This is a genomic window from Xanthomonas sp. NCPPB 1128, from assembly GCF_001043115.1.
GTDB lineage: Bacteria > Pseudomonadota > Gammaproteobacteria > Xanthomonadales > Xanthomonadaceae > Xanthomonas_A.
Window position 1 is genome coordinate 1 of sequence record NZ_LFME01000027.1, and the last position, 56,980, is coordinate 56,980.

Annotated in this window: 51 protein-coding genes (1 of these 51 cut by a window edge); 25 read left to right on the plus strand and 26 right to left on the minus strand. The window is 67.2% G+C overall.

What is annotated here, in order from left to right; genetic code table 11:
• Positions 1 to 155: 155 nt before the first annotated feature.
• Entirely contained in the window at positions 156 to 632 is a 477-nt protein-coding gene (locus ACP93_RS15540; RefSeq protein WP_048491580.1) for an RDD family protein, read from the plus strand.
• Positions 633 to 791: 159 nt separating this feature from the next.
• Here the strand turns inward: ACP93_RS15540 and ACP93_RS15545 are convergent, their stop codons facing one another.
• The 3 genes from ACP93_RS15545 to lptF form a co-directional block, all read right to left on the minus strand.
• Positions 792 to 1,466: a methyltransferase domain-containing protein gene (locus ACP93_RS15545; RefSeq protein ID WP_204243704.1), complete on the minus strand. Its 675-nt coding sequence runs from the start codon at positions 1,464 to 1,466 to the stop codon at positions 792 to 794.
• 120 nt (positions 1,467 to 1,586) lie between these two features.
• The gene (gene lptG / locus ACP93_RS15550; RefSeq protein WP_048491582.1) at positions 1,587 to 2,693 is read right to left on the minus strand and encodes an LPS export ABC transporter permease LptG; all 1,107 of its coding nucleotides are present in this window, start codon (positions 2,691 to 2,693) and stop codon (positions 1,587 to 1,589) included.
• Positions 2,690 to 3,775, minus strand: a complete 1,086-nt coding sequence (gene lptF, locus ACP93_RS15555) for an LPS export ABC transporter permease LptF (RefSeq protein ID WP_048491583.1) — start codon at positions 3,773 to 3,775, stop codon at positions 2,690 to 2,692. The genes lptG and lptF overlap by 4 nt, the downstream gene beginning before the upstream one ends.
• Positions 3,776 to 3,882: 107 nt before the next feature.
• Here lptF and ACP93_RS15560 point away from each other — a divergent pair, with 107 nt between their 5' ends.
• The 3 genes from ACP93_RS15560 to ACP93_RS15570 all read left to right on the plus strand — a co-directional run bounded on the left by ACP93_RS15560 (position 3,883) and on the right by ACP93_RS15570 (position 9,053).
• Positions 3,883 to 5,364 carry a leucyl aminopeptidase gene (locus ACP93_RS15560; RefSeq protein WP_048491584.1) on the plus strand — a complete coding sequence of 494 codons (1,482 nt, stop codon included), beginning with the start codon at positions 3,883 to 3,885 and terminating at the stop codon, positions 5,362 to 5,364.
• Positions 5,365 to 5,475: 111 nt separating this feature from the next.
• A complete protein-coding gene (locus ACP93_RS15565; RefSeq protein WP_026144777.1) occupies positions 5,476 to 5,901 on the plus strand; it encodes a DNA polymerase III subunit chi in 426 nt (141 codons plus the stop codon).
• Positions 5,902 to 6,011: 110 nt separating this feature from the next.
• On the plus strand, positions 6,012 to 9,053 hold the full coding sequence (locus ACP93_RS15570; RefSeq protein WP_048491585.1) for a valine--tRNA ligase: 3,042 nt from the start codon (positions 6,012 to 6,014) through the stop codon (positions 9,051 to 9,053).
• Positions 9,054 to 9,315: 262 nt separating this feature from the next.
• On the opposite strand, the gene ACP93_RS15575 is transcribed toward ACP93_RS15570, so the two are convergent.
• From ACP93_RS15575 to pssA, 4 genes are all read right to left on the minus strand, one after another.
• A complete protein-coding gene (locus ACP93_RS15575) occupies positions 9,316 to 10,470 on the minus strand; it encodes a pectate lyase family protein (RefSeq protein WP_048491586.1) in 1,155 nt (384 codons plus the stop codon).
• A 613-nt stretch (positions 10,471 to 11,083) separates the two neighbouring features.
• Positions 11,084 to 11,572 (minus strand): ribosomal protein S18-alanine N-acetyltransferase, encoded by a 489-nt coding sequence (gene rimI / locus ACP93_RS15580; protein WP_048491587.1) that lies wholly within the window; start codon positions 11,570 to 11,572, stop codon positions 11,084 to 11,086.
• Positions 11,569 to 12,039 (minus strand): alanine acetyltransferase, encoded by a 471-nt coding sequence (locus tag ACP93_RS15585; protein WP_204243707.1) that lies wholly within the window; start codon positions 12,037 to 12,039, stop codon positions 11,569 to 11,571. Before ACP93_RS15585 ends, rimI begins: the two co-directional genes overlap by 4 nt.
• 14 nt (positions 12,040 to 12,053) lie before the next feature.
• Positions 12,054 to 12,830, minus strand: coding sequence for a CDP-diacylglycerol--serine O-phosphatidyltransferase (pssA, locus tag ACP93_RS15590; protein WP_048491588.1), 777 nt, complete (start codon positions 12,828 to 12,830; stop codon positions 12,054 to 12,056).
• A gap of 77 nt (positions 12,831 to 12,907) precedes the next feature.
• Here pssA and ACP93_RS15595 point away from each other — a divergent pair, with 77 nt between their 5' ends.
• From ACP93_RS15595 to ACP93_RS15605, 3 genes are all read left to right on the plus strand, one after another.
• Positions 12,908 to 13,300 carry a DUF4124 domain-containing protein gene (locus ACP93_RS15595; protein ID WP_048491589.1) on the plus strand — a complete coding sequence of 131 codons (393 nt, stop codon included), beginning with the start codon at positions 12,908 to 12,910 and terminating at the stop codon, positions 13,298 to 13,300.
• 89 nt (positions 13,301 to 13,389) lie between these two features.
• On the plus strand, positions 13,390 to 15,084 hold the full coding sequence (locus ACP93_RS15600; protein WP_048491590.1) for a proline--tRNA ligase: 1,695 nt from the start codon (positions 13,390 to 13,392) through the stop codon (positions 15,082 to 15,084).
• Positions 15,085 to 15,334: 250 nt separating this feature from the next.
• A complete protein-coding gene (locus ACP93_RS15605) occupies positions 15,335 to 15,808 on the plus strand; it encodes an H-NS histone family protein (RefSeq protein WP_048491591.1) in 474 nt (157 codons plus the stop codon).
• A 61-nt stretch (positions 15,809 to 15,869) separates the two neighbouring features.
• On the opposite strand, the gene ACP93_RS15610 is transcribed toward ACP93_RS15605, so the two are convergent.
• Complete coding sequence (locus ACP93_RS15610; RefSeq protein WP_048491592.1) at positions 15,870 to 17,129, minus strand: threonine/serine exporter family protein; 1,260 nt, start codon at positions 17,127 to 17,129, stop codon at positions 15,870 to 15,872.
• Between the two features lie 100 nt (positions 17,130 to 17,229).
• Between ACP93_RS15610 and ACP93_RS15615 the strand changes: the two genes are divergently transcribed.
• From ACP93_RS15615 to ACP93_RS15630, 4 genes are all read left to right on the plus strand, one after another.
• A complete protein-coding gene (locus tag ACP93_RS15615) occupies positions 17,230 to 18,342 on the plus strand; it encodes an ABC transporter permease (protein WP_048491593.1) in 1,113 nt (370 codons plus the stop codon).
• Positions 18,343 to 18,418: 76 nt separating this feature from the next.
• On the plus strand, positions 18,419 to 19,240 hold the full coding sequence (locus ACP93_RS15620) for an ABC transporter ATP-binding protein (RefSeq protein ID WP_048491594.1): 822 nt from the start codon (positions 18,419 to 18,421) through the stop codon (positions 19,238 to 19,240).
• A gap of 4 nt (positions 19,241 to 19,244) precedes the next feature.
• Entirely contained in the window at positions 19,245 to 20,171 is a 927-nt protein-coding gene (locus ACP93_RS15625) for an MlaD family protein (protein ID WP_019797240.1), read from the plus strand.
• Entirely contained in the window at positions 20,168 to 20,842 is a 675-nt protein-coding gene (locus tag ACP93_RS15630) for an ABC-type transport auxiliary lipoprotein family protein (RefSeq protein ID WP_048491595.1), read from the plus strand. Before ACP93_RS15625 ends, ACP93_RS15630 begins: the two co-directional genes overlap by 4 nt.
• Positions 20,843 to 21,076: 234 nt before the next feature.
• On the opposite strand, the gene ACP93_RS15635 is transcribed toward ACP93_RS15630, so the two are convergent.
• Complete coding sequence (locus ACP93_RS15635) at positions 21,077 to 21,694, minus strand: alpha-ketoglutarate-dependent dioxygenase AlkB family protein (protein WP_048491596.1); 618 nt, start codon at positions 21,692 to 21,694, stop codon at positions 21,077 to 21,079.
• Positions 21,695 to 21,808: 114 nt separating this feature from the next.
• Here ACP93_RS15635 and ACP93_RS15640 point away from each other — a divergent pair, with 114 nt between their 5' ends.
• On the plus strand, positions 21,809 to 23,452 hold the full coding sequence (locus ACP93_RS15640) for an electron transfer flavoprotein-ubiquinone oxidoreductase (RefSeq protein WP_048491597.1): 1,644 nt from the start codon (positions 21,809 to 21,811) through the stop codon (positions 23,450 to 23,452).
• Positions 23,449 to 25,515, plus strand: coding sequence for a glycoside hydrolase family 99-like domain-containing protein (locus tag ACP93_RS15645; RefSeq protein ID WP_048491598.1), 2,067 nt, complete (start codon positions 23,449 to 23,451; stop codon positions 25,513 to 25,515). Before ACP93_RS15640 ends, ACP93_RS15645 begins: the two co-directional genes overlap by 4 nt.
• A 16-nt stretch (positions 25,516 to 25,531) precedes the next feature.
• Here ACP93_RS15645 and ACP93_RS15650 read toward each other — a convergent pair whose 3' ends face one another.
• Positions 25,532 to 26,164, minus strand: a complete 633-nt coding sequence (locus ACP93_RS15650) for a CoA transferase subunit B (protein ID WP_048491599.1) — start codon at positions 26,162 to 26,164, stop codon at positions 25,532 to 25,534.
• Position 26,165: 1 nt separating this feature from the next.
• A complete protein-coding gene (locus ACP93_RS15655; protein WP_048491600.1) occupies positions 26,166 to 26,903 on the minus strand; it encodes a CoA transferase subunit A in 738 nt (245 codons plus the stop codon).
• Positions 26,904 to 27,036: 133 nt separating this feature from the next.
• Here ACP93_RS15655 and ACP93_RS15660 point away from each other — a divergent pair, with 133 nt between their 5' ends.
• Positions 27,037 to 28,383 (plus strand): phosphohexomutase domain-containing protein, encoded by a 1,347-nt coding sequence (locus tag ACP93_RS15660; protein WP_048491601.1) that lies wholly within the window; start codon positions 27,037 to 27,039, stop codon positions 28,381 to 28,383.
• A 44-nt stretch (positions 28,384 to 28,427) separates the two neighbouring features.
• Complete coding sequence (locus ACP93_RS15665; protein ID WP_048491602.1) at positions 28,428 to 29,831, plus strand: mannose-1-phosphate guanylyltransferase/mannose-6-phosphate isomerase; 1,404 nt, start codon at positions 28,428 to 28,430, stop codon at positions 29,829 to 29,831.
• A gap of 86 nt (positions 29,832 to 29,917) precedes the next feature.
• On the opposite strand, the gene rfbD is transcribed toward ACP93_RS15665, so the two are convergent.
• Genes rfbD through rfbB form a run of 4 tightly spaced genes read right to left on the minus strand, consistent with a single transcriptional unit; the run spans position 29,918 to position 33,384 of the window.
• The gene (gene rfbD, locus ACP93_RS15670; protein WP_048491603.1) at positions 29,918 to 30,832 is read right to left on the minus strand and encodes a dTDP-4-dehydrorhamnose reductase; all 915 of its coding nucleotides are present in this window, start codon (positions 30,830 to 30,832) and stop codon (positions 29,918 to 29,920) included.
• Positions 30,829 to 31,386, minus strand: a complete 558-nt coding sequence (gene rfbC, locus ACP93_RS15675) for a dTDP-4-dehydrorhamnose 3,5-epimerase (protein ID WP_048491604.1) — start codon at positions 31,384 to 31,386, stop codon at positions 30,829 to 30,831. The genes rfbD and rfbC overlap by 4 nt, the downstream gene beginning before the upstream one ends.
• The gene (gene rfbA, locus ACP93_RS15680; protein ID WP_048491605.1) at positions 31,383 to 32,270 is read right to left on the minus strand and encodes a glucose-1-phosphate thymidylyltransferase RfbA; all 888 of its coding nucleotides are present in this window, start codon (positions 32,268 to 32,270) and stop codon (positions 31,383 to 31,385) included. Before rfbA ends, rfbC begins: the two co-directional genes overlap by 4 nt.
• A 58-nt stretch (positions 32,271 to 32,328) precedes the next feature.
• Entirely contained in the window at positions 32,329 to 33,384 is a 1,056-nt protein-coding gene (rfbB, locus tag ACP93_RS15685) for a dTDP-glucose 4,6-dehydratase (RefSeq protein WP_048491606.1), read from the minus strand.
• 226 nt (positions 33,385 to 33,610) lie between these two features.
• Here rfbB and ACP93_RS15690 point away from each other — a divergent pair, with 226 nt between their 5' ends.
• The 10 genes from ACP93_RS15690 (at position 33,611) to ACP93_RS15735 (ending at position 44,047) form a co-directional block, all read left to right on the plus strand.
• Complete coding sequence (locus ACP93_RS15690) at positions 33,611 to 34,357, plus strand: electron transfer flavoprotein subunit beta/FixA family protein (protein ID WP_048491607.1); 747 nt, start codon at positions 33,611 to 33,613, stop codon at positions 34,355 to 34,357.
• The gene (locus ACP93_RS15695) at positions 34,357 to 35,298 is read left to right on the plus strand and encodes an electron transfer flavoprotein subunit alpha/FixB family protein (RefSeq protein WP_048491608.1); all 942 of its coding nucleotides are present in this window, start codon (positions 34,357 to 34,359) and stop codon (positions 35,296 to 35,298) included. The genes ACP93_RS15690 and ACP93_RS15695 overlap by 1 nt, the downstream gene beginning before the upstream one ends.
• Before the next feature lie 20 nt (positions 35,299 to 35,318).
• A complete protein-coding gene (locus ACP93_RS15700) occupies positions 35,319 to 36,296 on the plus strand; it encodes a lysylphosphatidylglycerol synthase transmembrane domain-containing protein (protein ID WP_048491609.1) in 978 nt (325 codons plus the stop codon).
• 121 nt (positions 36,297 to 36,417) lie between these two features.
• The gene (locus ACP93_RS15705; protein ID WP_048491610.1) at positions 36,418 to 37,806 is read left to right on the plus strand and encodes a UbiA family prenyltransferase; all 1,389 of its coding nucleotides are present in this window, start codon (positions 36,418 to 36,420) and stop codon (positions 37,804 to 37,806) included.
• Positions 37,806 to 39,113 carry an FAD-binding oxidoreductase gene (locus tag ACP93_RS15710; RefSeq protein ID WP_048491611.1) on the plus strand — a complete coding sequence of 436 codons (1,308 nt, stop codon included), beginning with the start codon at positions 37,806 to 37,808 and terminating at the stop codon, positions 39,111 to 39,113. The genes ACP93_RS15705 and ACP93_RS15710 overlap by 1 nt, the downstream gene beginning before the upstream one ends.
• A 2-nt stretch (positions 39,114 to 39,115) precedes the next feature.
• On the plus strand, positions 39,116 to 39,844 hold the full coding sequence (locus ACP93_RS15715) for an SDR family oxidoreductase (RefSeq protein ID WP_048491612.1): 729 nt from the start codon (positions 39,116 to 39,118) through the stop codon (positions 39,842 to 39,844).
• A 1-nt stretch (position 39,845) separates the two neighbouring features.
• Positions 39,846 to 40,790: an NAD-dependent epimerase/dehydratase family protein gene (locus ACP93_RS15720; protein WP_048491613.1), complete on the plus strand. Its 945-nt coding sequence runs from the start codon at positions 39,846 to 39,848 to the stop codon at positions 40,788 to 40,790.
• A 22-nt stretch (positions 40,791 to 40,812) separates the two neighbouring features.
• A complete protein-coding gene (locus ACP93_RS15725; RefSeq protein ID WP_048491614.1) occupies positions 40,813 to 42,108 on the plus strand; it encodes an NAD(P)/FAD-dependent oxidoreductase in 1,296 nt (431 codons plus the stop codon).
• The gene (locus ACP93_RS15730) at positions 42,105 to 42,497 is read left to right on the plus strand and encodes a GtrA family protein (RefSeq protein WP_048491615.1); all 393 of its coding nucleotides are present in this window, start codon (positions 42,105 to 42,107) and stop codon (positions 42,495 to 42,497) included. The genes ACP93_RS15725 and ACP93_RS15730 overlap by 4 nt, the downstream gene beginning before the upstream one ends.
• A gap of 74 nt (positions 42,498 to 42,571) precedes the next feature.
• Complete coding sequence (locus ACP93_RS15735; RefSeq protein WP_131721661.1) at positions 42,572 to 44,047, plus strand: hypothetical protein; 1,476 nt, start codon at positions 42,572 to 42,574, stop codon at positions 44,045 to 44,047.
• Between the two features lie 284 nt (positions 44,048 to 44,331).
• Here the strand turns inward: ACP93_RS15735 and ACP93_RS15740 are convergent, their stop codons facing one another.
• From ACP93_RS15740 to ACP93_RS15790, 11 genes are all read right to left on the minus strand, one after another.
• Entirely contained in the window at positions 44,332 to 44,859 is a 528-nt protein-coding gene (locus ACP93_RS15740; protein ID WP_048491617.1) for a hypothetical protein, read from the minus strand.
• A gap of 23 nt (positions 44,860 to 44,882) precedes the next feature.
• Positions 44,883 to 46,484: a hypothetical protein gene (locus ACP93_RS15745; RefSeq protein WP_131721662.1), complete on the minus strand. Its 1,602-nt coding sequence runs from the start codon at positions 46,482 to 46,484 to the stop codon at positions 44,883 to 44,885.
• Between the two features lie 77 nt (positions 46,485 to 46,561).
• Positions 46,562 to 47,476 carry a CgeB family protein gene (locus tag ACP93_RS15750; protein ID WP_228136068.1) on the minus strand — a complete coding sequence of 305 codons (915 nt, stop codon included), beginning with the start codon at positions 47,474 to 47,476 and terminating at the stop codon, positions 46,562 to 46,564.
• Positions 47,477 to 47,532: 56 nt separating this feature from the next.
• Complete coding sequence (locus tag ACP93_RS15755) at positions 47,533 to 50,049, minus strand: glycosyltransferase family protein (protein WP_048491620.1); 2,517 nt, start codon at positions 50,047 to 50,049, stop codon at positions 47,533 to 47,535.
• A gap of 56 nt (positions 50,050 to 50,105) precedes the next feature.
• Positions 50,106 to 51,206: a class I SAM-dependent methyltransferase gene (locus tag ACP93_RS15760; protein ID WP_048491621.1), complete on the minus strand. Its 1,101-nt coding sequence runs from the start codon at positions 51,204 to 51,206 to the stop codon at positions 50,106 to 50,108.
• 62 nt (positions 51,207 to 51,268) lie between these two features.
• On the minus strand, positions 51,269 to 51,829 hold the full coding sequence (locus ACP93_RS15765) for a CatB-related O-acetyltransferase (RefSeq protein ID WP_048491622.1): 561 nt from the start codon (positions 51,827 to 51,829) through the stop codon (positions 51,269 to 51,271).
• On the minus strand, positions 51,826 to 53,163 hold the full coding sequence (locus ACP93_RS15770; RefSeq protein WP_048491623.1) for an ABC transporter ATP-binding protein: 1,338 nt from the start codon (positions 53,161 to 53,163) through the stop codon (positions 51,826 to 51,828). Before ACP93_RS15770 ends, ACP93_RS15765 begins: the two co-directional genes overlap by 4 nt.
• A gap of 40 nt (positions 53,164 to 53,203) precedes the next feature.
• Entirely contained in the window at positions 53,204 to 54,022 is an 819-nt protein-coding gene (locus ACP93_RS15775; protein WP_048491624.1) for an ABC transporter permease, read from the minus strand.
• 24 nt (positions 54,023 to 54,046) lie between these two features.
• The gene (locus tag ACP93_RS15780) at positions 54,047 to 55,246 is read right to left on the minus strand and encodes a cystathionine gamma-synthase (protein WP_048491625.1); all 1,200 of its coding nucleotides are present in this window, start codon (positions 55,244 to 55,246) and stop codon (positions 54,047 to 54,049) included.
• Positions 55,247 to 55,330: 84 nt separating this feature from the next.
• Positions 55,331 to 56,701 carry a pyridoxal-phosphate dependent enzyme gene (locus ACP93_RS15785; RefSeq protein ID WP_048491626.1) on the minus strand — a complete coding sequence of 457 codons (1,371 nt, stop codon included), beginning with the start codon at positions 56,699 to 56,701 and terminating at the stop codon, positions 55,331 to 55,333.
• 189 nt (positions 56,702 to 56,890) lie between these two features.
• Positions 56,891 to 56,980, minus strand: partial view of an HP1242/YdcH family protein gene (locus ACP93_RS15790; protein WP_010340228.1) — the end only. The gene runs 129 nt beyond the window's last position; 90 of the gene's 219 nt are visible here — the last part of the coding sequence; its start codon lies off the right edge, out of view; it ends in the stop codon at positions 56,891 to 56,893.

Sequence of the window (56,980 nt, forward strand, 5' to 3'; positions counted from 1 at the left end):
GAGCCGGGATTGGGGATTGGGAAAAGCCTAGCCGCTTTGCCTGGGTGTGCAAGGTCGACGTGGCCGGGCAGCGCACCGGGATGGCGTGCGCCAGCAGCACCACTGCGATGTGCACGGTCCACCGCAAAGCGCGCGACTGGCTCTAAGCTGTGCCGATGAGCGCACCGCCTTCCGCTTCCGCCCCCCGTCCACGCGCGCTGCTGTTGTGGCGGCTGCTGGCACTGTTCTACGACGCCTGGCCGGTGCTGGCGCTGTGGTTCGTGGTCTCGGCGCTGTTCACCCTTGGCTACACGCTGGAGGGCCATGCGCCGCGCGAGAACATCGCGCCGTTCAGCGCGCTGCAGTGGCTGCTGTGGGTGTGCTGCTGGGTGGTCGCCGGCCTGTATGCGACGCTGAGCTGGCGTCGCGGCGGCCAGACCCTGGGCATGCGTCCGTGGCGGCTACGCCTGCACGGTGCCGACGGCAACGCGCCAGGTTGGGGCGCGCTGTGGCGGCGCTATCTGGTCGGCACGGTGTCGTTGCTGCTGGGCGGACTGGGATTCTGGTGGGCGCTGGTCGATCGGGAGCGATTGACGTGGCACGACCGCGCCAGCGGCACTCGCCTGACGCGGCCACCAAAAGCAAAGCCCTGACGTCAGCACAGGGCATAGCTGCACCTCGACGTGTGCGCCCTATCCAATGCCGCAGCGGCACGGCGACGACGCACCGCTGTTGCATCGCCCTCACGCACGATCCAACGCGAGAACACGGCACGCCGCGCTGCGCCAATGCATTAGCGCAGCGGAGCGGAATTAGACCTTGGTTTGCCCGGTCACGACCCGTTCGATGACTGCCAGCCGCACCCTGTCCTCGGGCGAATCGCTGAGGTTCAGGAATCCTTCGACGCCATGCTTGGTGCCATTGCGGAAGTCCTGGAACGTGTCCAGGATCCGCGTCGGATAGCGATCGAGGTGCTGCGCATCCTTCAGGAAGACCGTCACGCAGTCGTTCCATTGGTCCAGGTGCTGGTTGCTGACATAGGACTCGAGCAGCACCGCATCGATCTTGTTCCACTTCGCCCAGGTGACCAGCGCCTGGCCGGCGTCCGGATAGAAGCGCCAGCAATCGACCGGATACCGATGGAAATCGCCGTTCGACGGCGTATTCAGGTAGCACAGCCCGCCTGGCTTGAGGACCCGCAGGATCTCCAGGAACACGACCCAGAACATTTCCGAATGTTCGAGGCAGCTGCTCGACAGCACCATGTCGATGGAGGCGTCGTCGAACGGCAGCGAGTACGGCGAATCCAGCACGACATCGACGCCGTCGCCGCTCGCGAAATCCACACCGATGTACTCGAACGGCTCCGGCGTGACCTGGCGCAGGGTGCCGTTGAAATTCCTGGATCCGATCTCGACGACCTTGACGCTCGATTGGCTTTTGAATGACTCGGAGTAAGCGTCAAAGAAACGCTGGCCATTGCTCATTGCAGTGGGATGCATCGAAAACCCTTCCAGTTGGCAAATACAACGATTTCAGACTTCATCGAGCCGACGGGCGACGCCACTCGAAAGAGCGCCAGTGCCCGACGCCGCATGTACCCCGCGCTAACTGCTGCGTTTTCGGAACAGCAACCAGGACACGGTGAGCATCACCAACGGCGGCAAGGCATAGGCGATGCGATAGTCGAACTTCAGGGCGCCGGCCATGCGTCCGAAGAACAGCTGCAGCAGCCAGAACACCAGGGCGAACAGAATGCCCAGGAACAGGCGCTTGCCCATGCCGCCGCTGCGCAGCGCGCCGAACGCGAACGGGATCGCGGCGAAGCACAGCGCCAGCACGTTCAGCGGATAGAACCAGCGGCTCCAGTACTGGTCCTCGTAGTCGCGCGCGTCCAGGCCGTTGCGGCGGCGGTATTCGATGCTGGTGTGCAGGTCGCGCGCCGACAGGTTGCGCGGCTTGGCCAGGCCCGAGGCCAGTGCCGCCGCATCCAGCCGCGATTGCCACGGCAGGCTGTCGAACTTCTCGCGTTGCACCGAGCGCTCAGCGAAGGTGTCGCGGTAGGCCTGCTTGAGCGTCCAGCCGCTGTGCCGGTGCTCGGCAATGGCCGCGTGGGTCAGCGAGGCCAGCCGGCCGCTTTCGTCCAGCGTGTACAGGCGCACGTCACGCAGTTCCAGCCAGGTGCCGCCGCCGTCCTCCAGGTGCTCTTCGCCAGCCTGCGCGTTGAGGAAGGTGTTGCCCTCGCGTGCCCACAGCCCCGAATAGCGGGCCATGCTCATGTCGCCGTTGTACTTGGCGTTGGCCTTGATCGCATCGGCCTGGTTCTGCGCCCACGGCGCCAGGGTCTCGCCGTTGACCACCATCGCCACGGTCAGCACCGCCATGGTCGAGGCCGCGGCCAGGCTCAGCCGGCGCCGCGACAGGCCCAGCGCGCGCAGCGCGGTCAGTTCGGAAGTGGCCGCAAGCTGGCCCAGGCCCATCAGCACGCCGATCACCGCGCCGGTCGGGAACAGGGTGTAGGCGCGGCGCGGCACCGTGTAGGCGACGAAGGCGGCGGCATGCCCCAGGCTGTAGCTGCCAGTGCCGATGACCTTGAACTCGTTGGACAGGGCCATGATCACGTCCAGGCCCAGCAGCACCGCCCAAGTCAGCAGCACCGTGCCGAGCACGGCGCGGCCCACGTACACATCGTGCAGGTTCGGACGCAGCCTCATGCCGGCTGCCTCCGCGGCCGCGACAACCGGCCATCGCGCAGGTACATCCACACCGACAAGGCCAGCAACGGCAGGGTCAGCCACCACAGGCCGAGCGCGCGCGGCAGCTTCTCCGTGCTCAGCCATTGCGTGCCGAGGAACATCAGGTTGGTGCCGACCAGATAGGCCAGGAACGCCAGCATGATCCGGCCGTAGCGCTGCTGCCGCGGCGAACTGCGCGACAGCGGCAGGGTCAGCAGGGCGAAGGCCAGCGCCAGCAGCGGCGGCGCCAGGCGCGCATGCAACTGCGCATTGGCCTGCGGGCGCGGATCGCCGATCAACTTGCCGGTGGGCAGCAGTTCGGGATCGTCGTCCTTGCGCGCGGCGTTGCGGTCGGGCAGCGCCACGTCGTTGCTGACGAAACGCATCATCCGGTAGTCCAGCCCATCGCCGGCCAGCGGCCCCTCGACCCGGTAGCCATCCTCCAGGCGCAGGTAGCGGTCGGCCTTGCCCTCGAAGAACATGGCGCCGCGCTGCGCGGTGACCACGTCCAGGCGGCCGTCCTTCTGCCGCTGCATGAACACCTTGCTGAGCTTGGTGCCGTCCCCGGACAGGGTGCTGATGTAGACGATGCCGCCATCGGACAACGGGGTGAAGCGCCCCGCCTCCAGCCCGGCCATCAGCAGGCTGTGGTTGGCCTCGTCGATCAGCCGGTCGGAGGTACGGTCGGCCCAGGGGCCCAGCCACAGCGAGCACAGGCCGACCAGGGTCACCACCGGGATCACCAGCATCAGGATCGGCCGCAGCAGGCGCCGCGGGCCCACGCCGATGGCGGTGATCACCGCCATTTCCGAGTCGCGGTACAACCGCGCCAGCGCCAGCAGCAGGCCCAGCATCAGCGCCAGCGGCAGGATCAGCGGCAGGTACACCACGAACTGCAGGCCCAGCTGTGAAAACAACAACTTGGCCGGGATGCGGCCATCGGCGATGTTACCCAGGATGTCCACCAGCACACCACCGACGCTGACCACCAGCAGCACGATCAGGGTGGCCGAGAAGCTCTGGACGAAATCGCGCAGCAGGTATCGATCGAGCTTCGGCATGGGGGTGGGTTGATTTAAACTCTAGGATTCGTTCGCGGCTGCCCCAGCCTATCCGACTGGGGGTAAAGAGTCCGCGATTGTACGGATTTGCCAACGGAATCTGATCAATGGCCCTGGAATTCACCCTGAACCACGACGCCCCGGCCACCGCGGCGTTCGACTGCATCGTCGTCGGCGTGTTCGCCGACAAGCGCCTGTCCCCGGCCGCCCAGGCCCTGGACGCGGCCAGCGGCGGACGCCTGACCGCGCTGGCCGAGCGCGGCGACGTCAGCGGCAAGACCGGCGCCACCGCCCTGCTCCACGACCTGCCTGGCGTGAGCGCGCCGCGCGTGCTGGCCGTGGGCCTGGGCGACGCCGCCAAGTTCGGCGTGCCGCAATACCTGAAGGCGGTCGGCGACGCCGCGCGCGCGCTCAAGAGCGGGCCGGCGGCCAGCGCGCTGCTGACCCTGAGCGAGCTGGAGGTGAAGGGCCGCGACCAGGCCTGGGCGATCCGCCAGGCGGTGATCGCCAGCGACCACGCCTGCTACCGCTACACCGCCACCCTCGGCAAGAAGAAGCCCGACGACAGCGGCCTCGCCCGCCTGGCCGTGCACGGCGACGACGCCACCGCACTGGCCCAGGGCGAGGCGATCGCCGCTGGTGTGAAATTCGCCCGCGAACTGGGCAACCTGCCGCCGAACCTGTGCACCCCGGCCTACCTGGCCGAGACCGCGGCCGCCTTCGCCCAGGGCGTGGACGGCGCCGAGGCCGAGATCCTCGACGAGACGCAGATGCAGGAACTGGGCATGGGCTCGCTGCTGGCGGTGGCGCGCGGCTCGGCCAACCGGCCGCGGCTGCTGGTGCTGAAGTGGAATGGCAGCGGCGACGCCCAGCCCTACGTACTGGTCGGCAAGGGCATCACCTTCGATACCGGCGGCGTCAACCTGAAGACCCAGGGCGGCATCGAGGAGATGAAGTACGACATGTGCGGTGGCGCCAACGTCATCGGCACCTTCGTCGCCGCCGCGACCGCGCGCCTGCCGCTGAACCTGGTGGTGGTGGTGCCGGCGGTGGAGAACGCGATCGACGGCAATGCCTACCGCCCGTCCGACGTGATCACCAGCATGTCCGGCAAGACCATCGAGGTCGGCAATACCGACGCCGAGGGCCGCCTGATCCTGTGCGACGCGCTGACCTACGCCGAGCGCTTCAAGCCGGCGGCGCTGATCGACGTGGCCACCCTCACCGGCGCCTGCATGGTCGCCCTCGGCCACCAGACCGCCGGCCTGATGAGCAAGCACGACGACCTGGCCGCCGAACTGCTGGCCGCCGGCGAGCACGTGTTCGACCGCGCCTGGCGCCTGCCGCTGTGGGACGAGTACCAGGGCCTGCTGGATTCCAGCTTCGCCGACGTCTACAACATCGGCGGCCGCTGGGCCGGCGCGATCACCGCCGGCTGCTTCCTGTCGCGCTTCACCGAAGGCCAGCGCTGGGCGCACCTGGACATCGCCGGCGTGGCCAGCGACGAAGGCAAGCGCGGCATGGCCACCGGCCGCCCGGTGGGCCTGTTGTCGCAGTGGTTGCTGGACCGCGTTGCGGCCGGGAATTGAGAAACGGGAATCGGGAATCGTGAAAAGCGACTTGTCTGACCCAATCTGGGGCGGCGCACGCGCCGCCACCCGCTGTTCCCATTCCCTATTCCCCATTCCCCATTCCCTGTTCTGATGCGCGCCGACTTCTATCTGATCGCCAAGCCGCGGTTCCTCAACGAACCGCTGCGGCTGGTGTGCGAGTTGGCGCGCAAGGCCAACGACGCCAACCTGTGGACGCTGGTGCTGGCGCGCGACATGGCCCAGGCCGAGGAGCTGGACGAGCTGCTGTGGGCGTTCGATGCCGACGCCTACATCCCGCACCAGATCGCCGACGCCGATGCCGACGAAGAAGAGGCACAGGTGCTGATCGTCCCGCCCGGCGTCGACGCGCCGCAGCGCCCGCTGGTGATCAACCTGCGCGATGCGCCCTACCTGGGCGCCTGCGACCGCGTCCTGGAAGTGGTACCGGCCGACCCGTCCGCGCGCGACCCGCTGCGCGAGCGCTGGAAGCAGTACAAGGCGCAGGGCTACGCGGTCAGCAAGCACGATATGTGATGGAGCCGGGATTGGGGATTGGGGATTCGGGATGAATTCCTGCCTCGCCCCTCCATCCACGCCGCACAGCAACGAATCCCGAATTACGAATCCCCAATCCCGGCTCCCCCATGACCACCCTCGCCTCCAGCTACGATCCCACTTCCTTCGAATCGCGCCTGTACGCGCAATGGGAAGCGTCCGGTTACTTCGTGCCGTCCGGACAGGGCGCGCCGTACACCGTGCTGCTGCCGCCGCCGAACGTGACCGGCACGCTGCACATGGGCCACGCCTTCCAGCAGACGCTGATGGACGCGCTGGTGCGGTATCACCGCATGCGCGGCTTCGACACGCTGTGGCAGGTCGGCAGCGACCACGCCGGCATCGCCACGGAGATGGTGGTGTCGCGCAACCTGGCGCTGGAAGGCAAGGGCGAGACCCGCGATTCGCTGGGCCGCGACGGCTTCATCGCCAAGGTGTGGGAGTGGAAGCAGCACTCCGGCGACACCATCGAGCGGCAGATGCGCCGCCTCGGCACCTCGGCCGACTGGTCGCGCAGCACCTTCACCATGGATCCGCAGCCGTCGGCGGCGGTGATCGAGGCCTTCGTGCGCTGGCACGAGCAGGGCCTGATCTACCGCGGCCAGCGCCTGGTCAACTGGGACCCGGTGCTGAAGACCGCGATCTCCGACCTGGAAGTGGAGAACGTGGAGGAAGACGGCTTCCTGTGGTCGATCGCCTACCAGCTCGAGGACGGCGCCAGCTACGAGCACGTCGAGCACGACGCCGACGGCAACGAGACCCTGCGCGAGACCCGCGACTACCTGGTGGTCGCCACCACCCGCCCGGAGACCCTGCTCGGCGATACCGCGGTCATGGTGCACCCGGAGGATGCGCGCTACGCGCACCTGATCGGCAAGACGGTAACCCTGCCGCTGACCGGCCGCCGCGTGCCGGTGATCGGCGACGACTATGTGGACCGCGCGTTCGGCACCGGCGTGGTCAAGGTGACGCCGGCGCACGATTTCAACGATTACCAGGTCGGCGTGCGGCATGGGTTGCCGATGATCAATATCTTCACGCCCGACGCAAAGATCAGTGCGCACCCCATCGCATCACGCATGGCCGATTTCTACTCGATGGGTCAGGGCCCTGTCGATTCGAGCGGGAGCTATACCCAACTCTTCGGCAAGGACGCCAACTATCGGCATTTCCCCAATCCCAACGAGATCTCGCTCCCCGCAAAATTCCACGGCCTGGACCGCTTCGACGCGCGCAAGGCGGTACTGGCAGATCTGGAAGACCTCGGCATTCTGGTCGAGACCAAGCCGCACAAGCTGCAGGTGCCGCGCGGCGACCGCACCGGCCAGGTGATCGAGCCCTACCTCACCGACCAGTGGTTCGTGAAGATGGACGCGCTGGCCAAGCGCGGGCTGGAATTGGTCGAGTCCGGGCAGATCCAGTTCGTGCCGCCGAACTGGATCAACACCTATCGCCACTGGATGGAGAACATCCAGGATTGGTGCATCAGCCGCCAGTTGTGGTGGGGCCATCGCATCCCGGCCTGGTTCGACGACGCCGGCAACTGCTACGTCGGCCGCGATGAGGCCGACGCGCGCGCCAAGGCCGGCCTCGGCGCCGACGTCGCCCTGCACCAGGACAGCGACGTGCTGGAAACCTGGTTCTCCTCGCAGCTGTGGCCGTTCGCGACCATGGGCTGGCCGGACTCGCAGGCGATGGCCGAGCGCGGCTTCGATCGCTACCTGCCGTCGAGCGTGCTGGTCACCGGCTTCGACATCATCTTCTTCTGGGTGGCGCGCATGATCATGGCCACCGACAGCTTCACCGGCAAGGTGCCGTTCCGCGACGTCTACATCACCGGCCTGATCCGCGACGCGCAAGGCCAGAAGATGTCCAAGTCCAAGGGCAACGTGCTCGATCCGCTGGACATCATCGACGGGATCAGCATCGAGGACCTGGTCGCCAAGCGCACCACCGGGCTGATGAAGCCGCAGGACGCCCCCAAGATCGAGAAGGCCACGCGCAAGGAATTCCCGAACGGCATTGCCGCCCACGGCGCCGACGCGCTGCGCTTCACCATCGCCGCGCTGGCCGGCCACGGCCGCGACATCAAGTTCGACCTGGGCCGCGCCGAGGGTTACAAGAATTTCTGCAACAAACTGTGGAATGCCAGCCGCTTCGTGCTCATGAACACGCCGGGCGGGGATTCGGGAGTCGGGAGTCGGGAGTCGCAACAGCTTGCGCCGGTCACCGATGCCGAGAAGTGGATCCTGCTGCGCCTGCAGGCGGTCACGGCCGAGGCGCAGGCGCAGTTCGCCGCGTACCGCTTCGACCTGCTGGCGCAGTGCCTGTACGAATTCGCCTGGAACGAGTTCTGCGACTGGTTCCTGGAACTGGCCAAGCCGGCGCTGAGCGGCGACGACGCGGCCGCCGCCGACAGCACCCGCCACACCCTGCTGCACGTGCTGGAAACCCTGCTGCGCCTGCTGCACCCGCTCACCCCGTTCCTCACCGAGGAACTGTGGCAGCAGGTGGCGCCGCGCCTGGGCATCGCCGCGCCGACCATCTCGCTGCAGCCTTACCCGGACGCGGCGTCGATGGACGTATCCGCCTACGACGGCGCCGCGGCCGACGTCGAATGGCTGAAGGCGATGGTGTCGGCGCTGCGCCGCGTGCGCAGCGAACTGCAGGTGGCACCGTCGCGGCAGGTGCCGCTGCTGCTGCAGGGCGGCCAGGCGCAGGATCGTGCGCAGATGGATAACCCCACAGTGGTTTCCGAAAGGTCCGCTCCCTCTTACTGGACGCAAGACCGCGCCCGCGTTGAACGTTTCACGCCACAGCTGCGCTTCCTACTCAAGCTCGACGATATCGAGTGGCTGCAGGATGGTGCCGCGGCGCCGGCCGCGGCCACCGCCATCGTCGGCGAGCTGACGCTGCTGGTGCCGCTGGAAGGCCTGGTCGACCTGGATGCCGAGCGCCTGCGCCTGGACAAGGAGATCGCCCGCGTCGCGTCCGAGAAGGACAAGAGCGAGGCCAAGCTGGGCAAGTTCACCGACAAGGTGCCGCCGGCGGTGATCGAGCAGGAACGCCAGCGCCTGGCCGACTGGAGCGCGCAACTCGACGGCCTGCGCGCGCAGCGCGCCAAGCTGTAGTGTCACCCCAGTTGTAGGAGCGGCTTCAGCCGCGACCTCCGTCCCTGACGGGTCGCGGCTGAAGCCGCTCCTACAACATGAATTCGAGCTCGCTGCGGGAGTGCCGGCATCCTGCACATTGGATCCAGCCGCGACGCCGCATCGTCAGACACCACGAACAACGCGCCAATTCTCTTACGCCGTCGACCGGCGAAGCGACGACACTGAGCATGACCACACCACGCCGCCGCCCGGCCTTCCAGGCGGCGGCACAGCGACTCCCTCAGAGCTTGCCGGCGCCGGCCTTGGCCTTGACGTCCGCCGCCACCTTGTTCGCCGGCAGCAGCGAATAGGTATACGGCGGGGTCCAGCCGATGTTGTTGTTCCAGGAACAGGTCAGCGCCTTGCCGTTGAGCAGCGAGCCGAAATCGCGGTAGACGCTGCCGCCGTAGTCGGCCGCGATCTTGTCGCAGCTGCTCACGCCGCTGATGTCGAAGACGTTGTTCTCGGAGAAGATCTTCGACTCCTTGCCGACGCCGTGCGCATAGGAGAACGGATACACCGCATTGCTGGTGCTGCCCACATGGTAGTTGTTGTACAGGTGCACCTGGCCGAAGCGCACCCGCGGCGCGCGCGCGGAGATGTTCTCGAATAAGGTGTTGTGGATGGTCACCTTGAGCTTGCCGCTGTCGGTGCTGGAAGCGCTGTCGCTGGAGCCGATCAGGTTGTTCTTCTCGTGCGACTTGAACGCCGAATAGGACACGGTGACGTAGTTGGCGCCCTTCTTGATGTCCAGCGCGCCGTCGTGGTGCTGCTTGGGCCGGCCGTTGGCGGTGCCGTTCTGGTCGTCGGTGCGGCGGCCGTCGGTGAAGGTCACATGGTCCACCCACACGTTGCTGGCGCCCTCGATGGTCATGCCGTCGTATTCGGAGTTCCAGTTGCCGGCGCTGCCGTCGTTCGGATCCCACACCGGTTGCGGATCCCATGGATTCTCGATGGTGATGTTGCGCACGATCACGTCGTTGGCCTTGACGTAGAAGTAGCCCTCGCGGATCTCGGCGTTGCTGCCGACGCCGATCAGCGTGGTCTTGGTCGGGATGTCCAGGCGCGCGCGGCTCTTCATGTCCGCGGTGGTGCTGTAGGGCGTGCCTTCGCTGATGTCGATGATGCCGTTGATCTTGATGATGCGGCCGTTGCTGCCGGCACTGGCCTTCAGCGCGGCCTTCAGCTGCGCCGCCGTGCTGACGCTGTAGACGTCGGCCGCGGCGGCCTTGGAACCGCCCTTGGTGCCGCCGTTCTGCGTCGCCCAGCCGGTGCTGGCGACCTCCAGGCTGGCGTCGGCATGGGCGGCGCCGGCGAGGCCGGCCAGGCACAGGGCCAGGCCGAGCGTGCGCAGCGGCGAACGCGGCGATGAAGCGATGAGGGACTGCGTGGTCATCCTGGAAACCTCGTGAGCATGCGTGGTTTGGACGCAGGCGCACGTGCTCCGCGACAGCGGAATGCACGGCGACGCCTGCGCGTTCGCTGTCCCCTCGGACAACTGCGGGTCATGCCTTCGTGGGAGGCAGGCGCCGAAGAGGCGCGCACTGTAGGGAGCGCGTGGCGCGTGTAAAGAGGCGACGACAGCACCCCACGATCCAGTCGCACGATGTGTGATCCATCGCGCACGAATCGCCTGCGCGCGGCAACGCGCCGCCTCGCCATCGCTGCGGGACAACAACGCTGTCCCACCGACAGGAGGCGACATTGAGGGGATCGCGTGCGAGGGCGCGAAAACGCCGGGAAAACGCAACAGGCAGGGGCAGTGAGCGCCAGGCCTTGTCGATCGACACGCAGCACACAGGTGCACTCGCCACAGCGAACACCAGGCCGACAACGCCGACTGCCTGCAGCGGGATCGCCTAGATCAGGTTGCGGCGCGCACGCGGTGCAGTGCCATCGCGGCACAGGCCAGCGCCATTGCCGGTCGCTTGTGCCGGCAACGTCCGCACACAGGCGGCAGCAGCGCTCAAATGAAACCGCACGTCGCCCGCGGCGAACGCGCAGGGGCCTCAGGACATGCCGTCGAAGAACAGCTCGATCGCCATCACCAGCGCGTCCTCGCGCCCGTTCGCAGCCGGGTAGTAGCGCGGGCGCCGGCCGATCTCGTTGAAGCCTTCGCTGTGGTACAGCGCGATCGCGTTGGGATTGGACGGACGCACTTCCAGGAACACCCGACGCGCGCCGAGGTCGACTCCGTACTTGATCAACGCGCGCAGCAGCAGCCGGCCGTAGCCGCGCGACTGCCGCTCCGGCGCCACGCAGACGTTGAGGATATGCGCCTCGTCGGCGGCGACGCTGATCACCCCGTAGCCGACGATCGTGCCCTCCTCCACCAGCACCCAGCCCGGATAACCGGCCTGCAGGCAGTCGCGGAAGATGCCGCGGGTCCAGGGAAACGGATAGGCGCGGCGCTCAATCTCCATCACCGCATCCAGATCGGCCTCGCGCAGGGCGCGCAGCGTGGCCGCTGGCGCAGGTGCCGACCCGAGCGCGCTCATCGCGGCGCCCGCTTGCGCAGCGCGCGCAACTGCGGCCACAACGCGCGCTTGGCCGCGGCATTGCCGCGCAGTTCGTCCAGCGGCCAGGTCGCCATCAGCGCCTGCGTGGCCGGATCGTTGGGATTGAGGCCGGAGGCGCGCAACAAGGCGATCTGCAGCCGGTCGGGCAGGCGCAGGCCGACCCGGCGCGCACCTGCCGCAGGCGCCGCACGTACCGCGTCCGGCTGCACCACCGGAGCCGGTGGCGACGGCGCGCGCCGTCGTTCCGGCATCTCGGCGGCTGGCAGTTCGGCGGCGTGACCTCCCCGTGGCGGCGCCGATCCCGGCCCAGACCGCTGCACCGGCGCCACCGGCGCCTCTTGCGGCGGCGGGGCCGGTTCGATCACGGCTGCGGCATCCACGTACACGGTGTGGCCGAGCGCCTGCAGCCAGCCGACCTGCTCGGCCGACCACAACGGCGCATCCATGGATGCGTGCTCGCTCATGTCGCGTCCGGCACCTTGCGCCAGCGCCGCCACAGCCACAGGCAGGGCCCGGACAGCGCGTACAGCACGCCGATCGCCAGCAGCGCCCGCGCCAGGTCGATGACCAGCACCGCCAGCACGATCGGCGCCAGCACCAGCATCAGGAACGGCACCCGGTCGGTGCGCGGGCCCTTCTCGCCGCTGCCCTTGAAGCTCCAGAAGCGGATGCGGCTGACCATCAGCAGCGCTGCGGTCACGGTCAGGCCCAGCGCCACATAGCGCAGTTGTTCGCCGTCCCAGCCCAGCGAGCCGTCGGCGAAAGACCACACGAACGCCATCATCAGCCCGGCCGCGGCCGGGCTGGCCAGGCCCACGAACCAGCGCTTGTCGACCGTGCCGACCTGGGTATTGAAGCGGGCCAGGCGCAGCGCGGCGCAGGCCGCGTACAGGAACGCTGCCGACCAGCCGACCCGGCCGAGCATGCTGCCGTCGAACTTCAGCGCCGACAGCGACCAGTGGTACATCACCAGGGCCGGCGCCATGCCGAAGCTGACCAGGTCGGCCAGCGAGTCGTACTGCACGCCGAATTCGCTGCTGGTGCCGGTCAGCCGCGCCACGCGCCCGTCCAGCCCGTCCATCACCGCGGCCACGAACACCGCCACGCTGGCGTGCACGAACTGGCCGTTGGCGGCGGCGATGATGGCGTAGAAGCCGGAGAACAGGCCGGCGGTGGTGAACAGGTTCGGCAGCAGGTAGATGGTGCGCGAACGGGGGGGCGGTCGGGATGAGTCCATCCCGTCAGTCTAATCGACTTGCCAGGCCCGTCGGCGGGTGCTGCAATCGGCGCTCCCGCCGCGCCCTGGAGACCGAGATGCGCGTCCTGCCCCGGCTTTGCTGCCTGCCCCTGCTCGCCGTCAGCGGCATGCTCGGCGCCACCACCCTGTACCAATGGAAGGACGCGCAGGGCGTCACCCACTATGCCGAGACCCCGCCCCCCGGCGGCGAGTACCAGGTGCGCAAGGTCGACACCCGCGGCGACGCCCCGGCCGAGACGCCCGCGGCGGCCCCGGCCGAGAACGGCCAGTGCCTGACCGCGCGCAAGAACCTGGACATCCTCGACAAGCCCGGCAAGATCACCACCGACAGCGATGGCGACGGCAAGCCGGACGGAGAGCTGGACGAATCCCAGCGCGCCTCGCAGAAGGCCCTGGCCGAGGCCGCGATCAAGGCCTACTGCACCCCGGCCGCCGCACCCGCCAAGTAAGCCAAACGCGCACGGCCGGCCGCGGGCGATGCCCGCAGCGCCGGCAATGACTGGCAAAATGGGCGACCCGCCGTCTGCGAAGCCCCTCGATGCGCCTTTCCCAGTTCCACCTGCACACCACCAAGGAAACCCCGGCCGACGCCGAACTGGTCAGCCACCAGCTGATGCTGCGCGCGGGCATGATCCGCAAGCTCGCCTCCGGCCTGTACACCTGGTCGCCGCTGGGCCTGCGCGTGCTGCGCAAGGTGGAAGCGGTGGTGCGCGAGGAAATGAACCGCGCCGGCGCCGTGGAAGTGCTGTTCCCGACCATCCAGCCGCGCGAGCTGTGGGACGCCACCGGGCGCTGGAGCAAGTTCGGCGGGCTGATGCTGCGCATGCAGGACCGCAAGGACCAGGACTACTGCTACAGCCCGACCGCCGAAGAGGCTGCCGCCGATTTCGCGCGGCAGGAGCTGAGCAGCTACAAGCAGTTGCCGGTCAACTTCTACCAGATCCAGACCAAGTTCCGCGACGAGATCCGCCCGCGCTTCGGGGTGATGCGCGCGCGCGAGTTCCTGATGAAGGATGCCTACTCGTTCCACATCAGCGACGAGGACCTGGCGCGCGAGTACGAGAACATGAAGGCGGCCTACACCCGCATCTTCACCCGCCTGGGGCTGCAGTTCCGCGCGGTGCAGGCCGATTCCGGCGACATCGGCGGCGACGCCTCGCAGGAATTCCACGTGCTGGCCGCCTCCGGCGAGGATTCGCTGGCGTTCTCCACCGGCTCGGACTACGCGGCCAATGTCGAAGCCGCCATCGCCGCAACACCGGCGCCGCGCGCGGCGGCAGGCGAGGAACTGCGCAAGGTCGCCACGCCCGCCCAGAAGACCTGCGAGGCGGTGGCCGAGTTGCTCGGCCTCCCGCTGCAGCGCACGGTCAAGTCGGTGGCGGTGATGGCCGGCGAGCGCTTCGTGCTGGCGCTGGTGCGCGGCGATCACACGGTCAACGAGATCAAGCTGGGCAAGGTCGCCGGCCTGGCCGGCTACCGCATGGCCACCGAAGCCGAGATCCTCGCCCACCTGGGCAGCGAGCCGGGCTTCCTCGGCCCGCTGGGCCCGCGCCAGCCGATCCGCGTGGTCGCCGACCGCGACGTGGCGGCGCTGGCCGACTTCGTGGTCGGCGCCAACGAGCGCGGCTTCCACCTGGCCGGGGTCAACTGGGGCCGCGACCTGCCGGAGCCGGACGCCGTCGCCGACCTGCGCAACGTGGTCGAGGGCGAGCGCGCCCAGGACGGCGGCGAGATCCGCCTGGCGCGCGGCATCGAGGTCGGCCATGTGTTCCAGCTCGGCCGCCAGTACGCGCAGGCGCTGGATGCCACCGTGGTGGACGAGAACGGCAAGACCGTGACGCTGGCGATGGGCTGCTACGGCATCGGCATTTCCCGCATCGTCGCCGCGGCGATCGAGCAGAACCACGACGACGCCGGCATCCGCTGGCCGCAGCCGATGGCGCCGTGGGCGGTGGCCATGTGCGTGATCAACCCCAAGCGCGATCCGGCGGTCGACGCCGCTGGCGAGGCGCTGCTGGCGGAACTGCAGCAGGCCGGACTGGATGCGGTGCTGGACGACCGTGGCCTGCGCCCCGGCGCGATGTTCGCCGATATCGAATTGATCGGCGTTCCGCACCGGGTGGTGGTCTCGGAGCGGGGCTTGGCCGCCGGCACGTTCGAATATCGCGCGCGCAGCGGCGGCGATGCCGAACACCTGGATCGCGCCACCTTGCAGGCGCGACTGCAGGCATGACCAGAAGGGCCGGGACGATATCCCGGCCCTTCTTCTTTACGCCACCATCACGCCGCATGAGTGAAACCGGCAAGGTATCTGCGCAATTGAATACGCCGGGCATGAATATATAAGGACATATTCCAGGGCATTGCATCCGGAGATACCCGGAAGCGAATAAGCCGGATATTTGTCAAGCCGATTCGGCATCATTATGATTCAGCGCTGCCAGGGAATGGCGGAAGGCCACCACCCATTTTCCGGAGTAAAGATGACCATCGATCTCAGCGGCCTGTCGGCCAAGCAATTGGGCGCGCTCATCAAGACCGCCAAGAAGCAGCAGTCCATCGTCGCCAAGCGCACCCCCATCGCCAAGGTCCGCACCCAGCTGACCCGCCTGGCCAAGAGCCACGGCTACAGCATCGAGGAAGTCTTCGGCGGCGCCCCCGCCGCGCGCGGCCGCAAGGCCGGCAAGCCGGGTCCGAAGCCGGGCCGCAAGCTGGGCAAGGTTCCGCCGAAATACCGCAATCCCGCCAATGCCGCCGAAACCTGGACCGGCCGCGGCAAGCAGCCGCGCTGGCTGGCCGATCTGGTCGCCAAGGGCAAGAAGGTCGACGATTTCCTGATCGCCGGCGGCGCTGCCAAATCCGCCGCGCCGGCCAAGAAAACCGCCAAGAAAACCACCAAGAAGGCGGTCAAGCGCGTCGCCAAGAAGGCCAGCAAGAGCGCCGCGCCGAAAGCCTGATCCGGCAGCGCCGATCGCAACGGAAAACGCCGGTGCATGCCGGCGTTTTTTATTACCGGATTCAAAGATTCTTGCGCGCCGGGATCAACAGATTGCCGAACAACAAGCCGGCGACCAGCGCCATCACGATATTGGTGACCGTCAGCAGCGCCGATTGCCCGCCGAGCACGTCCTGCTGCTGGACCAGGGTCAACAGCCCGCGCAGGCTGGCACTCCCGGGCACCAGCATGATGATGCCCGGCAACCGCACCAGCGCGCCCGGCCGGTGCACGATGCGGCCGAACAGGTTGCCGGCGGCGGTCAACACCATCGCCGACAGAAAGATGCCGACCGGGCTGCCCCAGGCATCGCCAGCGAAGCGCGCGACCGCATAACCGGCCACCGATGCCGCCATCACGAACGGATAATCGCGCAGGCTGGCCTTGAACAGCAGCGCGAAGGCATAGGCGGCGACCAGCAGCGAGGCCCACTCCACCCAGCCGTGCTGCGGCCGCGACGCCCGGACCATCGGCTCCAGGCCGAGCAACTGCGCCAGGGTCACCGCGATCACCGCGCCGACGGTCAGTTTGACGACGGTGGTGACCGCGCCGGCGAAGCGCGCCGTACCCGACACCCAGTGCTGGCTGGTCAGTTCGTTGACGGCATTGGTCAGCGCCATTCCCGGCAGCAGCACCACCAGCGAGGCGATGATCACCGTATTGAGATTGAGCGGCGCCACGAAACTGGCCACCAGGGTCGCGACGAAACCGGCCAGCAGCGCGGCCAGTGCGTCGTTGGCTTCCTTGGTCGCCGGGCGCTTGTCGGTGAGCTGGGTGAGCACGCCGATCAGCAGGCCGATCGCGGTGGCGGTGGCGATGTCCAGCCACGGCAGGCGCCACAGCCCGGCCACGCCGGCCGCGGCCAGGCCGAAGCCCAGCACCTGCATCGCCATCCAGCGACGTCCCGGCGGCTGATCCAGCTGCCGCAGCGCGGTGTGGCCCTGGGCCACGCTCATGCGCCCGCTGGCCACATCGTCGGCGATGCGGTCGGCGACGCTGAGCTTGTGCAGGTCGTTGTCGCCGGGCGCAAGCCGCACCACACGGGTGATGTCGCTGGAGCCGATCGCCTTGGTCGGGTCGCTGAAGCTGAGGATCAGCCCGGTCGGGTTGGACCAGGGTTCGCAGTCCAGGTCCAGTTGCTGCGCCAGCGCCACCACCGCCGCCTCCAGCCGCTGCGCGGTAGTGCCGTAGGTGTGCAGTCGCCCGGCGATGTCGGAGACGAAGGCGATGCGCTGCGCGTAGGTCGCGTTGGCGGAGGGGCTGACGGTGGGAGCGGCGGGCATGTCGGCTAGTATGGCGCGAACGCCGCGCCCGGCCACCCCGTCGCGATCACCACATTTGCAACACGGGCGAAACAGGTATGCTCGCGCACCGGACGCCCCCATGATCGAACCGCAACCGCCCAAACTCAGCCAGGACGACCGAGACCCCTCGCGGGTGCGGCTGACCGGCAGTTGGACCCTGGCCACCGCACTGGCCTCCTCGGAAGTGCTGCGCGGCATGCCGGCCGGTACCACCGGCATCGACGCCAGCGGCATCGGCCAGCTGGATTCGGCCGGGGTGCTGCAACTGATGCGTTACGCCACGCGCAACGGCATCGCCCACGAGGCGCTGGATTTCCGCCAGGACCACCGCGCCCTGGTCTCGACCATCGAGGACGTCGCCGACGATCGCCCCAAGCGCAAGCGCGACTACGGCTTCGCCGCGGCGCTGGAACGCCTGGGCTATGCGGTGCACCGCAATGGCAAGGAAATCGTCGCCCTGGTCGGCTTCCTCGGCGAAACCCTGGTCAAGCTGCTGCGGCTGCTGCACGCGCCGCGCCGGTTCCGCATGACCGCCACCGTGCACCACATGGAGCAGGTCGGCCTGGACGCGGTACCGCTGGTGGCACTGCTGTCCTATCTGGTCGGCGCGGTGATCGCCTTCCTCGGCTCCACGATCCTGCGCGACTTCGGCGCCGAGATCTATGTGGTGGAGCTGGTCAGCATCGCCTTCCTGCGCGAGTTCGCGGTGCTGCTGACCGCGATCGTGCTGGCCGGACGCACCGCCAGCGCGTTCACCGCGCAGATCGGCGCGATGAAGGCGCGCGAGGAGGTCGACGCGATCCAGACCCTGGGCCTGGACCCGATGGACCTGCTGGTGATCCCGCGGCTGGTGGCGCTGCTGCTGATGCTGCCGCTGCTGACCTTCGTGGCGATGATCGCCGGCCTGGCCGGCGGCGTCACCGTCGGCGCTTTCGACCTGGGCATCCCGCCGCAGATGTACCTGGCGCGCATGCACGACACCATCCAGATCCGGCACATGCTGGTGGGCCTGTCCAAGGCACCGATCTTCGCCATCGTGATCGGCCTGATCGGCTGCCTGGAGGGACTGCGGGTGGAAGGCACCGCGCAGTCCGTCGGCGAGCGCACCACCTCCAGCGTGGTGCAGACGATCTCGCTGGTGATCATCATCGACGCGATCGCCGCGCTGTGGTTCATGAACATGGGGTGGTGATGGAGCCGGGATTGAAGATTGGGCATTGGGGATTCGTTGAAGCCGGGCGCTACGCGCCTGGGCGGGAGCGGTTGCGTTGACCAATCCCGAATCTCCACTCCCGAATCCCGAGCAGGAACTGGCCATTTCCGTGCGCGGCCTGGTCAATCGCTTCGGCAGCCAGACCGTGCACGAGGACCTGGACCTGGACGTGCGCCGCGGCGAGATCCTCGGCGTGGTCGGCGGGTCGGGCACCGGCAAGTCGGTGCTGATGCGCACCATCCTCGGCCTGCGCGACCCCGATGCCGGCAAGATCCAGGTGCTCGGCGTGGACACCGATTCCGGCCGTCGCGCCGATCGCCTGCACGTGGAGCGCAATACCGGCGTGCTGTTCCAGGACGGCGCGCTGTTCTCCTCGCTGACCGTCGGCGAGAACGTGCAGGTGCCGCTGAAGGAGCACTTCGGCGAACTGCCCGACAGTTGGCACTACGAACTGGCGCTGCTCAAGGTCAAGCTGGCCGGCCTGCCTGCCGACGCGCTGAACAAGCTGCCTTCGCAGCTGTCCGGCGGCATGCGCAAGCGCGCCGGGCTGGCGCGTGCGCTGGCACTGGACCCGCCACTGCTGTTCCTGGACGAACCCACCGCCGGGCTGGACCCGATCGGCGCGGCCGCCTTCGACCGGCTGATCCGCACCCTGCAGGAAGCGCTGGGCCTGACCGTGTTCCTCATCACCCACGATCTGGACACCTTGTACGCTATCTGCGACCGCGTGGCGGTGCTGGCCGACCGCAAGGTCATCGCCAACGCGCCGCTGGCCGAGATCGAGCAAGTGGACCATCCGTGGATCCAAGAGTATTTCCACGGCCCGCGCGCCCGCGCCGCGCGCGATGCCAAGACCGCCTGGACCGAGACCCCCTGAGCCCATGGAAACCAAAGCCAATTACGTGCTGATCGGCGCCTTCACCATCGTGGTGGGGATCGCGCTGCTGCTGTTCGGACTCTGGGCCGCCAAGTACTCCTCCGACCGCACCTGGCAGGAATACCGCGTGGTGTTCCGCGAGGCGGTGACCGGCCTGTCGGTCGGCAGCCCGGTGCAGTACAACGGCATCGCGGTGGGCTCGATCACCGAGCTGACCCTGGCGCCGAACGACCCACGCCAGGTGGTGGCGCGGATCCGAGTCAACTCGACCACGCCGATCAAGAGCGACACCCGCGCCAAGCTGGGCATCACCAGCCTGACTGGCCCGTCGATCATCCAGCTCTCCGGCGGCACCCCGGAAGCACCGACGCTGACCTCGATCGACAACAGCGATGCGCCGATCATCCAAACCACGCCCTCGGCGCTGCAGAACATCACCGACACCGCCAACCGCATCGTCGAACGTCTTGACGAGGTGCTCAGCGACCGCAACGTCGCCAGCATCACCGCCACACTGCACAACCTGGAGACCATCAGCGGCGGCCTGGCCGACCGCGACCAGGGCATGCAGTCGCTGATCGTCAGCGCGCGCGACGCCGCGCGCAACCTGGACACCACGCTCAAGACCACCAACGGCACCATCCAGCGCCTGGACCAGAACCTGGTGCAGCAGTTGCCGCCGATCCTGGACAAGCTGGAGGACACGCTGAGCAAGCTGGATTCGGCGGCCGGCAATGCCGACAAGATCCTTGGCGAGAACCGCTCGGCGATCAACAGCTTCGCCAACGACGGCCTCGGCCAGCTCGGCCCGACCCTGACCGAACTGCGCGGCCTGATCCGCGACCTGCGCCGGGTCAGCGACCGCCTGGACAACAACCCCGCGCGCTACCTGCTCGGCCGCGACGCCCCGAAGGAGTTCAAACCCAAATGAAGCCGATGCGCGCCTTCTTCCTGCTCGCCGTGCCGGCCCTGCTGCTGACCGGCTGTTCGCTGCCCGGCGGCAGCAAGGAGCCGGTGACGATCTACGCGCCGGACGTGCGGGTGACCGCGGACCCGGCCTGGCCGACCGTGAGCTGGCAACTGGCGCTGACCAAGCCCAGCGCCGCGCGCGTGGTCGACAGTTCGCGCATCGCCGTGCGGCCGACGCCCGACGAACTGCAGGTGTACGGCGGCGTGAGCTGGGCGCAGCCGGCCACCGACATGCTCGAGGACATGCTGCTGCGCGCGTTCGAGGATTCCGGGCGCATCCCCGGCGTGGCCCGACTCGGCACCGGCATCCGCGCCGACTACAAGCTGCTGCTGGACCTGCGCCGTTTCGAATCGGACTACGCCGGGCGCGCGGTGCCGTCGGCCACCATCGAACTCAATGCCAAGCTGCTGTACAGCGCCGACCAGCGCGTGGTCGCCTCGCGCACCTTCCTGGTGACCCAGCCTGCCGCCGGCACCGCCGAATCGCAGGTGGTCGACGCCTTCGGCCAGGCCATGTCGCAACTCGGCCATGACGTGGTCGGCTGGACCCTGCAGCAGGGCCAGGCCGACGCCGCCACCGCGCTGGCGCCCAGCGTACCGCCGCCCGCCAGCCCGAAGCCGCCGCGACGCTGATGGCTCCCCTCTCCCACCGGGAGAGGGGTCGGGGGTGAGGGTGCGGTGGCCGCGGAGCCGTCTTCCCCAGACACGTCCCTAGCCATCCGCCCCTCATCCGCCCCTTCGGGGCACCTTCTCCCAAAGGGAGAAGGGATCACAGCTTCGCTCCCCTCTCCCATCGGGAGAGGGGTCGGGGGTGAGGGTACGGCGGCCACGGCGTCATCTCCAGACACAGCCCCAGCCACCCGACCCTCATCCGCCCCTGCGGGGTACCCTCTCCCGGAGGGAGAAGAGAGGCGCAATGCGGCGGAACGTCAGATTGATCCGCTCCCCCACCGGCCTGGCGGTGCGCGGCAGGGCGTGCCGGTACAGGCGCTGGGTGTCGCCCGCCATCAGCAGCAGTCCGCCGGAGGTCAGTTCCAGCGTCTGGCGCAGCGCCGGCTGCTGGCGATGGCGCAGCACGAAGCGACGCGTAGCGCCCAGGCTCAACGAGGCGATCACCGGCGCCGGCCCCAGTTCGCGCTCGTCGTCGCTGTGCCAGCCCATGGCGTCGCGGCCGTCGCGGTAGCGGTTGGCGAGCACGCTGTTGAACGCCACCCCGGTCTCGGCGGTCAGCCGCGCACGCAGCGGCAGCAGCGTCGCCGGCCACGGATGCGGCGCGAAGCGGGTACCGGAATAGCGGTAGCTGGCGTCGGCGTCGCCGATCCAGCAGCTCAGCCGCGGCGAATCGACCAGCTTGCCGAACAGCCGGATCCGGTGCACTTCCCATGGCACCTCGTGCAGCAACTGCGCGCACAGCGCCGCCGCCGCGGTCGGGTCCAGCCATTCGGGATACCAGCGCAGATCGGCGCCGGGCAGGTCCAGTTCCATCGCGCCACGCTAGCATGCCGGCGGCCACCGTACGCCGGCGTGCGGAATTTGCCCCTTCACGCGCAAACCCTGAAAATGCAGGCAGCCAGAACGAGCCAAACGGGAGCGGAGCAGATGACGGGAACCGAGGGCGGCGCCAACGCGCCGGAGCCAGTGGAGCGCGACGTCATGGAGTACGACGTGGTCACCGTCGGCGCGGGCCCGGCCGGGTTGGCGTTCGCGATCCGGCTCAAGCAGCTCAACCCCGACATCTCGGTCTGCGTGATCGAGAAGGCCAGCACCATCGGCGCGCACATCCTGTCCGGCGCGGTGATCGAACCGGCGCCGCTGGACGCGCTGCTGCCGGGCTGGCGCGACAACCCGCCGCCGATCTGCGTGCCGGCGGCCGAGGACGAGTTCTGGTACCTGAGCAAGGACGGCGGGCACAAGTTCCCGATGGTGCCGCCGGGCATGCGCAACCACGGCAACTTCATCGTCAGCCTCGGCGCGATGTGCGCCTGGCTGGCGCCGCAGGCCGAAGCACTGGGCGTGGAGATCTACCCCGGCTTCGCCGCCACCGAGACCTTGCACGCCGAGGACGGCACGGTGCTGGGCGTGCGCATCGGCGACATGGGCGTGGCCAAGGACGGATCGCACAAGCCCGGCTACACCGCCGGCATCGACATCCGCGCCAAGGTCACGGTGCTGGCCGAAGGCGCGCGCGGACACCTGACCAAGCGCCTGATCGCGCGCTTCGCACTCGACGCCGGCCACGATCCGCAGGCGTTCTCGATCGGCATCAAGGAGCTGTGGCAGCTGCCCGAAGGCCGCGTCAGCACCGGCAAGATCGTGCACACCCTGGGCTGGCCTGCCAACAGCAAGACCTATGGCGGCAGCTTCCTGTACCACCTGGAGAACAACCAGGTGGCGCTGGGCTACGTCAGCGGCCTGGACTACCACGACCCCGAGTACCGCCCCTGGGAGGCCTTCCAGCAGTGGAAGAACCACCCGATGATGAAGTCGCTGCTCGACGGCGGCACCATCCTCTCGGCCGGCGCGCGCGCCATCGCCAGCGGCGGCTGGCAGTCGCTGCCGAAGGTGGAGATGCCCGGCGCGCTGCTGATCGGCGACACCGCCGGCCTGCTCAACGTGCCCAAGATCAAGGGCACCCACCAGGCGATCCGCAGCGGCATGCTCGCCGCCGAACATCTCGCCGCCGGCGCCGCGCTCGACCCGGCCGGCTTCGACGCACGCCTGCGCGGCTCGGAGGTGATGGCCGAGCTGCGTCAGGTGCGCAACATCAAGCCCGGCTTCAAGAAGGGCCTGTGGTTCGGCCTGCTCAACGGCGCCTGGGAGACCCTGGTCAAGGGCGCCTCGCCGTGGACACTGAAGGTCGGCGCCGACTGGAAGAGCCTGGACCGGCTGGGCGAGCACGAGCAGCCCAAGCGCGACTACGTGCAGCGCGAGCTGGCCCCGCGCGACCGCCTGCAGGGCGTGTACTTCGCCGCCACCGAGCACGACGAGGACCAGCCGGTGCACCTGCACGTGCTCGATCCGCAGATCTGCGTGACCCGCTGCACCGAGGAATACGGCAACCCCTGCACGCGCTTCTGCCCTGCGGCGGTGTATGAGATCGTCGACGACGCGGCCGGCAAGCGCCTGCAGATCAACGCCGCCAACTGCGTGCACTGCAAGACCTGCGACATCAAGGATCCCTACGCGATCATCGACTGGGTGACGCCGGAAGGCGGCTCCGGGCCGAACTACCAGAACCTGTGAGCGCAGGCCTGCTCGCGCGCCTGAAGACCGCGCTGTACCTCACGCTGCGCGCGGGCTTCCGCGCCCTGCCGCTGGCGCCGGCGCAGCGCGACCGCCTGCGCGCGCGCTTCCTGGAGCGCCATGCGGATCTGGTGCCGCCGCCGCCGCGCGGCCGCGCCACCGACGGCTACCGCGAACGCCGGCCGCGCGCGCGCGCCGACGAACGCGCGATCGGTCATGTGTCCGCGCAGCAGGCGCCGTTGCCCACGCCGCTGCCGGCCACCGTGGTGGCGTTCTACCTGCCGCAGTTCCACCCGATCCCGGAGAACGACGCCTGGTGGGGCGCCGGCTTCACCGAATGGCGCAACGTCAGCCGCGCGCTGCCGCAGTTCGAGGGGCATGTGCAGCCGCGGCTGCCGGCGGACCTTGGCTTCTACGATCTGCGCAACCCGGACAGCATGCGCCAGCAGGTGGCGCTGGCGAAGCAGTACGGCGTCGGCGCGTTCTGCTTCTACTTCTACTGGTTCGGCGGCAAGACCTTGCTGGAGACGCCGCTGCGGCAGTGGCTGGACGATCCCACGCTGGAGCTGCCGTTCTGCCTGTGCTGGGCCAACGAGCAATGGTCGCGGCGCTGGGACGGCCGCGGCGACGATGTGCTGATGGCGCAGGCGCACAGCGCGCAGGACGATCTGGACTTCATCGCGCACGTCGCCGACTACCTGCGCGATGCGCGCTGCCTGCGCGTGGACGGCCGGCCGATGCTGCTGGTGTATCGCCCGCATCTGCTGCCGGATCCGCAGGCCACCGCCACGCGCTGGCGCGATTGGTGCCGGCAGCACGGCATCGGCGAACTGCACCTGGCCTACGTGCAGGGCTTCGAGCGGCCGGACCCGCGCGACATCGGTTTCGACGCAGCGGTCGAGTTCCCGCCGAACATGAGCAATCCGCGCTCGCTGGCCGCCGACCAGCAACTGCTCAATCCCGACTACAGCGGCGCCGTGCTGGATTGGCGCGCCCTGGCCGCGGAGATCGCCGCGCGCCCGCTGCCCGAGTACCTGCTGTATCCGGGCGTCAACCCGGGCTGGGACAACGAAGCGCGCCGTCCCGGCGCCGGCCGCGTCTATCTGCACGCCTCGCCGCGCGGTTACGAGGACTGGCTGCGGAGCACCATCCACACCCGGCTGCAGGGCCGCCGCGCCGAACAGCGCCTGGTGTTCGTCAACGCCTGGAACGAGTGGGCCGAAGGCGCCGTGCTGGAACCGGATGCGCGGTTGGGGCACGCCTATCTCGACGCCACCCGCCGCGCGCTGGCGCCGTTGCCGGCACGCGACGCGACGCCGCACGCGATCATCCACGCGTGGTATCCGGACGTGCTGCCCGAACTGCTGGCGCAGCTCGCCGCGAGCGCCCTGCCGTGGCGTCTGCTGGTCACCACCTCGCCCGACCAGGCCGATGCGGTGCGCACGCACCTGCGTGCGTGCGCGTTGCCGTCCGAGGTGATGGTGCTGGAGAACCGCGGCCGCGACATCCTGCCGTTCCTGCACGCGGCCGAACGGCTGCTGCGCGACGGCGTGGACGTGGCGCTGAAGCTGCACACCAAGCGCAGCACCCATCTGCGCAACGGCGATGCCTGGCGCAACGAACTGCTGCAACGCTTGGCCGGCACCGACCGCGCCGCGCGCGTGCTGCAGGCCTTCGCCGAGGATCCTGCACTCGGCCTGGTCGCGCCCGAAGGCCATCTGCTGCCGTTGGCCGACTTCTGGGGCGGCAACCGCGCCGCCGCCGACTATCTGCTGCGCCGGACAGGCTACAGCGACGCTCCCCTGGAGCAGGCGCAGTTCGTCTCGGGCAGCATGTTCTGGGCACGCTTGAACGCGCTGCGGCCGCTGCTGGACAGCGGCCTGTACCCGTCGGAGTTCGAGGCGGAGCAGGGTCAGCTCGACGCCACCCTGGCGCATGCGGTGGAACGGCTGGCGGCGCCGCTGGCAGAGCGCGTCGGCTATCGCGTCACCACCGTGGCCGACCTGCTCGGCCAGCCACTGCCGGCAGCCGCCGACTACGCCTACGCGCAGCGCAGCGCCTGAGCGGCGCGGCGCGTCCTTATCCGCGCCGGAACGGCACGCCGGTCTTGGCGACCAGTTCGGCCTCGTCCACGCTCTCCGCGGTCTCGACCAATATCAGGCCGCTGTCGGTGACGTCGAACACCGCCAGGTCGGTGATGATGCGGTCGACCACGCCGACGCCGGTCAGCGGCAGGTCGCAGGCCGGCAGGATCTTGTGGCTGCCGTCCTTGGCCACGTGTTCCATCAGCACGACCACGCGCTTGACCCCGGCCACCAGGTCCATCGCGCCGCCCATACCCTTGACCATCTTGCCCGGCACCATCCAGTTGGCCAGATCGCCCTTCTCGCTGACCTGCATCGCGCCGAGGATGGCCAGGTCGATATGCCCGCCGCGGATCATCGCGAAGGAATCGTGGCTGCCGAAGTAGCTGGCGCCGGCGCGGGCGGTGACGGTCTGCTTGCCGGCGTTGATCAGGTCGGCGTCGACCTCGTCCTCGCTGGGGAACGGGCCGATGCCGAGCAGGCCGTTCTCCGACTGCAGCCACACGTCCACACCCTCGGGAATGTGGTTGGCGACCAGGGTCGGCAGGCCGATGCCGAGGTTCACGTAGGCGCCGTCGGTGAGTTCGCGGGCGGCGCGCTGCGCCATGTCGTCGCGGGTCCAGGCCATGTCAGGCGTCCTTCTGGCGCAGGGTGCGCTGTTCGATGCGTTTTTCGGGATGCGGGTTGTGCACGATGCGGTCGACGTAGATGCCGGGCAGGTGCACCTGATCCGGATCCAGGCTGCCGGTCTCCACCACTTCCTCGACTTCGGCGATGCAGAGCTTGCCGGCCATCGCGCAGGCCGGGTTGAAGTTGCGCGCGGTCTTGCGGAACACCAGGTTGCCGGCGGTATCGGCCTTCCATGCCTTGACCAGGGCCACGTCGGCGCGCAGCGCGGTCTCCAGCACGTAGTGCTTGCCGTCGAATTCGCGGATCTCCTTGCCCTCGGCCACCACCGTGCCGTAGCCGGTGGCGGTGAAGAACGCGGGGATGCCGGCGCCGCCGGCGCGCAGGCGCTCGGCCAGGGTGCCCTGCGGGTTGAATTCCAGTTCCAGTTCGCCGGCCAGATACTGGCGTTCGAACTCCTTGTTCTCGCCGACGTAGGACGAAATCATCTTGCGGATCTGCCGCGTCGCCAGCAGCTGGCCAAGGCCGAAGCCGTCGACCCCGGCATTGTTGGAGATCACCGTGAGTCCGCTGACGCCGCTGTCGCGCAGGGCGGCGATCAAGGCCTCGGGGATGCCGCAAAGGCCGAACCCGCCGACCGCCAGAATCTGTCCGTCCGCCACCACGTCGGCCAGCGCCGTGGCCGCATCCGGGAAAAGCTTGCCGCGCCGTCCGCCCGCAGGGGTAGAGGTGTCGCCCATTCGCCAGCTCCGCGTTGGAATGTAGACAGCTAGTTTAGCCGCTCGGGGACTGCGACCCCCGCCGCACCGCCGCAACGACCGATTAAGCGCCGTAACGTTACACTCGGGTTTCCCCCAACTAGGACCCTCTTCCATGTCGCTTCCCGCATTCAAGGCCTACGACATCCGCGGCCGCGTTCCCGACGAACTGAACGAGGACTTGGCCCGCAGGATCGGCGTGGCGCTGGCGGGGCAATTGGGCAGCGGGCCGGTCGTCGTGGGCCACGACGTCCGCCTGGCCAGCCAGGGGCTGCAGGACGCGCTGTCGGCCGGCCTGCGCGCCAGCGGCCGCGAGGTCATCGACATCGGCCTGTGCGGCACCGAGGAAGTGTATTTCCAGACCGACCACCTGCAGGCCGCCGGCGGCGTGATGGTGACTGCCAGCCACAACCCGATGGACTACAACGGCATGAAGCTGGTGCGCGAGAACGCGCGCCCGATCAGCTCCGACACCGGCCTGTTCGCGATCCGCGACACCGTCGCCGCCGATACCGCGCCAGCCGTTGAGCCGACCGCCGCCGAGCACCACCGCCCGGACAAGAGCGCCTACATCGAACACCTGCTGAGCTATGTCGACCGCGCCACGCTCAAGCCGCTGAAGCTGGTGGTGAACGCCGGCAACGGCGGCGCCGGCGCCATCGTCGACCTGCTCGCGCCGCACCTGCCGTTCGAGTTCGTGCGCGTCTTCCACGAGCCGGACGGCCACTTCCCCAACGGCATCCCCAACCCGCTGCTGCCGGAGAACCGCGCCGCCACCGCCAACGCGGTCAAGCAGCACGGCGCCGACTTCGGCATCGCCTGGGACGGCGACTTCGACCGCTGCTTCTTCTTCGATGCCGACGGCCGCTTCATCGAGGGCTACTACCTGGTGGGCCTGCTGGCGCAGGCGATCCTGGCCAAGCAGCCGGGCGGCAAGGTCGTGCACGACCCGCGCCTGACCTGGAACACGATCGAGCAGGTCGAGGAAGCCGGCGGCATCCCGGTGCTGTGCAAGAGCGGCCATGCCTTCATCAAGGAGAAGATGCGCAGCGAGAACGCCGTGTACGGCGGCGAGATGAGCGCGCACCACTATTTCCGCGAATTCGCCTACGCCGACTCGGGCATGATCCCGTGGCTGCTGATCGCCGAGCTGGTGTCGCAGTCCGGCCGCTCGCTGGCCGACCTGGTCGAGGCACGCATGCAGAAGTTCCCGTGCAGCGGCGAGATCAACTTCAAGGTCGCCGACGCCAAGGCGGCGGTGGCGCGGGTGATGGAACACTTCGCCGCGCATGCGCCGACGCTGGACTACACCGACGGCGTCAGCGCCGAATTCGCCGACTGGCGCTTCAACCTGCGCAGTTCCAACACCGAACCGCTGCTGCGCCTGAACGTGGAAACCCGCGGCGACGCAGCCCTGCTGGAACAGCGCACGCAGGAGATTTCCGAGCTGCTGCGCGACTGATCCCACCACCCTCCCCCTAGACGCACTATGGAGTTCCCCCGCCCATGAGCGACGTCCTTCCCATCATCCTGTCCGGCGGTTCCGGCACGCGCCTGTGGCCGTTGTCGCGCGAGTCGTATCCCAAGCAGTTCCTGCCGCTGGTCGGCGAGCAGAGCATGCTGCAGGCCACCTGGCAGCGCGCGGCACCGGTTGCCGCGCACGCACCGATCGTGGTCGCCAACGAGGAGCACCGCTTCGTCGCGGCCGAGCAGTTGCAGCAGATCGGCGTGAAGCCGCATGCGATCCTGCTCGAACCCAAGGGCCGCAACACCGCGCCGGCGATCGCCGTGGCAGCGTTGGAGGCCTCGCGCGATGGCGCCGATCCGCTGTTGCTGGTCCTGCCCTCCGACCACGTGATCGGCGACGAAGCCGCCTTCCAGGCCGCGGTGCGCGTGGCTGCCGTCGCGGCCGAACAAGGCAAGCTGGTGACGTTCGGGATCAAGCCGACAGCGCCGGAAACCGGCTACGGCTACATCAAGGCCGCCGCCGGCGACGGCGCGCGCGCGGTCGAGCGCTTCGTCGAAAAACCCGACCTGGCGACCGCAAAGAACTACCTGGCCTCTGGCGAGTACTACTGGAACAGCGGCATGTTCCTGTTCCGCGCCTCGCGCTACCTGGAAGAACTGCGCAAGTTCCAGCCAGCCATCGCCGATGCCTGCACCACCGCATGGCAGGCCGCCAAGCGCGATGCCGACTTCACCCGTCTGGACAAGGACGCCTTCGCTGCCAGCCCCTCCGACTCCATCGACTACGCGGTGATGGAGAAGACCGCCGACGCGGTGGTGGTGCCACTGGACGCGAAGTGGAGCGACGTCGGCTCGTGGTCGGCGCTGCTGGACGTGTCGCCACAGGATGCCAACGGCAATGCGCACCACGGCGACGTGATCGAGATCGATTGCCGCAACACCTACGCCTACGGCTCGCGCCTGATCGCGATGGTGGGCCTGCAGGACGTGGTGGTGGTGGAGACCGACGATGCGGTACTGGTCGGCCATCGCGAACGCATCCAGGAAGTGAAGGACATCGTCGGCAGGATCAAGGCCGATGGCCGTTCCGAGGCGACCTGGCACCGCAAGGTGTACCGTCCGTGGGGTGCCTACGATTCGATCGACAACGGCCAGCGTTTCCAGGTCAAGCGCATCACCGTCAAGCCCGGCGCCACGCTGAGCCTGCAGATGCATCACCACCGGGCCGAGCACTGGATCGTGGTCAGCGGCACCGCCGAGGTCACCCGTGGCGACGAGGTGCTGCTGCTCACCGAGAACCAGAGCACCTACATCCCACTCGGGGTGACGCATCGTTTGAAGAACCCCGGCAAGCTGCCGCTGGAGTTGATCGAAGTGCAGTCGGGCAGCTACCTGGGCGAGGACGACATCGTGCGCTTCGAGGATACCTACGGGCGTACCTGAGTCCGGCGCAGGCCGCAAACGCAAAGAGCCGGGCACTGCCCGGCTCTTTGTTTTTCGGCTGCGTGGTGTTCTGGCGGGATAACGGATCAGGCGGCCGGCGTTGCCGCAGCGAGTTCGCCGATCACCTGGCGCAGGCCATCGCGCCACTGCGGCAGTTCCAGCGCGAAATCGCGCTGCAGGCGCGACACGTCCAGGCGCGAATACGCCGGGCGCTTGGCCGGGGTCGGATACTCCACGGTGGTGATCGGCAGCACCCGCGGCGCGCGCGACAACAGGCCCGCCGCCACCGCCTCGGCGACGATCGCCTCGGCGAAGCCGTGCCAGGTGGTCTCGCCGGCCGCGGTCAGGTGCCAGGTGCCGGACGGCAGCGTCGCGCGCTGCGCCAGCACCCGCGCGGTGACGTCTGCGATCAGCGCCGCCGGGGTCGGCGTGCCGACCTGGTCGGCGACCACCTTCAATTCGTCACGGTCGGCACCGACCCGCAGCATGGTGCGCAGGAAGTTGTGTCCATGCGCGGCGTACACCCAAGCGGTGCGGAAGATCAGATGCTGCGCACCGGAGGCGCGGATCGCCTCTTCGCCGGCCAGCTTGGTGGCGCCGTACACGCCCAGCGGCGCGGTCGGCGCGTCCTCGGCATAGGGCTGCGTGCCCTGGCCGTCGAATACGTAGTCGGTGGAGTAATGCACCATCGGCACGCCATGCGCAGCGCACCAGGCAGCGATCGCCGCCGGCGAGTCGGCATTGGCACGGTGCGCCGCTTCGGCATCCTGTTCGGCGCGGTCGACCGCGGTGTAGGCCGCGGCATTGACCACCGCCGATGGCCGCAGCCGGTCCAGCAGTTCGCCCAGGGTCTGCGGCTGGTCGAAATCGGCGCGCTCGCAGGCGCTGCCGTCGGGCAACTGGCCACTGCGCGTGGTCGCGACCACCGGCCCCTGCTCGGCCAGCGCCCGCAGCAGTTCCTGCCCGACCTGGCCGTTGCCGCCGAACACCAGCACGCTCATGGCTGGTAGACCGGCAGGCGCTCGACCGGGATGTCGGCCAGGAACGGCGCGACAGCGTCCTTGCCCGACAGCACGGGCTCGGAGATCGGCCAGTCCACGCCGATCGCGGCATCGTCCCAATGCACGCCGGCATCGGCTTCCTTGACGTACACGTCGGTGCACAGATAGCTGAACACCGCGCGCTCCGACAGCACCGCAAACCCATGCGCGAAGCCTTCCGGAATCCAGAACTGCTTCTTGTTCTCCGCGCTCAGCACCACCGCGGCCCAGCGGCCGAAGTGCGGCGAGCCGTGGCGGATGTCGACGGCGACGTCGTACACCTCGCCCTCGAGCACGCTGACCAGCTTGCCCTGCGGCCGCGGCCACTGGTAGTGCAGGCCGCGCAGCACGCCCTTGGCCGAGGTGGAGACGTTGCTCTGCACGAACTTCGTGGGCAGCCCATGCTCGCCGAAGCGCTCGGCGTTCCAGGTCTCGAAGAAATAGCCGCGCGCGTCGCCGAACACCGCCGGCTCGATCACCACACAACCGGGCAGATTGGTTTCAATCACTTTCACGGAACGGTTCCTCGTACAGCCAATTCATGCAGGTAGGTGCCATAGGCGTTCTTGCGCAGCGGAGCGGCAAGTTTCTCCAGCTGCGCCGCATCGATCCACCCGTTCCCGAAGGCGATCTCTTCCGGGCAGCAGACCTGCAGGCCCTGTCGCGACTGGATGGTCTCGATGAAATTGGACGCTTCGTGCAGCGACTGGTGGGTGCCGGTATCCAGCCAGGCATAACCGCGGCCCAGCGCTTCCAGGTGCAACTCGCCGGCTTCCAGATAACGGCGGTTGAGATCGGTGATCTCCAGTTCGCCGCGCGGCGAGGGCTTCAGTTCCGCCGCATGGTCGCTGGCCTGGCCATCGTAGAAATACAGGCCGGTGACCGCGTAGTGGGAGCGCGGCTTGGCCGGCTTTTCCTCGATGTCGATGACCTTGCCGGACGCATCGAACTCGGCCACGCCGTAGCGCTCGGGGTCGTTGACCCAGTAGCCGAACACGGTGGCGCCCTGTTGCCGCGCGTCGGCGCGGCGCAGGGTCTCGGTCAGGCCGTGGCCGTGGAAGATGTTGTCGCCCAGCACCAGGCAGCTCGGCTTGCCGGCGACGAAGTCGCGGCCGATCAGGTAGGCCTGCGCCAGCCCGTCCGGGCTCGGCTGCACCGCGTACCGGATGTCCATGCCCCACTGCGCGCCATCGCCCAGCAGTGCCTGGAACAGCGCCTGTTCGTGCGGGGTGTTGATGATCAGCACCTCGCGGATGCCGGCCAGCATCAGCACGCTGAGCGGGTAGTAGATCATCGGCTTGTCGTACACCGGCAGCAGCTGCTTGCTGACGCCCTTGGTGATCGGGTACAGCCGCGTGCCGGAGCCGCCAGCGAGGATGATGCCCTTGCGTTGTGTCATGAGGTACTTCCTTTGGACGTCCGCATGTGGATGTGCGGGCGCATGCGAGGGACGCGGGTTATGCCGCGGTGCCGATCCGTTCCAGCCGATAGCTGCCATCGAGCACGCCCTGCACCCAGTCCTGATGGCTCAGGTACCAGTCCACGGTGAGCGCGATGCCCTGTTCGAAGGTGTACTGCGGCTCCCAGCCCAGTTCGTTCTTCAGCTTGGAGGCGTCGATCGCATAGCGGCGGTCGTGGCCGGGCCGGTCGGCGACGTAGGTGATCTGGCTGGCGCGCGGCTTGCCGTCTTCGCGCGGACGTCGCGCGTCCAGCAGCGCGCAGATCGCCTGCACCACTTCGATGTTCTGCTTCTCCGAGTTGCCGCCGACGTTGTAGGTCTCGCCGACCTTGCCCTTGGCCAGCACGGTGCGGATCGCCTCGCAGTGGTCGCCGACGAACAGCCAGTCGCGCACCTGCTTGCCGACGCCGTACACCGGCAGCGGCTCACCGGCCAGCGCCTTGGCGATCACCAGCGGAATGAGTTTTTCCGGGAAGTGGTACGGGCCGTAATTGTTGGAGCAGTTGGTGGTCAGCACCGGCAGGCCGTAGGTATGGTGGAACGCGCGCACCAAGTGATCGGACGCGGCCTTGGACGCCGAGTACGGCGAGTTCGGCGCATACGGGGTGGTTTCGCTGAACTTGCCGGTCTCGCCCAGCGTGCCGTAGACCTCGTCGGTGGACACGTGCAGGAAGCGGAACGCATCGCGACGGTCCTCCGGCAACGCCTTCCAGTGATCGCGCACCGACTCCAGCAAGCCGAGGGTGCCGACCACGTTGGTCTGGATGAAGGCACCGGGGCCGTCGATCGAGCGGTCCACGTGGCTTTCGGCGGCGAAATTCACCACCGCGTCGGGCTGGTGCTCGGTCAGCAGACGGCGCACCAGGTCGCGGTCGCCGATATCGCCGTGCACGAACACGTGGTCGGGGTTGCCTTCCAGCGACGCCAGCGTGTTCAGGTTTCCGGCGTAGGTCAGTGCGTCCAGGTTGATCACACGGATGCCGCGCGCCACCGCCTCGAGCACGAAATTGCCGCCGATGAAACCGGCACCGCCGGTTACGAGCCAAGTCGCCACTGTGTGTTTCTCCTGATTGGGCGCGGTCAGCGCCTAATGTCCAAACCACACAGGATATACGCTTTGTATGAACCGGTCGTGGTCGCCGCACGCGGCGATCGCGCCCCATCGAAGACCCCACCATACGCCCTCGCATGGTCCCCTGCGCCCGGTTAGAATCCTCCGACTGCCCCGTGCCAGCCGCCGCGGCCGGGCCTTCCCGCACTGCTGAAGGATCTCGTACACGATGAAAATCCTCGTCGCCTACAAGCGCGTGGTGGACTACAACGTCCGCATCCAGGTCAAGCCGGACGGCTCCGGCGTGGTCACCGAGGGCGTCAAGCTCTCCGCCAACCCGTTCGACGAAATCGCCCTGGAAGAAGCGCTGCGCCTGCGCGATGCCGGTATCGCCAGCGAGGTGGTGGTCGCCACCATCGCCCCGGCCGACGCCGCCGCCGCCCTGCGCAACGGCCTGGCGATGGGCGCCAACCGCGCCATCCACGTGGTCGCCGACGCGGCGATCCAGCCGCTGACCGCCGCGCGCACCCTGCTCAAGCTGGTCGAGCAGGAGCAGCCGGACCTGGTGATCCTGGGCAAGCAGGCGATCGACGACGACGCCAACCAGACCGGGCAGATGCTGGCCACGCTGTGGGGCCGGCCGCAGGCGACCTTCGCCGGCAAGCTGGTGGTGGCCGACGGCAAGGCCACGGTGACCCGCGAGGTCGACGCCGGCCTGGAAACCCTGGAAGTGGACCTGCCGGCAGTGGTCACCACCGACCTGCGCCTGAACGAGCCGCGCTTCATCAAGCTGCCGGACATCATGAAGGCCAAGAGCAAGCCGCTGCAGACGCTGGCGTTCGCCGATCTGGGCGTGGAGGCCAACGACAGCCTCACCACCACCCACTACGCCCCGCCGGCCAAGCGCAGCCGCGGCGTGATGGTCAAGGATGCCGCCGAACTGGTGGCCGCACTGAAGAACAAGGGGTTGCTGTAATGGCCAAGATCCTCGTCATCGCCGAACATCTCAACGGGCAGCTCAACGCCGCCACCGCCAAGTGCGTCAGCGCCGCGCAGGCGCTGTCGGCCGAGGCCATCGACATCGTGGTGCTGGCGTCCGATCCGGCCGCGGTGGCAGCCCAGGCCGCGCAGATCGCGGGCGTCGCCCGCGTCCTCACCGTCGCCAATCCTGCCAACGAACACGCCATCGCGCAGGTGCTGGGCCCGCAGATCGCTGCTCTGGCGGCGGGCTACACCCACGTGTTCGGCCCCTCCACCACCTTCGGCAAGGACCTGATGCCGGTGGTGGCCGCCCTGCTCGGCGTCAACCAGATCTCCGACCTGATGGCGGTGGACGGCGAGTACGCGTTCAAGCGCCCGATCTACGCCGGCAACGCCATCATCAGCGTGCAGGCGCCGGCCGACCAGATCGTGGTCGCCACCGTGCGCAGCGCCTCCTGGCCGGAAGCGGCGCAAGGCGGCAGCGCGGCGGTTGAAGCGGCCAGCGTGGACGCGTCGCTGCCGAGCCACACCCGCTTCGTCGGCCTGGCCGCCGGCAAGTCCGACCGTCCCGACCTGCAGAGCGCCAAGCGCGTGGTCTCCGGCGGCCGCGGCGTCGGCTCGGCGGAGAACTTCCAGATCGTCTACCAGCTCGCCGACAAGCTCGGTGCGGCGGTCGGCGCCTCGCGCGCAGCGGTCGACGCCGGCTACGTGCCCAACGAACTGCAGGTAGGCCAGACCGGCAAGATCATCGCGCCGGAGCTGTACGTGGCGATCGGCATTTCCGGCGCCATCCAGCATCTGACCGGCATCAAGGACGCCGGCACTATCGTCGCGATCAACAAGGACCCGGAATCGCCGATCTTCGAGATCGCTGACATCGGCCTGGTCGGCGACCTGTTCACGGTGCTGCCGGAGCTGGAAAAGGCGCTGGGCTGAGCCGTCGCAGAGGCCCGGGGATGATGCCGCACGGCGCCGATGGCGTGCCCGCGCCGCGCCACCGTGCGGATCATCTGGCGTTGTTCGTCGTGCTGTTGTGCGGCGGCTACCTGGCCGCCCTGTGGTGGATCGACCGCGGCAACGGCACGTTCGCCCGGCTCGGCGCGATCTGGCCGTTGCTGGCGCTGGCGGTGCTGCCGGTCTCGGCCAGTTACCTGTGCCGCTTCTGGCGCTGGCGCTGGTTGCTGCAGCGACAGGGCCATACGGTGCCGTTCGGTCTCGGATGGACCGCCTACCTGGCCGGCTTCGCATTGACCGCCACCCCCGGCAAGGCCGGGGAGTTGCTGCGCATCCGCTATTTCGCGCGCATGGGCGTGCCGGCGGGGCGCACGCTGGCGGTGTTCGTGTTCGAGCGCGCCTCCGACCTGCTGGTGATCCTGGCGCTGTCGCTGCTGGCCGCACCGGTCTTCCCCACCCTGGGCACGCTCGCCGCAGTGGTGCTGGGCTTCGTCGCCCTGCTGTTCGGCGCCGCCGCCTGGCCGGCTTTGCTGGCGTGGCTGGAGAGCGTGGGCCGGCGTCTGCCCGGCCGCTGGCTGCGGGGGGCGGCGCAGTTCGCCGTGTTCGCCGCCATGGAGCTGCGTGCCTGCCTCGGCACCGCGCAGATGGTGCGCAGCCTGATCGCGGGCGCGGGCGCCTGGGGCCTGACCTCGGCGGTCTTCGTCGGCTTGTGCCACGGCCTGGGCCTGCATCTGGACCCGCTGGTCGCGTTCGGCATCTACCCGCTGGCGATGCTGATCGGCGCGCTGTCCTTCGTGCCCGGCGGGGTCGGCACCACTGAACTGGCGATCGTGCTGATGCTGGACCGGCTGGGCGTCGCCACCGCCGATGCGATCGCGGTCGCGGTGGCCGCACGGCTGGTGACGCTCTGGTATGCGGTCGCCGTGGGCGCCCTGGCAATGGGCACGACCGAATTCCTGCAGCGGCGCCAAGCCGGCTGAGCGGGGCCAGAGCGTGTCACAGGTATAATCGCGGCCCCGCTATGCATCGCCAGGCCGCAGCATGTCCCTTCCCCCCAGCTCTCCCGCCGACCGCCCGGCTGTCTCAGGGCGCGCGCTCTGCGTGGATCTGGACGGAACCCTGCTGAATTCGGACATCCTCTACGAGTCCCTGCTGGCACTGCTGGCCCGCAATCCGCTGTACGTGTTCATGCTGCCGCTGTGGCTCCTGCGCGGCAAGGCCGCGCTGAAGCGCGAACTGGCCGCGCGGGTCACGCTCCCGGCCGAGACGCTGCCCTACAACGAACACGTCCTGGAGCTGCTGCGCACCACGCCGCAGCGCCCGCGCGTGCTGTGCACCGCCTCCGACCAATTGCTGGTGGCGCCGATCGCCGCGCACCTGGGCCTGTTCGAAGAGGTCATCGCCAGTGACGGGCAACGCAATCTGTCCGGCCGCAACAAGGCCGATGTGCTGGTGCAGCGGTTCGGCGAAGGCAATTTCGACTATGCCGGCAATGGCCGCGTGGACCTGCACGTGTGGGACAAGGCCGGTGGCGCCTGGGTGGTCAACAACGGCAACGGCTTGCGTGCGGCCGCCGCACAGCGCACCACCGTGCATGGGCACTGGCCGGCGCCGCCGCGCGCCCGCGCCTGGCTCAAGGCGCTGCGCCTGCACCAATGGCTGAAGAACCTGCTGGTGTTCGTGCCGCTGCTGACCTCGCACCGTTTCCTGGAGGGCGAATCGGTGCTGCAGTCGGTGATCGCCATGGTGGCGTTCGGGCTGTGCGCCTCCGGCGTCTACGTCCTCAACGACCTGCTCGACCTCACCCCCGACCGCCAGCATCCGCGCAAGCGCAAGCGGCCGTTCGCCGCCGGCCGGCTGCCGCTGCTGCAGGGCCTGTTCGCCGCGCCCGCCCTGACCGTGGCCGGACTGGCCCTATCGCTGGCCTGCAACCTGCAGTTCACCCTGGTGCTGCTGGCCTACTACGTGATGACCCTGGCGTACTCGCTGCGGCTCAAGCGCATCGTGATGATCGACGTGGTGCTGCTGGCCGCGCTGTACACCGTGCGCATCATCGGCGGCGCGGTGGCCATCGACCTGGAACTGTCGTTCTGGCTGCTGGCGTTCTCGATGTTCATCTTCCTCTCGCTGGCGCTGCTCAAGCGCTATACCGAACTGCACGCGATGCTCGGCAGCGGCAAGACCAAGGCCAGCGGGCGGGCCTATTCGGTGGAAGACCTGGTGCTGCTGCAGTCGATGGGCGCGGCGGCCGGCTACATCGCGGTCATGGTCATGGCGCTGTACATCAACAGCCCGGAAAGCGTGCAGTTGTATCGGCATCCGAAGCTGCTGTGGCTGATCTGTCCGGTACTGCTGTACTGGGTCAGCCGGGTCTGGATCGTGGCGCACCGCGGCGACATGCACGACGACCCCATCGTGTTCGCCGCCACCGACCGGGTCAGCCAGGTGGTCGTGGTGCTGTGCGGACTGTTCGCGCTGAGCGCCATCTGATGGCCGATGCCGGGCAGTCCTGGGGACGCTACCCGCACGCGACGCAGACGCTGCTGCCGATCGCCGACCGGGCGGCCACCCTGCCGGCCTTCGCCGGCAACGCGCTGCCACGTGGAAACGGCCGCAGTTACGGCGACAGCTGCCTCAATCCGGACGGCACCCTGCTGTGCGCGCGCGGTCTGGACCACTTCATCGGCTTCGACCCCGCGTCAGGCCGGCTGCGCTGCGAGGCGGGAGTCACGCTCGCCGAGATCATCGATCTGGTCCTGCCGCAGGGCTGGTTCCTGCCGGTGACGCCGGGCACCCGCTACGTCACCGTGGCCGGCGCCATCGCCAACGACGTGCACGGCAAGAACCATCACCGCACCGGCAATTTCGGCCACCACGTGCTCGCCTTCGAGCTGCTGCGCAGCGACGGCAGCCGTCGCCTGTGCACGCCGGACGCCGATGCCGACGGCTGGTTCGCGGCGACGGTCGGCGGACTCGGCCTGACCGGGCTGATCACCTGGGCGGAGATTCAGTTGCGCCGCGTGCCGAGCCCGGTGCTGGAGACGGAGAACATCCGCTTCGGCTCGCTCGACGAGTTCTTCGCGCTGTCCACCGCCTCCGCCGACAGCCACGAGTACAGCGTCGCCTGGATCGACTGCCTGGCCAGCGGCCGCGCCCGCGGCCGCGGCCATTTCACCCGCGCCGATCATTGCGCCGGCCTGCCCGATGAGCGCCCGGCCTCGCCCGGCAAAGGCCTGGCGATGCCGTTGACGCCGCCGGTCTCGCTGGTCAACACGCTGTCGCTGCGCCCATTCAACGCCCTGTACTACTGGCGCCAGCCCGCGCGCAGCAAGCGCCGGCTGAGCCACCTGCTGCCGTTCTTCTATCCGCTGGACGGCATCCGCCACTGGAACCGCATGTACGGCCCGCGCGGCTTCCTGCAGTACCAGTGCGTGCTGCCGCCGGCCACCGCACGCGACGGCGTGGACGCGCTGCTGGCGGAAATCGCCCGTAGCGGCAGCGGCTCCTTCCTGGCCGTGCTGAAGGAGTTCGGCGACCTCCCCGGGCGCGGCATGCTGTCCTTCCCGCGCCCGGGTACCACGCTGGCGCTGGACTTCCCCAACGATGGCGCCGACGTGCTTCGCCTGCTGGAGCGGCTGGACCGCATCGTCGACGCCGCCGACGGCGCTCTGTACCCTGCCAAGGACGCGCGCATGTCTGCCGCCTCGTTCCAGCGTGCCTATGCCCGCTGGCAGGACTTCAGCCGCTATCTCGATCCCCGCTTTTCTTCCGGCTTCTGGCGCCGGGTCACGGAGTGAACATGCAACGCGTCCTCATCATCGGCGCCACCTCGGCGATCGCCGAGGCCACTGCCCGGCACTACGCCGCGCGCGGCGCGGCCCTCCATCTGCTCGGCCGCCAGGCCGCGCGCCTGGGCGCCATCGCCTCGGATCTGTCGGCGCGCGGCGGCAAGGCCAGTTGCGGCGTGCTCGACGTCAACGACAGCGCCGGCCATGCGGCGGCCTTCGATGCCGCATGGGCCGCGCTGGGCGGCGTCGACGTGGTGCTGATCGCCCACGGCACGCTGCCCGACCAGGCCGCGTGCGATGCCTCGGTCGACCTGTCGCTGCGCGAGTTCGCCACCAACGGCACCTCGACGATCGCCTTGTGCGCCGCGCTGGCGCCGCGCCTGCGCGCGGGCGCGACGCTGGCGGTGATCTCGTCGGTGGCCGGCGACCGCGGCCGCGCCAGCAACTACCTTTACGGCAGCGCCAAGGCCGCGGTCAGCGCCTACCTGAGCGGCCTCGGCCAGCGCCTGCGCCCGGACGGCATCAATGTGCTCACGATCAAGCCGGGCTTCGTCGATACGCCGATGACCGCCGCCTTCAAGAAGGGCGCGCTGTGGGCCAAGCCCGACCAGATCGCCAAGGGCATCCTGCGCGCCGTCGACGGCCGCCGCGCGGTCGCCTACCTGCCCGGTTTCTGGTGGGCGATCATGTTCGTCATCAAATCCATTCCCGAATTCGTTTTCCGCAGGATCAAGCTCTGACATGACCGACAAACACGCCAAGATCGTCATCACCGGCGCCGCGGGACTGGTCGGGCAGAACCTGATCGTCGAACTGGAGCAGCAGGGCTACACCCAGTTGGTGGCGATCGACAAGCATGCGCACAACCTGCAGATCCTGCGCGAGCTGCACCCGGCGGTACGCGTGGTGGAGGCGGATCTGGCCGAGCCCGGCGGCTGGGCCCGCGAATTCGAGGGCGCAGCCTGCGTTGCCCAGTTGCACGCGCAGATCACCGGCAAGACCACCGACCTGTTCACCCGCAACAACCTGACCGCGACCGCGCACGTGCTCGACGCCTGCCGCGCGGCAAACGTGCCTTACCTGGTGCACATCAGTTCCTCGGTGGTGAACTCGGTGGCCAAGGACGACTACACCAACACCAAGCGCGCCCAGGAAGAAATGGTGGTCGCCAGCGGCCTGCGCCACTGCGTGCTGCGTCCGACCCTGATGTTCGGCTGGTTCGATCCCAAGCACCTGGGCTGGCTGTCGCGCTTCATGGCCAAGACGCCGGTGTTCCCGATCCCGGGCGACGGCCGCTTCATGCGGCAGCCGCTGTACGAGCGCGACTTCTGCCGTTGCATCGCCAAGTGCATCGAACGCGAACCCGAGGGCGATGTCTACGACATCGTCGGCGATACGCGCGTGGACTACGTCGACATCATCAAGACGATCAAGCGGGTCAAGAAGCTGCACACCCTGATCGTGCATATCCCGATCGGCTTCTTCGCCTTCCTGCTGCGCGTGTACTCGCTCTTCAGTTCCAAGCCGCCGTTCACCGCCGACCAGTTGAATGCGCTGAGCGCCGGCGACGACTTCAAGGGCGTGGATACCGAAGCGGTGTTCGGCGTGCGCCAGACGCCGTTCGAAGACGCGATCCGCGAAAGCTATACCGACCCGCGCTACAGCCACATCGTGCTCAAGCGCTGAACCGTCATACGAGACCAGAACCATGAGTACATTCGCGATCGTCGGCAGCGGCCCCATGGGCCTGATGGCTGCCATGGAACTGCTGAAGACAGGCCATCAGGTCGACGTCTACGAACGCGACGACCGCATCGGCGGCATGTCCGCGGACTTCGATTTCGACGGCCTGCGCATCGAGCGCTACTACCACTTCATCTGCAAGACCGATTTTCCGCTGTTCAAGCTGCTCGAGGACCTTAAGCTGTCCGACCGCCTGCACTGGACGGACACCAAGATGGGGTACTACTACCAGGGCAAGCTGCACAAGTGGGGAACGCCGTTCGCACTGCTCGGTTTCCCGCACCTGGGGTTGGTCGACAAGATCCGCTACGCCCTGCACGTCATGCACACCAAGGGCATCAGCGACTGGACTGCGCTGGACAAGGAAAACGCGCGCGACTGGATCACCCGCTGGATCGGCCCCAAGGCCTACAAGGTGATGTGGGAGAAGGCCTTCGCGCTGAAGTTCTTCGAGTACCAGAACGACCTGTCCGCGTCGTGGATCGGCACCCGCATCAAGCGCGTGGCACTGTCGCGGCGCAACCTGTTCAACGAAAGCATGGGCTATCTGGAAGGCGGTTCGGCCGTGCTGCTGGAGCGTATGGCTGCGGAAGTGACGCGCCTGGGCGGACGCATCCTGCTGTCGCAACCGATCGAAGAGGTCGCCTCGGTCGATGGCAAGGTCACCGGCATCCGCACCCGCGACGGCCATCATGCCTACGACGGCGTGGTGTCGACGGCACCGATCCAGTACGTGCCCGGCATGGTGCCGGGCCTGCCCAGGACCTTCGCCGACCAGGTCGCCGCGATCGAGAACATCCCGGTCGCCTGCGTGATCCTGAAGCTGTCCAAGCCGGTCAGCGAGAACTTCTGGATGAACATCAGCGACGAGCGGATCTCCATCCCCGGCCTGATCGAATACAGCAACCTCAACCCCGGCAAGGGCCCGGGCGAGCACATCGTGTATGCGCCCTACTACATGCCCAAGACCCATCCGAAATGGCAGTGGAGCAACCAGCAGCTGATCGACGAAGTCATCAGCTACTTGCCGATGATCAATCCGGACTTCAAGCCGGAATGGATCCGCGCCACACATTGCCATCGCTACGAGTACGCGCAGACCATCTGCCCGCCGGGGTTCCAGGACATGCTGCCGCCGATGAAGACGCCGCTGGCGGGCTTCTACATGGCCGATACGGCCTACTACTACCCGGAAGATCGCTCGATCAACGAAAGCATCGACGTCGGCAGGCGCCTGGCCGAGGTCGCGACGACCGCATGATCAGCAAGCGGTTCTTCTTCTTCCTGCTGTCCGGCGGCATCGCTGCCGCCGCCAACTTCGGCTCGCGCATTCTCTTCAGCCATTGGCTGCCGTATGCCGCCGCAATCGTGCTGGCCTATCTGGTCGGCATGACCACGGCCTTCATCCTGATGCGCAAGCTGGCGTTCAAGGAAACCTCCAACACCCAGCGCACGCAGATCGCCTGGTTCGTCGTGGTCAACGCCGTCGCCCTGCTGCAGACCCTGGCGATCAGCCTGTTGCTGGCGAAGTGGGTGTTCCCCTGGCTCGGCATCCGCTATCTGGACGAAACGATCGCCCACGCGATCGGCGTCGCCGTGCCCGTAGTAACCAGCTACCTCGGCCACAAGTACCTGTCCTTCAAGAACTGATCCGCTTCCCGCCTTGCCGCTGTATGGCGGATGGCCTTCGACCTCCGCGCCATCCGTCACCGAGCAGGTATGTCATGACGTTTTCTTCCCAACTTTCCCGGCAAGGCGTCATGCGTTTCGCAAGGAGATTCCTGGTTCCCTGGCTGGCGCTGACGTTCTTTCTGGGAGCGTTTTACCACTGGTCCGGATTGAACATTCAACCGTTCAGGGCCGAGTCCGGGCGCTTTATCGCCTGGGCGCACAGTGGTGACCTTTCGGAGTTTCTCGACACCCATATCTATGCGTCGTACAGCGGCCACTACACGCCACTGTATTTCGCCGCCGAACTCCTGCAAGCAAGGTGGTTTGGCGCCAGCGAGCAGTTATGGTTCTGGCGGCAGATACTGCTGCTCGGCCTGCTCGGCACCGCACTGGCGTCTTTGGCACGCACGACGCTGGATGCCCTGGGCACGGACCGCAACGTGTCCCGGATGGCGAGCTATCTGCTCGCCGTCGTATTCTTGCTGCAGCCGGCGATTGCAGAGATGGTGACCTGGCCGTTCATGGCCGGACAGTTCCTCTGTCTCGCCTGCGCAGCGATGGGCCTGCGTTATCTGATCCGCGCCAGCGGCCTGGGCGACGAGCACGCCTTACCGTGGGCGATGGCCTGGAGCTACGCCTCGATGCATTTTCTCGGCGTGGGCTTCGTGATCAGCGCCACCACCCTGATCACCTGCTGCGTGCTGATGTGGAGTCAGCGGCTTCCGCATCGTCTCTGGCGCATCATCGCGATCTTCACGGTGCTGACGGCCCTGCACGGCGCCATGATGACCTATGGTGCGCCCACCCAGGAACTGGCGGTGCCGCTGCAGACATTGGTGAAACGCTTCGGCGCGCTGTACATGGGCCTCGTGCATGGCGGGCTGCAGTCGTTATGGGCCAGTGGACGCTTCCGCTGGCCGGACGTGGAAGCCTTCCCGGTTGATGCCATCTACGGCCTGGCGCTGCTCGCCGCACTGCTTGCCTCCGCAATTGCCTTGGCCCAGCGTGCGCGCGCGCAGTCGCGGCCATCACTGATGCTGGCCAGCATCGTGGTCGGCTTCCCAAGCCTCGCACTGGCGCTGTATAGCGCGCTTCCGGTGCTGCGGACCAAGGGAACCCTGGACCCGCACAGCCTGGACGGCTACCTGTTCGGCACCCGCTATCTGATCTTCGCCACCTTTTTCGCCTACGTGCCGATCAGTGCGCTCGTCGGCATCGTGGCGCGCAAGCTCGGAAAGCCGATGCTGGTGCCGCTGCTGCTCCTGTCGCTTGGATCGGCGGCAGGTACGGCGGCCTTCATTCGCGTCATCATTCCGCAGATCTGGCCCTACCTGCTTACTCCCTCGGACGTGCTCTGGGCCAACGTCGTCAAGGAAGCCGAGGTGCAGCAGCAGACACTGGGCTACGTGAAGGATCGCCCGTTAACGGAACTGGATCGCGAGTTCAATCCGCCCATGCACCTGTATGCGCCGCTCATCGAGCAGGATCTGGGTTGCACCAAGTGCATCCATTTCAAGAACAATCCCTGACCACAGATTCCCGCAGTTCCAGATCCTTGGCCGATCAAGCCAGCGCCTGCACGCGATACGTCCGCGATACAGGGTGCATGCGCGCTCAGGCACACACAAGGCGTACCGCAGCACAGGAAGTTGGCAAGAGTTGGCGCCGGATCAGGCACCATCAAAGGCGTTGACGGCGTATCCGCGGCACGCACGGACAGATGATCGGCCACAACGGCAGGAGGCAGCGCGACGTGCATGCGAGGCACCCCGACGAAGGAGATGCCCCGTCCATGCGCGTCGGCCGGAATGCGCTAGCGCTGATACAGCATCAGATTAAGCACCTTGCTCTCCGCATTGCCGTTGAGCATCAGCGACTCCTTGCCCTGCGCCGGATAGATCCAGACGACCAGCTTGTCGTCCCCGGACTCCCGCGCTAGTTCGTAGCGCACCACGCCACCGGTCTGGCGCATGGCAAACTCGGACTCCAGCGTCACCGCCAGATAATCGTTGTCCCTGGAGCCGGCGAGGTCCGCACGCCCGATCGTGCAGCGCTCATCCTGGCAGAGCTTGAGCGAAATCTTGCCCTGCGCGGCACCACCGCTGTTGCCGATCTGCACAGCGGCTCGCTTGATCTGCAGAGTGGCCGGAGGCGCAAATGTGCCGGCAAGCACCTGCCGATCGTTCAACGGGATCGCAGCATTGGAGGAGTCGTCCAACGGAACGCGGACGGAGACGTCACCTGCCGCGAGGTACTTTTCGCATTCGCTGGCAGGATACTGCCTGCAGCCGGCCAGCACCCACAGGACGGAGGCCATCGCCAGCATGGAACGCACACGCATTTCGCTTCTCCTCGATTTCCACGTCAGGCCGATGGCAGCAAGGCGCGTGCCCGCACCCACAACAAGCCAAGATTGAGCAATAGCTGAAGAATCACACAGGCTAGCGCGACCCGATGGTTCATCCGTTCCTGCATGAACTTCATCGCGAACACGCACAACACGATACCGATGGCCTGCAGGCCATGGACCGCAGGAATCGCCGGCGCACTGAACACGCCCACCAGCAGTGCACAGGGCAAGAGCACGAAGGCGAAGAGTTCCTTGGGCCGGCGACTGCCGTAAATCCATGCGCCCGCATACGCCTGGGCAATCAGCAACACGCCCATAGCACCGGTGATGGACACCAGTAACTCCTGGAAGAGTTGATTCGGCACCAACGGATAGGTTCCGAGATACATCGGCAGGAATGTCCGGGCCGCGTTGGCGACGCGGATCCAGATCAGATCTATCAGGCTCGCCGAGCTCAGCAGGTTCTGCGCCACCAGGTCCGACGGAATCTGCAAGTACCACCGCGTCCACAGCCACCAAGGCAGCACGCAGGCGGCCAGCGCCAGCCCATAGGCAATCACGTTGCGCACGCACTGTGGCTTGAATCCATCGCGCAGCAGGATGTACAGCCCGAAACATCCGGCAAAGACGATCGCGTAGGGGTGGGACCAGTACGCCATGCCCGCCAGCACGCCGGCGACGAAGGCAGAACGCCGCGACAGCAAGGTGTAGGCACCGAGGATGAGGAAGAAGCCGCCCAGGGATTTCGGCCAGGTGAACAGGGTCTGTGCGATGAAGTACGGGCTGCTGACCACAAGCAGCAATCCGGCCAGCACATACGCGCCGCGCAGTCCGGCGCGCATGAGCAACAATGCCGCACCGAGCAACAGCGTGCTGTTCAACACGATGCCGACAGCCAGAAACTGCCGGAACGCGTCGTCGTCGCCCAGACTCCCGACGTCCGGCCAATCCTGGCCGACATAGCTGAATCTGGGCAGGGCACGCGCCTGCTTGGCCGGCGGATCCAGGACGGCACGGAACGGCACGTTCACCAGCGACATCAGAATGGGGCGGTTGGACAGCTCCTGCCCGGGCATGAGCGGCCGCTCGAACGCGAACTGGATGTCCCGCAGCAGGAACTCGCTGGACAAGTATGGCAAATAGTTGTCGGCCGGAAACGCTCCCATCATCACTTGCACCTTGACGTGCAGATGGTGGTTCTTGATCACGTACGGCCCATCCGGCAACTCGCCGGGAAAGCGCACCGGCATCGACACGATCGCCATGCACGACAGCGCCATGCCGATCCACGCGGCGAAGCCAAGGACGGTCAGCCGCCAACGCCCCGCCAGCAGCTTGCCGAGCACGCCGTGGCGATACCACTGCCAGCAGGAGAGTGCGTACAGCAGCGCGAACCCGATGCAGGCATTGAGCCGGTTGTCGCTGGGAAGCGAGACGACGAATACGCCAAGCGCACCATGCCCGACGACGCCGACAGCGACGGAATACGCCAGCAGTTCCAGGCCGTGCAGCCGCCGTCCGGCCTCGGTGAGCGACAGCAATCCCGCCCCCACGCCGAGCAACGACAACGCCACCGCGACGCAAAGCGCCAAGCTTCCCCACAACTCCACTGCCACGTTACTGACTCCTCACGTACGCGCCCCACGTTCCCCATGGCCGAAGATCGGCCGTTGGCCAAGCCTCGGCCTCCCCGTCAACGACCTGCCTGCCACTCCTGCACATGCTGCAGCATCGTCTGCGCGCGGTGCAGATAGGTATGTTCGCGCAACGTACGCTGCTGGGCCGCCGTGGCGATCGCCAGGCAGCGATTGCGATCGCCGGCCATGGCCTCGACGCACTCGCGGAACTCGCGCACGGAGTTGTAGAGCAGGACCTCGGTGCCGGGCGTGTAGTAATCGACGATCTCCAGGCTTTCGACGAAGAACAGCTGGGTCGTACCGGCCATCGCCGCCTCGAAGGTGCGCGGGCCCGGCGTGGAGGGATCCAGCTTGAAGCGGTCGTTGGCGTAGTGATAGTCGCGCCCCATGTTCAGCGTGATCCACGCGCGCGCATACCGATCCGAGAGCTCGTTGTTGGGCAGGCGCTGATTGCGGCAGAACGGCAACTCCGACTCCGGCCAGCCGTCGCCCAGCACGACCGCAGCGTGCTCCTGCAACGGCTTTGCCAGATCGCGCAGCAACTTGATCCGGTTGCCGAAGGCGACGCCGCAGAAAAAGATGTTGACGTCCTTCGTCGCCGAGATCGGACGCCAGTGCGCCCGTTCGCTCGCTGCCAGTGGCAGATGGAACGCGCGCGGATGGTCGTAATGCTCGGCGCACCACTTGTCGTTGCTGAAGACCAGATCCGCAACGTCCCTGATCTTGTAACTGAAATCGAATTCGTAGGGATCGTCGTGCAGCCAGAACACCAGCGTTGCGCCGGTCTGCGCGCAGTAGCGCTTGATGCCGCTGTAGTCGGCATCGTCGGGCATGCAAGAACCGAAGCACACCACCAGCTCCGGCCTGGCCGACCAGGCCTTGGTCGCTGCGTGCTCGAGCGGCACGTTCACCACCAACTCGATCCCACGCAACTGCCAGAAGCCTTCGGCCACGTAGCTGCGCAGCACCACGTTGCGATTCTGATTGTCCGGCGAAGCGCCGCAGACCAGGACGCGAGAGGGCATGCTCATTTCGCAGCTCCAGAGAGGCGGCGCACGACTTCGGAGGCGAGCCTGCGTGCCGTGTTCATCGCGCCGTTCTTCCTGAAATACCGGTATAGCCGGCGCACTCGTCCCGGCTCTGGCGTCGGCACCAACTGCGCAACCTCGTTCACCACGACGGTCGCACCTTGCGGCTGGATGGTCCACTCTCGATCCATCAACAACACGCCGATCTCCTTGAGCGTATGCCCACGCGGCGGGGTCCCTGCGTCACGCGCGCGCCACGGCGGTAACTGCGCCAGCAAGCCGTGGTAGAGCCCGCTGAGCCACTGCATGTGTTCCTGGTGACCGACACCGAGCCCGGCATGCACGTTCGCGCGCACGCGCTCGACCTCTGCGCGATCGACGATCAGCCGCCGGACCAGCGAGACGATGGCGCCAGACTCCCCCATTGGCAGCTTGAATCCGTTGAGGCCATCGGCCACCCGCTCGCCGAGTGCGCCGGTGTCCGATACGATCGGCACCAGCCCCGCGCTCCACGCCTCGGACAGGCTGATGCAGTAGGTCTCGGGCCAGATGGAGAAATGCATCGACATCGAGAAGCCGGCCAGTATCTGCGGCAGGCTGCCTGGGCGGTAGGCGCCATGCACACGCAGGTTCGGGATCTTCAGCACGTTGAAGATGTCGTTGTACGGCTCGGAAAGCCGCCCGATCACCGTGAATTCGACATTGTCCGTACGCAACTGGTTGAAGGCATGGACCAGTTGGTCGCCGCCCTTGTTCTTGGTGAAGTTGCCGACGATGGCGATCCGCAGCGGCGCATCCGGCATTTCCGGCGGGTGCTGCGGCACCTTCGCACGCTCGTCGCCAAGCGGCATCGGCACGCCCATGACCCGAAGCTTCTCGCTTCCTTCCAACAACGGATACATGGTCCTGAACAGCGATGCCACGCCCTCGGTGTTGGCATGGAGCGCGTCCATCGCCAACAACATGCGGCCGAAGAAGGCCCTGCGCTTGGCCTGGCTTCCCGCTCCAAGGCCATGCGCCGCGTTCAAGCACACATCGCAGGTCTCCGCCGGCAGCGCGGGGATGTTGCAGTACACCCCGCGGTAGTCCAGCAGGTTGAAGCGCGAGCAGACGACGTAGTAGTCATGCAGGCTCAACACCGCGGGAATTCCGAGCGCCGACGGAATGAAGCCGAGAGATGGCACATGGCCGATCAGATGCTGGAAATGCACCAGGTCGATCCGGAACTTCTCCAGCAACCTGGAGAACACCTGCTCGCGTTCGGGGCAGGACAGCAGCGAGTCGTCGAGCGTCGAAGCGCAGTCGAAGCTCTGGACCACCTGCATCGCCTCGTTGTACACCACGTAGCGCATGCCAACCGGCGTCACCGTCCGATCGGGAACGTAGAAGAACAGCTCGAATTCGTCCCCGATCGCCTGGCGCACGGAATCCTGATAGACCTCCACGCCGCCATAAGGCTCCACGCCGAGTATGTTGTGCGACACCATCATGATGCGCCGGCGCGCCTTGGGCGCCGGCTGCAGCGAAGGCACCGACACCGGCGCCACCGCCAGCGCCTCCAGTTCGGCGAACAGTGTCTGCACCCGATTGGCGTACAGGTGTTCGGTCATGGCGCGCTGCTGCGCGGCGCGCGCGATCGCCAGACGCTCCTGCGGATAGGCCAGGTAATGCTCCAGCTTCTGGATGCACTCCTGCACGCTGGAGAAACCGACGTACTCCTTGCCTTCGGTGAAGAAGTCGTCCACCCGAATTTCGGGGATGGAGGTATCCACCAACTGGAAGCCACCGGCCAACGCCACTTCGAAGAAGCGCGGTCCCGGCGTATGTGCGACCGGATCGTTGCCCGAGGAGGAGAACGCACGGTGCAGGGTCAGCACCGAGCGGCTGCGATTGGCGAACTTGGCGAACTCGGTGTTCGGCGTGCGCCAGTCGTATTCGCTGAGCTCCATGCCGAGCTTGGGCGCGGGGATGTACGGATTGGCGGGCAACGCCAACTTCAACCGGATATCGGGAATCGCGGCCTGCAGCTTGCCGAGAAACTCCGACCGGTTCGGCCAGGCCGTGCCCGCGAAGAACAGATCGTAGAAGTAGTGCCCGTCGTCTGCCTCGGGCAGTGCATGGAAATGAAAATGCTCATCCGCGGCGAAGGGCAGATGCCGTCCCTTGGCGCCGTATCCAGCGACGCTACCGGCATCGTTCGTGAACACCAGATCGAACAGATCCGAATTCTTCACGTTGATGCTGCGCTCGTAAGGATCCTCGGTGACCCAGAGCACAGCGCGACCGCACACATCCACCAAGCGCTCGACCACCGAGCGATCCAGCTCCTCGCCGTCGAAGGCGAGCAGCAGGTTGCATCCATGCCGCTGCGCCTGCGCGATGGCCGATCCGTAGTCGGCCTTGATCATGCATTCGACACCGCCGTGTTGCTCGAGCGCCCTGGCGATGGCCAAGCAAATGTAATGGTTGGGATTACTCCGCTTGGTGTCGAGGAGCAGGACGCGCCATGGCTTCATCAAAAGTTCCGGGTACGAAGATCCGTGCGCGCGGATCGATTACCACAATATTAACATCATTGAGCACCGGTGAACATTCGCTTCATCGCCCGCAACGGCGCCATCAGGCGCCAGCTGAACGAGGCGCGCATCCGCTCCAGCGCCACTTCGTGCTGCTGCTTTTCCGCTTGAATGCGCTGCATTTCCGCCTCCTTGGCCGAGAGCATTTCGGTGAGCTGCACCAGCTCTTCCTGAAGGCGCCCCATCAACACCGGGACTTCCGCCACCTTCGCCGAAAGCTCAGCGCTATGCGTCACTTCATTGCGATAAGCGATGGCCTGTTCATCCAACTTCGATTGCAAGGCGGCATGCGTTTCGCGCAAGCCGGCAAGCTCGGCGGAGATGTCGCCCTTCGCCGCTTCGCTCTCGTTCAACAATCCTGCCAGCCTGCCCTGCTCCCGCGCGAGCGTGCCGATGTCCAGCTTGGTCGAGATCAGCTGCCCGACATGCTCGAACAGGCGATTGATCAGGATCGGCGCACCGTCAACCGCAGTGAATGCGCAAAGCTGGCGCAGCGCCTCGGGCTGGTCCTCGCCCACCAGCAGCACGCCCAGACCATGGGTGTGGGTGAATTCGAACGACGGATAGCGCTGGCGGATCTCCGCCCAATAGCGCCACACGCCGAAATCGCGCTCTCTGACGTTGATGTCATGGAACAGCACCACCGCACGCTTGGATAGCTTGCTCGCCCAGGTTTCGAAATCGTTGCGGACCGCGTCGTAGGTATGCAATCCATCGATATGCAGCAGATCCACGCTGCCGTCCTCGAAGTACTCCACCGCCTCCTCGAAGCGCATGCGCATCAAACGCGAAAAATCCGCATAGTTGCGCTGGTGGTAGTCCAGCAACGTAAAGAACACCTCGTCGCCGTAGACGCCCGCGTGCTCGTCGCCTTCCCAGGTATCGACGGCATAGCACTTGGCCTGGACAGCGCAGCCTTGCACCGCCTGACAGAACGCCAGGTAGGACGCACCACGATGCGTCCCCAGCTCGACCAGGATTCCCGGGCGCATTTCCTCGATCAACCATCCGGCGAACGGAATATGCCCCATCCAGGCACTTTCCGGAGTGCACTGCGGATGCAGGAACATCGTATTGTTAATAGGAAAATTGATCACGATTGTGCTCCGTACACGACATTCCCGAAGGGATATGCACACTACGCATCACGCTGGATGCGCTACTGGAACTGGGCGATGAAGGCATCGACATCGTCCTTGCATAGCAGATGCTGGCAGGCATGGATCTTTTCGATCGGCCAATCCCACCAGCGGATGGCGAGGAGCGCTTCGATCTGCTGTTCGGAAAAGCGTTTCCGGACGAATTTGGCGGGATTGCCGGCGACGATCGCATAAGGCGGCACATCCTTCGCGACCACGGCACCCGCGCCGACAATGGCGCCATCGCCAATGCTGACGCCGGACAGCACCATCGCACCGTGCCCCAGCCAGACGTCGTTGCCAATACGGGTCGGCCCCTTGTTGGCCGGGAGGCCGTCGCGCTTGGCGAGCGGATCGCCAAAGGCGATGCGCAGCGGGAACGTCGTCACCCAGTCGCTGCGGTGTTCGCCACCACCGAAGATGACCACATCGTCGGCAATCGAACAGAACGCGCCGATGGCAATGGACTCGTCTTCGGCCCACACCTTCAGGGCCGGCGTGCCATAGGTGAACCGTCCCACGCTGATGCGCGGATCGTCGCTGCTCAGCAGCGCGATCCTGCTTTGGTAGGTATCGCTCATTGGGATTCCGCCACCTTCATCTGCACCCGCTCGAACGGAATGCCGACCAATCCGTAGCGCAGGGACGGCGAAGACACCTTGAGGATCACCGCATCGTGCAGCCAGTGGTGCTGCGTATTGGTCAGAGGATCGCCTTCGGCGACGGAGACCGTCATCGAGTAATCCCCGTTCGGCAGCAATGGCAGGTGGAAGACGAACTCTGCTTCCAGCAGATTGCCTGCGGCCACCTCCAGCGGCGGCTGCACATGGGTGAAGGTGTGCTCGCCGAACAGCGATTGCCCCAGGCTGTCCTTGACGAAAAAGCCCAGGATGGGACTCTTCATGTCGCGATGCACCTGAGCGACGATGCGCAGCGCGACATGCTCGCCACCAAAGAAATACGGCCGGCCTGGATCGTCGAGGTTGGTGAGCACCACAGACGCGATGCTGGCGGCACCCGATTGCCAGCCATCGGAGTGGGCGATGTTGTCGAACAGCTCGAGCTTGATCTCCTCCACGGGCTTGGCCACCGGACGCGGGCCGATGACCTTGCCTTCGCGCTGATCGAGCGCCTGCAGCTTCACCTCGTCCCCATAGCTTTCCTGCGCGCAGTACTCGATGTAGGCCTGGGTGGTTTCCTGCGCTGAGGCATGCATGCGCATCACACCCTTGTCCAGCCACAGCGCCGATTGGCAGAAGCTCAGGACCGAACCGGTATCGTGGCTGACGAACAGCAGCGTGCCGCGCTCGCGGAAGGCGCGCAGGAAGCGCATGCACTTCTGCACGAACACCGCATCGCCGACCGCCAGCGCCTCGTCGACCACCATGATGTCGGCGTCCACGTGTGCGATCACCGCGAACGCCAGGCGCACGTACATGCCGCTGGAATAGACCTTGACCGGCTGATCGACGAAATCACCGATGTCGGCGAACGCCAGGATGCGGTCCAGGCGTGCCTCGATCTCCGCATGGGTCAGGCCCAGGATGGACGCGCTCATGAACACGTTCTCGCGCCCGGTGAACTCGGGGTTGAAGCCCGCGCCCAGCTCCAGCAACGCGGCCACGCGCCCGTTCACCTGGATCGACCCGGACGTCGGCGACAGCGTGCCGCAGATCATCTGCAACAGGGTCGACTTGCCCGAGCCGTTGCGGCCGATGATGCCCACGGTATCGCCACGGCGCACCTCGAAGGACACGTCCTGCAGCGCCCAGAATTCCTTGAAGTACTTGCGCGAGGCAAGGCCCAACGAACGTCCGACCCGCGGAAACAACGCCTGCTTGATGCGGTCGTGCGGTTTGTCGTAAACCTGATAGCACTTGGAGGCGCCAGAGACGCGAATCGCCAATTCCGACATGATGGACCTTTGAAATCGAAGCGAATGCTTCAGCGAGCGATTAGACGACGTCCGCGAAACCGCGGCGTACCAGTTGGAACCAGTAGTAGCCCACGTAGGCGACGACAAGGCTGCCAATGGAATATTTGAGCAAGCCCATCCAGTCCGGCGGCAGCCCCCACATCAAGACATTCCGGGACTGTTCGATGATGAAGGTCAGCGGATTGAGATAGATCCACTTGCGCATGCCTTCCGGCAGCGAGGTGATCGGATACAGCGCAGGGCTCATGAACAGCAGCACGGTCGCCAGCAGGCCGGTGATCTGGCCGATGTCGCGGTAGTACACGCCCAGCGCGGCGAAGAACCAGGTCACTCCCGATGCGACCATCACCAGCGGCGCGATCACCAGCGGGAAATAGAGCACCGTCAGCGGCAGCCGATGCAGCAGCAGGAACTGCGCGATCAGCAGGACCGACAGGGTGATCAGCATGTGGAACAGCGACGAGGCGACCGCCGACCAGGTCAGGATCTCCAGCGGGAACACCACCTTCTTGACGTAGCTGGCGTTGGCCAGGACCAGCATCGGCGCACGGCTGATGCACTCGGAGAGGAAGCCGTGGACCATGATGCCGGCGAACAGGATGATCGCGAACTCAGCGCGGTTGGTTTCCACCGAACCGCCCCAGCGTGCATTGAACACGTAGGAAAACACGAAGGTATAGACCGCCAGCATCAACAGCGGATTGAAGAACGACCAGGCCAGGCCGGCGATGGAACCGCGGTAGCGGCCCAGCACCTCGCGCTTGGCGAGCTGGTAGATCAGCTTGCGGTGCTGCGCGAAGCTGCGCAGCGCCGATGCCGGCGAAAGAGAGTTGCTCATCAGGAAGTCGCCTCGTGGAACAGGTCAGTTGTGGCACACGGGCGCAAGCGCCTGCTCGAGGTCATGGCGCAAATCCCCCACATCCTCCACCCCCACGCTCAGCCGCACCAGCGCGTCGCTGATGCCGAGCTGCTCGCGCCGCGTGACCGGCACCGAGGCATGGGTCATCACCGCGGGGTGGTTGACCAGGCTCTCGACGCCGCCGAGGGATTCGGCCAGGGTGAACAGGCGGGTGCGTTCGCAGAAGCGCTTGGCCGCGTCGAAGCCGCCCTTGAGCACGATCGAGACGATGCCGCCGTAGCCTGCCATCTGCCGGCCGGCCAGGGCGTGCTGCGGGTGCGAGGACAGGCCCGGGTAGATCACCTTCTCCACCGCCGGGTGCGTCTGCAGCCACTGCGCCAGCGCCAGGGCGTTGTCGCAGTGCGCGCGCATGCGCAGCGGCAGGGTCTTCAGGCCGCGCAGCGCCAGGAAGCTGTCGAACGGACCCTGCACGCCGCCCACCGAGTTCTGCAGGAAGGCCAGTTGTTCGGCCAGTTCGGCGTTGTCGCCGACCACGGCCATGCCGCCGACCATGTCCGAGTGGCCGTTGAGGTACTTGGTCGCCGAATGCACCACGATGTCCGCGCCCAACGCCAGCGGCCGCTGCAGCATGGGCGAGGCAAAGGTATTGTCGACCACCACCAGCAGGCCCTGCTTGCGCGCGATCGCGGCGATGGCGGCGATATCGACGATCTTCAGCATCGGATTGGTCGGGGTCTCGATCCACACCATCTTGGTGGTCGGGCGGATCGCGGCCTCGAACGCGGCCGGGTCGGTCAGGTCGACGAAGCCGAACTCCAGCGCGGCGGTGCGCTTGCGCACGCGCTCGAACAGGCGGTAGCTGCCGCCGTACAGGTCGTCCATGGCGATCACGTGGCTGCCGCTGTCCAGCAGCTCGATCACCGTGGCCGTCGCCGCCATGCCCGAGGCGAAGGCGAAGCCGCGGCTGCCACCTTCCAGGGCCGCCACACAGCGCTCGTAGGCGAAGCGGGTCGGGTTGTGGGTGCGCGAGTACTCGAAACCCTGGTGCTCGCCGGGGCTGGACTGGGCGTAGGTGGAGGTCGCGTAGATCGGCGGCATCACCGCGCCGGTGGACGGGTCCGGGTGCTGTCCGCCATGGATGGCCAGGGTCGCCAGCGCCAGCGCAGGGCCGTCGCCATGGGGGTTCGACGTGTTGTCCGTCATGAGGGGTTACCGGAAAAGGGGCGTGATTCTAGCAGCGCGGTCTGAACGGCCCCATGCAGCGCGGGGCCGTGCCGACCGCAGGGATTACTGCACCCGGCGGCGCAGGTAGTTGAGCAGGTCGATGCGGGTGATCAGGCCGAGGAAGGCGCCCTCGTTCATCACGATGGCGACCTGGCCGCGGTCGAACACCGGCAACAGGGCCTCGATCGGCGATTTGACGTCCAGGCGGTCGAGCTTGCTGACCATGGCCGTGGCCACGGGGTCGCGGAACCGCGCTTCGTCGCCGTACACGTGCAACAAGACGTCGCTTTCGTCGACGATGCCGACCAATTGGTCGCCTTCCATCACCGGCAGCTGCGACACGTCGTACAGCTTCATGCGCTGATAGGCGGTGGTCAGCAGATCCTTGGGGCCGACCACCACGGTGTCGCGCTGGCTGTAGGGGCGCAGGATCAGGTCGCGCAGGTCGCCGTGCTGCGGGCGCTCCAGGAAGCCGTTGTCCAGCATCCAGTAGTCGTTGTACATCTTCGACAGATACTTGTTGCCGGTGTCGCAGACGAACACCAGCACGCGCTTGGGCTCGGTCTGTTCGCGGCAGTACTTCAGCGCCGCCGCCAGCAGGGTGCCGGTGGAGGAACCACCGAGGATGCCCTCCTTGGCCAGCAGCTCGCGCGCGGTGTGGAAGCTCTCGGCGTCGCTGATCGAATAGGCCTTCTTGACTCGGCTGAAATCGGAGATCGCCGGCAGGAAGTCCTCGCCGATGCCTTCCACCAGCCAGCTGCCGGACTTCTCGCTGACCGTCCCCTGCTCGATGTACTCGGTCAGGATCGAGCCGACCGGGTCGGCCAGCACCAGCTCGGTCTGCGGCGAGGCGGCGGCGAAGGCACGCGACAGGCCGGTCATGGTGCCGGAGCTGCCGCAACCGAACACGATCGCGTCCAGCCGGCCATCCATCTGCCGCAGGATCTCCGGGCCGGTGCCGAACTCGTGCGCGGCCGGGTTGTCCGGGTTGCCGAACTGGTTGATGAAATAGGCGCCGGGGGTCTCGGCGGCGATGCGCGCGGCCAGGTCCTGGTAGTACTCGGGATGGCCCTTGGCCACGTCGGAACGGGTCAGCACCACCTCGGCGCCCATCGCCTTGAGGTTGAAGATCTTCTCCCGGCTCATCTTGTCCGGGACCACCAGGATCAGCTTGTAGCCCTTCTGCTGGGCGACCAGGGCCAGGCCAATGCCGGTGTTGCCGGCGGTGCCCTCGACCAGCACCGCGCCGGGCTTGAGATCACCGCGGCGCTCGGCCGCCTCGATCATCGACAGGCCGATGCGGTCCTTGATCGAGCCGCCGGGATTGGCGCTCTCCAGCTTCAGGTACAGCTCGCACACCCCGGTGTCGAGCTTGCTGGCCTTGACGATGGGGGTGTCGCCGATCAGGTCGAGGACGGAGGCATGAATGGTCATCGGGTCCGAATGCGTCGCGCCGCGGCAGCGGCTGGACCGGCCATTATCCGCGCTCGGGGGTGGAAAGTCAGAGAATGCGCCCGACCCAGACGAAAAAGGCCGCGAACGCGGCTTCTGGAGGGGATGACGCGGACGGTGGCAAGCCGACGAGGAGGCCAGCCACCGCCCGCGACAAGGGGAAACGGGACGTCAGTGCGGCTTCTGCTCGTAAAGGCGCAGCAGTTTTTCCTTGGCGGCGAGCTTTTCGCGCTTCATCTGCGCCAGGGTGACATCGTCGAT

Coding starts and splice junctions, on each gene's coding strand:
- ACP93_RS15540 (WP_048491580.1), top strand. CDS start 156: ATGAGCGCACCGCCTTCCGCTTCCGCCCCCCGTCCACGCGCGCTGCTG.
- ACP93_RS15545 (WP_204243704.1), bottom strand. CDS start 1,466: ATGAGCAATGGCCAGCGTTTCTTTGACGCTTACTCCGAGTCATTCAAA.
- lptG (WP_048491582.1), bottom strand. CDS start 2,693: ATGAGGCTGCGTCCGAACCTGCACGATGTGTACGTGGGCCGCGCCGTG.
- lptF (WP_048491583.1), bottom strand. CDS start 3,775: ATGCCGAAGCTCGATCGATACCTGCTGCGCGATTTCGTCCAGAGCTTC.
- ACP93_RS15560 (WP_048491584.1), top strand. CDS start 3,883: ATGGCCCTGGAATTCACCCTGAACCACGACGCCCCGGCCACCGCGGCG.
- ACP93_RS15570 (WP_048491585.1), top strand. CDS start 6,012: ATGACCACCCTCGCCTCCAGCTACGATCCCACTTCCTTCGAATCGCGC.
- ACP93_RS15575 (WP_048491586.1), bottom strand. CDS start 10,470: ATGACCACGCAGTCCCTCATCGCTTCATCGCCGCGTTCGCCGCTGCGC.
- rimI (WP_048491587.1), bottom strand. CDS start 11,572: ATGAGCGCGCTCGGGTCGGCACCTGCGCCAGCGGCCACGCTGCGCGCC.
- ACP93_RS15585 (WP_204243707.1), bottom strand. CDS start 12,039: ATGGATGCGCCGTTGTGGTCGGCCGAGCAGGTCGGCTGGCTGCAGGCG.
- pssA (WP_048491588.1), bottom strand. CDS start 12,830: ATGGACTCATCCCGACCGCCCCCCCGTTCGCGCACCATCTACCTGCTG.
- ACP93_RS15595 (WP_048491589.1), top strand. CDS start 12,908: ATGCGCGTCCTGCCCCGGCTTTGCTGCCTGCCCCTGCTCGCCGTCAGC.
- ACP93_RS15600 (WP_048491590.1), top strand. CDS start 13,390: ATGCGCCTTTCCCAGTTCCACCTGCACACCACCAAGGAAACCCCGGCC.
- ACP93_RS15605 (WP_048491591.1), top strand. CDS start 15,335: ATGACCATCGATCTCAGCGGCCTGTCGGCCAAGCAATTGGGCGCGCTC.
- ACP93_RS15610 (WP_048491592.1), bottom strand. CDS start 17,129: ATGCCCGCCGCTCCCACCGTCAGCCCCTCCGCCAACGCGACCTACGCG.
- ACP93_RS15615 (WP_048491593.1), top strand. CDS start 17,230: ATGATCGAACCGCAACCGCCCAAACTCAGCCAGGACGACCGAGACCCC.
- ACP93_RS15625 (WP_019797240.1), top strand. CDS start 19,245: ATGGAAACCAAAGCCAATTACGTGCTGATCGGCGCCTTCACCATCGTG.
- ACP93_RS15630 (WP_048491595.1), top strand. CDS start 20,168: ATGAAGCCGATGCGCGCCTTCTTCCTGCTCGCCGTGCCGGCCCTGCTG.
- ACP93_RS15635 (WP_048491596.1), bottom strand. CDS start 21,694: ATGGAACTGGACCTGCCCGGCGCCGATCTGCGCTGGTATCCCGAATGG.
- ACP93_RS15640 (WP_048491597.1), top strand. CDS start 21,809: ATGACGGGAACCGAGGGCGGCGCCAACGCGCCGGAGCCAGTGGAGCGC.
- ACP93_RS15650 (WP_048491599.1), bottom strand. CDS start 26,164: ATGGCCTGGACCCGCGACGACATGGCGCAGCGCGCCGCCCGCGAACTC.
- ACP93_RS15655 (WP_048491600.1), bottom strand. CDS start 26,903: ATGGGCGACACCTCTACCCCTGCGGGCGGACGGCGCGGCAAGCTTTTC.
- ACP93_RS15660 (WP_048491601.1), top strand. CDS start 27,037: ATGTCGCTTCCCGCATTCAAGGCCTACGACATCCGCGGCCGCGTTCCC.
- ACP93_RS15665 (WP_048491602.1), top strand. CDS start 28,428: ATGAGCGACGTCCTTCCCATCATCCTGTCCGGCGGTTCCGGCACGCGC.
- rfbD (WP_048491603.1), bottom strand. CDS start 30,832: ATGAGCGTGCTGGTGTTCGGCGGCAACGGCCAGGTCGGGCAGGAACTG.
- rfbA (WP_048491605.1), bottom strand. CDS start 32,270: ATGACACAACGCAAGGGCATCATCCTCGCTGGCGGCTCCGGCACGCGG.
- ACP93_RS15690 (WP_048491607.1), top strand. CDS start 33,611: ATGAAAATCCTCGTCGCCTACAAGCGCGTGGTGGACTACAACGTCCGC.
- ACP93_RS15695 (WP_048491608.1), top strand. CDS start 34,357: ATGGCCAAGATCCTCGTCATCGCCGAACATCTCAACGGGCAGCTCAAC.
- ACP93_RS15700 (WP_048491609.1), top strand. CDS start 35,319: ATGATGCCGCACGGCGCCGATGGCGTGCCCGCGCCGCGCCACCGTGCG.
- ACP93_RS15710 (WP_048491611.1), top strand. CDS start 37,806: ATGGCCGATGCCGGGCAGTCCTGGGGACGCTACCCGCACGCGACGCAG.
- ACP93_RS15715 (WP_048491612.1), top strand. CDS start 39,116: ATGCAACGCGTCCTCATCATCGGCGCCACCTCGGCGATCGCCGAGGCC.
- ACP93_RS15720 (WP_048491613.1), top strand. CDS start 39,846: ATGACCGACAAACACGCCAAGATCGTCATCACCGGCGCCGCGGGACTG.
- ACP93_RS15725 (WP_048491614.1), top strand. CDS start 40,813: ATGAGTACATTCGCGATCGTCGGCAGCGGCCCCATGGGCCTGATGGCT.
- ACP93_RS15730 (WP_048491615.1), top strand. CDS start 42,105: ATGATCAGCAAGCGGTTCTTCTTCTTCCTGCTGTCCGGCGGCATCGCT.
- ACP93_RS15735 (WP_131721661.1), top strand. CDS start 42,572: ATGACGTTTTCTTCCCAACTTTCCCGGCAAGGCGTCATGCGTTTCGCA.
- ACP93_RS15740 (WP_048491617.1), bottom strand. CDS start 44,859: ATGCGTGTGCGTTCCATGCTGGCGATGGCCTCCGTCCTGTGGGTGCTG.
- ACP93_RS15755 (WP_048491620.1), bottom strand. CDS start 50,049: ATGAAGCCATGGCGCGTCCTGCTCCTCGACACCAAGCGGAGTAATCCC.
- ACP93_RS15765 (WP_048491622.1), bottom strand. CDS start 51,829: ATGAGCGATACCTACCAAAGCAGGATCGCGCTGCTGAGCAGCGACGAT.
- ACP93_RS15770 (WP_048491623.1), bottom strand. CDS start 53,163: ATGTCGGAATTGGCGATTCGCGTCTCTGGCGCCTCCAAGTGCTATCAG.
- ACP93_RS15775 (WP_048491624.1), bottom strand. CDS start 54,022: ATGAGCAACTCTCTTTCGCCGGCATCGGCGCTGCGCAGCTTCGCGCAG.
- ACP93_RS15780 (WP_048491625.1), bottom strand. CDS start 55,246: ATGACGGACAACACGTCGAACCCCCATGGCGACGGCCCTGCGCTGGCG.
- ACP93_RS15785 (WP_048491626.1), bottom strand. CDS start 56,701: ATGACCATTCATGCCTCCGTCCTCGACCTGATCGGCGACACCCCCATC.